Raw genomic sequence first — 57671 nt, forward strand, 5'->3', positions numbered from 1 at the left:
TCTTCAGAAAGGTGATTTTTGGCTGGCATAAGTGGCTGATACTAAATTAATTATTTAATCTCTTATTATACAATCTAGCTGCCTAACAGCTTAACTGATGCAGCGATCGCTCAAGTTGAAAAGTAAGCTATTTAAAAAGATAGCCAGTAAATCATGAGCAATATTCACCAACTAAGTCTGCCATAAGATGTTATGCAAAGAAAATTGCACATCAACTAATGAGGGTTGTCCTTTGTCAAAAGTCATTAGTCCTTATAAACACTAATGACTTTTGACTAATGAGTAATGACGGTTTATACGGAGTTTGTACAATATATAGGCGGTGCTGCGGTTGAGTATTTCTGAGTCTTGATTTAAATTCCCAACTAAACCTTTGCTTCCAAAGATTTGAGTAACTCGGTATTCACACCCGATTCACGAGTAAGGGCAATTTTGCCAGTACGGGCGATTTCTTTCAAACCAAATTTTTGTAATACTTGCACGATCGCTACCATTTTACCTGGATCTCCCACAACTTCTAAGGTGAGAGAATCTTCCGCCACATCCACGACTCGCGCCCGGAAAATCTGAGACAATTCGATTACTTCTGAGCGATTGCTGCTACTAGCATTCACTTTCAAAAGCATCAATTCCCGTTCTACACAAGGGATTTCGGTAATGTCTTGGACTTTCAAGACATTGACTAACTTGTATAGTTGCTTAGTCAGTTGCTCGATAATGCGATCATCACCAGGGACAACCATTGTAATTCGGGAGACTCCTCCTTGTTCAGCAGGGCCAACAGCAAGGCTTTCAATATTAAAGCCGCGACGCGCAAATAAACTAGAAATGCGGGAAAGAACACCCGCCTCATCTTCTACGAGAACTGAAAGGGTATGTTTCATCTTCGCCAACAGAGGCTAGAGCAGGAATTGAGGGGAGCAGACACTAGCAAAGGGCAACGCTAGACCTACTACCGCACTAAATTTTCAGTGCGGCCTCTTATTGTAAACTTAAGAGCTGCACGAGAATGCATTCTCAATCGAGAAATTATTTAGAAATCCGATCGCAAGCAAAAATTTCTTTGAATGTATATCTTTTTGTTGACAGATGCAGCATTTGTTGCAAACCTTTTATACTCAAATTTGATAAGCCTCTAATCGGAGACAAGTTTTTATGGGTTGGCTACAAAGATTGTTTGGAATGGAAAAACCTCAAAATGCAGAAGTAAATCCGGCTCCACAGGCTATACAGGAAGCTCCTAGTAGTGAGGTCGCTAATGCTACACAATCGATACCTCCAGAACGTATAGGATTAAGCGGAGAATATGACCAAAGTGGTTTAGCAAAGCGGGTAGCATTGGCATTTGATCAAGATCCCCAACTCGACGATGTTAATACCCTTTGGGTTGCTCAGACGGGTAGCACTGTAGTGTTGAAAGGTAAAGTTCCCAGTCAAGAAATTCTCAACAAAATGGTTTCTGTAGCGAGTTCTGTAAATGGCGCTACAAATGTTGACACTGACCAAGCTACGATTGAGTAGTTACTGCTGATGCGGATCGCACCCATTGCATAATATTTAGGGAATAACCAATGGTTAGCGAAGCCTGCGGCGGGCTTCGCCTACGCCAACCCATCTTTTAATCCAATCTAAAATCGCTTGGTTAACTTGTTCTGGACATTCATCATGGGGACAATGCCCTACATTCTCCAGATTTAACAGTTCCAACTTCTCGTTATATTGGACAAATTGACTAGCTAAGGCTGGCGGAACAAACCGATCTTTTTGTCCCCAAATTAAAAGCATGGGAATTGTTAAGGTTGGTAATACTTTCTTGACACTGGGACTGAAATTAATTCCGATCGCTGCTTTGAACAAAGCACTAAATGCCCTCGCAGAACCTCGGTCTTGGGGAGGCTCTGCTAAAATTTCGATGAGTTCATCGGTAATCGCTTCTGGGTTAGCGTAGGCAAGACGTGCCCAGCGACGCAGCACCCCAGGACGGCGCACGAAGTTAAATACAGGTTTAAGTATCAACGGCGAAGCGACAATATTTTTAATTGCTGTGACCAGTGGGCGTAGCACAGGAGGAATTGCTTCTTGTTCTAATGACGGATCTGGTAAACTCATCATCACCATACCCATCACCATATCGGGATGGGCGGCGGCGGCGGCCATTGAAATCAGTGAACCGTTGGAATTGCCTATTAATATTGCTGGTTGACGGATAAATGTTTTCCAGAAATCGTAAACCTGCTCAACCCAAAGTTCGATGCTGTAATTAGCTGCGGCTTTTTCAGAAGCGCCAAAACCCAACATATCTATGGCGTAAACTGTGTGATGCTCACCTAATACCTCTAAATTATGTCGCCAATGACCAATGGAAGCGCCAAAGCCATGTAATAGAATTAGGGGTGTTGTATTAGGGTGACTTTGGCTAGGGCGAATGTAAGTGTAGCGGGTTTGCCAGCCACGCCAAATCCAATCTCTTTGATTACCAACCCGTTCTTGCCAGTGTACCGTAGTGGTCACATCTACCTCCAATTTATCAGCGCTGAAATACCATTATAAGAATTGGGGATTGGGGATTGGGGATTGGGCGGGGTGCAGAGAGGAAAACTCTTTTCCTCATTCCCTATTTACCTAACAAATTGAGGCATAATTTCGGCAGTATTATAAGAATTGAGGATTAGGTATTGGGTATTCCCAGTCCCCAGTCCCCAGTCCCCAGTCCCCATTCCCTATTTACCTAACAAATTGGGGCATAATTTCGGCAGCAGTGAATATTCCATAGATGCCGCGTTGGTGTAATTGTCTGCCAGCTTTGAGATAGCCGAAAGCAGGGCCGCAGACATTGGCTGCCATGCTGGTTTCATCTCCGAGAGTAAATGTATGGGTGGAAATCTTTCCTTCAAAGGTACGTCCTGTTACCTTAACATTCGTGCTGAGTGGCTTTTTGGGATTGCGGGTATCGACTACACCACCAACTGTAACGCGATCGCGCCCTACTATCCCCGCTACTTCTAACATCACATCATCAGCGTGTTCCATATTTGTCAAGGTCAGCACGCCATTTGTTTTATCTAGTAGTGCTTCTACTTCTGCGTCAGTCATTGCCCTGGCAGTTTCCACTGTATAACCAGGCATGTGGCCGATGTCCTCCCGAACAGTAGCGCGGTAAGCTTCCCAGTTAGCAATTCCCACCCCAAAGGTAATTTCAACATGATGAATTTCGGCGTAACTTTGGGCGGCTAAAGCTGCTGCTGCTGTTAATAGTCCAGGGGTAGCACCACATCCTGTCATGTAGGTAATCCCGGCGGCTTGTAATTCCTCTTTCATCGCTAGGAGTTGTTCTACAGCAGTGGTGCGTTTAATTGCATCTACTAGTACCCCACGCCAACCAGATTTGATGAATTCCTTAGCTACATTGGGAATAAAATCATTCGGTAGGTTAGGTAAAGCCAAAAAATACCCATCTACTTCAGCTATTTCGATTAAATCCTGAATACTTTGATTTGTTAATGTACCAATTGGCTCTAAATAACCAACTGAACCCTGGGACTGATATGTTGCAATGGATTCTTTAGTATTTAAACCGTCAGCAGCGTAAGCGTAGCCTTTTTGGTCTGCTGCTGCAACTAAAATCATTTCTTGTTTGCCAGCAACTACCTTGGCGGCTGCTTGTCCGAGTCCGCCGAAACCCAGTACTCCCACACGTATCACTGGCGAAATATTTAGAGAATTTTTGATTTTTTCAGAATTCATAGTCAATTCGTTAAGTTAAATCAAAAGCCTTGAGTATTCAGCATCTCAGCTTCCGGCTGGTAACTGGTGGCTGATGGCTGATAATTCAAAGCTATAGAGATTAATTATGATTCATTATCCTGGGTTCTTTGGCTGGATATTGCAGATATTTATCTCTAGGCGATCGCTTTTGAGTTTGTTGACTGGGAATATACCAGATTTAAAGCAACAGTCGCAACTGGCAACCCAGAAGAAGGCTTAAGAATACTGGCTAAACTTGATGTTCTCACAGAATAGAGTTACGCAATAATACAAAGACTTACGGAGGCGATCGCTTAAAGTGTCTCCCAAACTAACCATCTTGACTTAGAATCAAAATAACTTTTCTTCAGGAGATTGACTTGCATGACATATATCTCCCCAAAAACCCTCACATTTGAAGATTTATCTCTCTTCGCTTAGATAACATTCTGCCTCGTTAAGTGTAGGCATAGTTATGAATATATAGCAAGAAACTGTAATTATGCTGCGCCGTAGGCGTAACCCGTCGTAGATATCGCTTCATTATTTATAGTGATGACAACTTTGCCTGTCAGCACTAAGAGGATGTTTTAAAAGTCCTCTTGTCGGTATCAAAAGGTTCTAGCTCCTCCTAAATCCTCCTTAAAAAGGAGGACTTTGATTCCGGTTCCCCACTTTTTAAGGGGGGTTAGGGGGGATCAATAAGTGCTTAAAATAACAGCCAAATACTTTTAAAACAACCTCTAATATTAACGCTCATAAATTTCTAATGGTAAATTATCTGGGTCTTTAAAGAAAGTAAATTTCTTACCTGTAATTTCATCAATTCTGATATTTTCTACCTCTAACCCTTTGGATTTTAAATAAAAAACAGTTTCTTCTACATCATCAACTTGAAAAGCAAGATGTCTTAAACCACAAGACTCTGGTTTACTAGGCCGTTCTGGAGGGTTTGGGAAAGAGAATAGTTCGATTTGTGTATTTTCTGCAACTTTTAAATCTAATTTATAAGAATTTCTGGCGACGCGAAAAGTCTCTTGAATAATCGAAAAGCCTAAAACTTCTACATAAAAATTTTTTGAGCGATCGTAATCAGAACAAATAATAGCTACATGATGAATACCAGTGGTTTTCATGTGTACTTCTTAAGCTACCAATCATTTACCTTTAGCACTTTTAGCAGAATTTGGCTATTTTTTGCAAGACAAAGATTTTAGCAAAGTGCTAATCTTGAAAATAGAAACTTTGATGCCACCAGCCTTAAAGACGCTGACTTACGTAGAGCAATATTTAAGTAGAACGATGTGGAAAAATCAAACTATATTAAAAAAAATTAAATAGACTTAAACCCTCTTACCTCCTGCCTCATCCTACGATAAATATTTACGCCGACTTAGTTACCGTTAAGCAAACGCTTAAACTCCGCATTGACGGTTTGGTAACACTCGCAGGTGATATTTTCTAGACCTAAGCGGTCAAGGATAGTTATTTGGCCGCGACTATAGTTAATTAGCCCCGCCCTCTGAAGAATAGAGGCATTGAGGCTAACAGTGGAGCGATTTACACCTAGCATTATGCTGAGAAATTCTTGAGTCAGTAAAAAAGTGTCTGTATCTACTCTATCGGCAGTCATCAGCAGCCAACGGCACATTCGCTGTTCTATTGAGTGCAGGCGGTTACACGCAGTTGATTGGGCAATTTGATTAAACAGTGCTTGCGTGTATCGTCGTAGTATATTGTACAACTGACTATCTGCGGTGACATGAGTTTTAAATGCATCTACTCTCATCCGTAAGCCAGTGCCAGCAACTTGCATAAAACACTCGCCCGGAATTCTATCGGCTCCCAGGAATACTGGAAGACCCACCATTCCTTCATTGCCCACTGTAGCCACTTCGATTGCCGAACCGTCCATCATCACTGTGAGCAAAGAGGCTACGCCATAGTTAACAAAATACACGTGCTCAATTGGTTGGTTAGGTAAATAAAGTTCTCGCCTGAAGTCTAGAGAGACAACCTCCATATAAGGAGCAAGACGAGAGTATTCCTCAGAGGATAGGGCAGCTAAAAGTTGGTTTTCCACAAATGCAGAATGCTTGAAACACAGATAGTAAAAGGCTATTTAAGCCAGTCTTATACCAATTCAAAATTCAAAATGACGCTCTCTACGAGACGCTAAAAGCGTAGCGCAGACAAACCTCTCGTTCGCTGTCTTCGTCTCTGAAAGAGAAGAGAAGGCTTTACGCTGGGCTAACAAAATTCACGCATTAACAAAGCCAGGCAGAACAAAGGTATGTCCCTATGTATCTGTCGCATTCTTTTTTCAAATTGGTCTTATCTGTATTAAATAAACGGTAGCAATTAAGAACCTCTGACAAAAGATTTATTTTTTGTAAATATTTTATGTTAGCTATCTAACATAGCAGTGTGACTTGTGAAGCTGCTTTAACAGTAATTAGGCGATCGCTATTAAGCCCTAAATATTCGCGGATAAAAAAATGGGGTTACGAAAATCACATCGAATTCTGTCACACTTCCCTAATGTTGCTTACAATATAGTGGCGATCGGAGCTTCTGCGGGCGGGCAAAAGCCAATCATCCAAATTTTATCCGCTTTACCAGTAGATTTCCCAGCGGCGATTATTGTAGTTCAGCACATGAATCCTCTCTACCCTAGTCGTATGGCACATATCCTCGGAAACTACACAGCGTTGCCCGTAGAGCAGGCAAAATCAGGGCAAATAATGCGTCCAGGGACAGTTTACACTTATCTTCAAGATCGGCACTTAGTAGTCGATGCTAACGGTAGTCTGTCTCTATTAGAGTCGCCAAAGATGAACTATGTTCGTCCCTCAGTGGATAAACTATTCATGTCGGTAGCTCTTAATTACGGAATTCGGGGGATTGCTGTTGTCCTAAGTGGGTGGGGCAGAGATGGTGCTTTAGGAGTGATAGCAATGAAAAAGTATGGCGGCACGATAATTGCTCAAGATGAAACTACTTCGGAGTACTTCGATATGCCCTCAGCTGCTATTGACACCGGTAAAGTAGATTTTGTTCTGACTCCACAGATGATTGCCAAGAACTTGTGCAGCCTGTTAATGACGGAATTAGTAGCATAAAGGGTAATTATAATTAATTAAATTGTTCCCAATTACCCAACAGATGACCTGAGAGCGGTCAGTGTGCATTGATAAAATGTTTGAAAAGTCCTCTTCTCGGTATCAAAAGTTTTAGACCCCTCTAAATCTCTCTTATAAAGGGAGACTTTAATTCCGGTTTCCGCCTTGTCAAGGGGAGCCAGTGCGCCCTCGCGGCTCTGCCGACTTGTTCGCTCTTAGCGTTCCCGCTTTCTTAGCAACTGGCGTGGGTTACGGGGGATCTAAAAGTGCCCAAAATTATAGCTAAACTCTTTTCAAACAACCTTTAACTTAAATTTATATTTAATCAGCAAAAAGGCTTATTGCTTTTTCAAAACTTCATATTCAATAAGTAAAAAGGCATATTGCTTACTCAAAATGACATTTTACTTTCTCAAACCCCAGTTTGCTTTCTCAATTTGGTATTTTCCGCAAGCAAAATCAGCTTTTACTTTCTCAAACTCCAGTTTGCTTTCTCAATTTGGTGTTTTCCGCAAGTAAAAAGAGCTTTTACTTTCTCAAACCCCAGTTTGCTTTCTCAATTTGGTGTTTTCCGCAAGTAAAAAGAGCTTTTACTTTCTCAAACCCCAGTTTGCTTGTTTATTTAAGTAATTTCCGTATTTATTTTGGTATATCGTTGAGCCATTAGCTTGCAATGCCTGCGGCGTAGCCATCGCTTCATTCAGCAAGAATCTTTCAATGGCTGACTGGTAACTCTGCTGGCTCGTTGGTTAAATGTTATCGTTAATCGGCAACGTTGAATTTTTGCTATTCCTGTAAAACGTTTTTTGATACAATCCTAGTTTTCTTCAAGTCTGCTTTTGAAAGTTCTTCTCCAGCTTGCAGGCGAGTGGCAGAAGTTTACAATACTGTCGCCGCCCCTTTATCTCCTATTTGGGGACTTCCAAATAAAAAAATAATCAATCGCTTGGGGTTTGCAGGGGGAGTAGGGGGAGCAGGGGAGGCAGGGGGAGAAGAAATTGGATACTGGTGTTGGATGCAGGAATTGAGTAATTTAATTCTTGGATGTCCCTAAGTCAAACTTTTGTGTGGTTGTTAATCAATAAGTTAGGAATATGCAACTACTTTGTTACTCAATTGAGGAATAAAATATTTTTTCTGGCTTTGCATCAAAGCGCGAGACTTTCATCCTGTTAATTAGTAAGGCTGAATTTTTACTATTCCTGTAAAACCGTCTTTGATACAATCCTAGTTTTCTTCAGGTCTGCTTCGGAAAGTTCTTCCCCAGCTTGCAAGCGGGTGGCAGAAGTTTGCAATACTGTCGCCGCCCCTTTATCTCCAATTTGTAAAGCGGTTTTAGCAGCCGTTTGTAACATCGTGGCTGCACCAGTGCGATCGCCTTGTTGCAATTTCGCCTCGGCTAACTGGGTTTGCCGATACTTCGCTAATGTTAAAATAGATTGTTGTACCTGGAGATTAGAATCTGGTTGATATGCTCGCATTACATCTGCATACACTGGTACTAGGGACGAAAGTAAACCTTGTTCGTTAACCAACGGGTCATCATAACGGATTTGCACATTAGCGATCGCTTGCTTACCTTCTGGCAATTGTCCCAGATAAATGTTCGCCAAAACTACTCGTTCTACATCCTGCATCAAATCTCCCAAACGCACAGCAAAGCTACCATCAGCTTCGGCTTCCACTGGTAACTCAATTGTGTCTGGGGCAACTTGAGCAATGGGTTTCAATTCTGCTAGTCTGACATTGGACACTAGAGATAATAGCAAGTAGGCATTAGTTAGCCCAATCGATTGAATCCGTCCAAATAGTCGGCTAAATTGCTCCACAGCTTGTTCGGGACGTTCAATATAAGCTAAAGTCCCACCACCGACATCGGCAATGTTTTCTAGCATATCTTGATTCCAGCTATTACCAAATCCGAAAGTGTTGATAGTTAGGTTTAGCTTGGCGGCCTTTTGCGCCAGTTTCAGACAGCGTTTGTGATCATCTCGCCCAATATCCCACTTCCAAATTCGTAAACTGCTTTCACCATGTCCATCCGTCAGCAGAAACGCCTGGGAAACAGCGCCTCTTGTACCCTTCATTAGTTCTGTAATTCCCAATTCCAAACCATCAGCGATCGCAGTACCACCGCTAGCAGTCAGTTTGCTTTTAATTTGAGATTTGATGCTTTCGGGGTCTTCAATCGCTTGGTTGGGGATAATAACTTCCGCAGAACCGGAAAAAGCCACAACTGAGATGCGATCGTTTGCTTTCAACCGATCGATTAATCCTTCCACCGCCTGAATCACCGTTTTAATTGGTTGTCCATGCATGGAACCACTTCTATCCAAAATCAAGCAGAGATTAAGGGGGAGATTTTGGTCAGACTCACCAGCGATAGCAAAAACCGTTATTGCTAGTTGACGTTGGCTACTTGTTAGAGCCAGATCAACATTATTGTCATTTAACGCCGAGAGCAATTTAACTTTCATTGGGGAGGAGTATCTTGCAAAACTGTTTTAGAGACAATTCTGGTTTTCTTGCGATCGCTTTCAGATAAATCTCCACCAGATTGTAGCTGGGTGGCAGAAGTTTGCAACACCGTTGCTGCACCAGTATCTCCCATTTGCAAAGCAGTTTTCGCAGCCGTTTGTAACATCGTCGCTGCACCACTGCGATCGCCCTGTTGCAATTTCGTTTCGGCTAGCTGGGTTTGGCGATACTTAGCTAATGCCAAAATAGAATGCTGCACCTGGGGATTCGGGTCTGCTTGATAATTTTGGACTACATGGGCATAAACTGGGATACTTGGTGTAACTAAACCTACTTTGTTAGCGGCTGGATCGTCGTAGCGGACTTGCACATTAGCGATCGCTTGTTCACCTGTTGGCAATTGTCCCAAATAAATATTAGCTAAGATTACCCGTTCTGCATCTTTCATTAAATCTCCCAACCGTACAGCGAAACGTCCATCAGTTTCTTGTTGCAGTGGTAACTCAATTGTGTCTGGGGAAACTTGGGCCACGGGTTTAAGTTCTGCTAGCCGGACATTGGGCATCAGAGAAAATAAAAGATAAGCATTAGTCAATCCCACCGTTTGAACGCGGCTGAACAGGCGATTAAACTCTTCGGCTGCCTGTTCGGGTTTTTGAATATAAGATAAAGTACCTAAACCAGCATCGGCAATTTTTTCTAAAACATCTTGGTTCCAGTTGTCACCAAATCCCAAAGTATTTAAAGTTAAATTATAGCTAGCAGCCAATTGAGCAAATTTTAAACAGCGATTGTTATCACCGTGTTCATTTTCCCCGTCGGTTAACAAAAAAGCTTGGGAAACAGTATCTTTTTTCCCCTTGGCCAACTCCTCAATCCCCAACCGCAGTCCTTCATCAATCGCAGTTCCACCATCGGCAGCTAGGCGATTGATTTGCTGTTTAATTTTCTCTGGATTTTCGATACTTTGACTGGGTACTAAGACTTTGGCACGGTGATCGAAAACTACCACACTGAGGCGATCGCCAGGGTTGAGCCTATCTACCAGACGATTCGCTGCTTTTTTCACTGTTTCTAGCGATCGCCCATTCATCGAACCACTATGATCGAGAATTAAGCATAAATTCAGGGGCACATGACGGTCTTGATTTTCTGCCTTCGCCGAAATCGAAATTCCCAACTGACGTTGACTGTTCAGTTGATTTGCGTCCAAATTACCATCATTCAAGGCAGGTTGCAAATTAACCTTCATAACTTCAAGTCCCTAATCAGGATATACATATTAATAAACAACTTTAAAGCACTACTTTAGCTCTACGGAAAACTTATCCAACATCAATACACTAATATAATCAGAATATCTTAGAAGCCAAGTATTGGCAGATGCGAAGCCGCCTTCAGCATTAGGGAGAAATCCGCACCTTGAGGGAAGCGTGCATCGCGCTAGGATGTATTACAGTTAACGGCATAGTTTCAGGCGATCAGTTGCTATGGACATTTCCCCAATTAAGGCTGTTCAAGCCCCATATTACGGCGATAACTTTTACCGGACACCACCGCCAGATTTACCTTCCCTCTTATTGAAGGAGCGAATTGTCTATATTGGGATGCCACTGGTACCTGCTGTCACGGAATTAATCGTAGCCGAATTGCTGTTTTTGCAATCCGACGACCCCGAAAAACCGATTAAAATCTATATCAATTCCACCGGCACTTCTGGTTACAGTGGCGAACCCATTGGCTTTGAGACCGAAGCCTTCGCCATCTATGACACCATGAGATATATCAAGCCTCCGATCCATACCATCTGCGTCGGTTCGGCGATGGGTATGTCAGCAATGCTTCTCAGTGCTGGTACAAAAGGTTGCCGCGCTAGTTTACCTCACTCCTCGATTATCCTGCATCAGCCTAAGAGCTATGCCCAAGGTCAAGCCACGGATATTCAAATTCGCGCTAGGGAAGTTTTGGTAAATAAAGGGGCATTAGTTGATATCTTACATAACACCACTGGACAGCCCCCAGAAAAAATTACTAAAGATATGGATAGGCTGTTATATCTAACACCATACGAAGCCAAGGAATACGGTCTTATTGACCGAGTTTTTGAGAAAGAAGAACTCGCAAATCCTCCACTCCCTGCCAGTGTCCTTTAGTGAGTGCTGAGTGCTGTTAGCGGAAGCGGGGCGTTTAGCCCGTGCTGAGTGCTGAGTTATTAAGTTAGGAGTTATGAGTTATTCCTAACTATCCTACTATCCGCAAATTATTAAAAACGGAGTAAATTATGCCTATAGGTGTTCCGAAAGTTCCTTACCGGATGCCCGGTGGACAATATACAGATTGGATTAGCATCTACGATCGCCTTTACCGGGAACGGATTATTTTCTTGGGGCGAGATATTGATGATGAAATTGCCAATCAGATTATCGCTGTAATGCTGTATTTGGACTCAGACGATCCAGGTAAAGATATTTATTTATACATCAATTCCCCCGGCGGGATGGTTACATCTGGCATGGCTATTTTTGACACCATGCAACATATAAAATCAGATGTAGTGACTATTTGCGTGGGTTTAGCTGCTTCAATGGGGTCTTTCCTACTAGCAGCAGGCACCAAAGGCAAACGGTTAGCATTGCCTCATTCACGGATTATGATTCACCAGCCTTCAGGTGGAACCCGTGGACAAGCAACCGATATCGAAATTGAAGCTAGAGAGATTCTACGGATTCGTCACCAGCTCAATGGCATTTATGCCGATAAAACAGGTCAGACCATAGAAAAGATTGAAAAAGATATGGATCGTGACTTTTTCATGTCTGCCGAAGAGGCAAAACAATACGGTTTAATTGACCGTGTGATTGAAGACCGAACCTCCATAGTAACTGGGGAGTAGGAAGGCAGGGAGCAGGGGAGCAGGGGAGAAGTTGCAGTAAGTTTTTCTCCTCTGCCCCTGTGCAACCCTGCCTCTTGTGCCCAATGCCCTTTTATAAACAAACTGTCAACATTGAACTTTAAAATAGAAAATTAGCCTTTATCATTAATAGTCCGGGCTTGAAGCTGATATTGACAGATAATAGCCAATAGCTAAATATTTGATAGCTGATAGCTCAAGATGGATCTTGGAGATTGCTACCGTTTACTAGGTTTAAGATCGGGAGCTTCTTTTGCTGATATCAAAGCGTCTTACCGACGACTGGCGCAGCAATATCATCCCGATATCAACCCAGATGACAACAAAGCCAAAGATAAGTTTATTGCCTTAACAGAGGCTTACAAACTTTTGCTGACGGTAGTATTACCAGAGGAAGTTGGCGCACATTCAAGTCAAGTGCCAACGTCTGGACGTGACGACGCCAAAGCAACGCAACGGCAGAAAACACCAGTAACAACGGTGACAAGCCAAGAATCAGGGAAATCAAAGCCGCCGAATCTGTTGGAAATAGAAGAACGGCTGAAGTGGAAGACTTATGAGCAATTACAGCGATTTTTGCAAGAAAAACGATTTCCGCAAGCGATCGCCCTAGCAGAAGCTTTAGCAGCTCGTTTGTCAACAGATCCAGAAGTCCGTCAATGGCTAGCGATCGCCTATCAAATTTGGGGACGGGCACTAATCTCCGAAAAACAACTACTCAAAGCCAGAATTTATCTCAAAAAAGCCCTGAAAACAGACCCACATAATAAAAGTCTCTGGTATGAAGTCCAGCGCGATTTCCAGCGCTTGGAGCAAATTTTTTAAAGTTTACAAAATTTTAAATTTCGTTTCTAGGTCTAATACCAATTCGTAATTCGTAATTCATAATTCGTAATTAAGAAAGCTAGACTATATCTGGGTTTGGGAGTTTGAATGTGTTGCCTCATTTTATAGAATTGGTATAACAAGGAAATGCTTTTTGTTGCGGTTATGGTACTTCAACGAAAGGTTGGAGCCTTCCAAAAGGCATTCCCAGTCGAAGACTGGGAACGAGGTACGAATTACGAATTACGAATTACCGCCATTTTTTCAGCACTTCTCCCAAGGTAGCGATTCCCTCGACAATCTTCTTAGTTGGTTGAAAGCTAAAAGCTAACCTGATGGCATCATCTCCCTGTCCATTAACGTAGCAGCGAGTTCCTGGTAGAAAGCTGATGCCCTGTTCATTGGCAGCAGTTAGGAGTGCTTTGGCACTGATGTCTGGGGGCAATTTACACCAAACGAAAAAGCCACCACCTGGTCGCAAAGCAACTACATCACTGGGAAACTCTTGAGCGATCGCTTCTAACAACAAATTACATTTATGCTTGTACCAAGCGATTAGCTCCTGAATATGATAATCTAGTTTGCCTGTAGCACAGTAGCGGGCGACCACATGGCTGACAAATGGCCCCACAGGCCCTTCACTTTTGAACATTGCCAACCGCTCAATAATTGCTGGATTGCCACAAGCAAAGCCTAGTCTGATACCAGGCGCAATGATTTTCGAGAAAGTATTCACGTATAACACCCACCCCTCCTGATCAAGGCTTGCCAAGGATGGCACAGCTTCGCCTTGGAAACGCAAATCACTATAAGCATCGTCTTCCACCACCAACACGCCATATTCAGCCGCTAACGCTACCAGTTTTTGGCGGCGAGATAACGGCATAGTAACGCCTGTGGGATTATGAAAAGTAGGAATTGTGTAAATAAACCGGGGTCGAATGTCCCGTTTCTTCAAATCGCTCAAAGTTTCTTCTAACGCATCCACATCCATTCCCAATTCGTCTACAGGAATGGTAATTAGGTGTGCGCCAGCCTGGACAAATCTATTAACTACTCCCAAAAAGGTTGGCCCTTCCACAATTACGATATCACCAGGTTCAACAAACACATCAGGTAGCAAACCCAAAATCTGACCAGAACCATAGCCAACGATCAGGCGATCGCGATCGGCAGGGATTCCTTGAGCTTGCAAGCGGAGGATTATTTGTTCATAAAGTTGGGCTGAAGGTGGCCCGTAATTGAGAGCGATCGGAGCCTCTTCTGTTAGTACAGCAGCAGTTGCAGCAGCCAAGTCCTTGTGGGGAAAGAGAATTGGGTCAGCTAGACCATAGGCAAAGCTGACGGTGATGATTTTGGTTAACTCAGTCCCGTAAGTTGGTGGTGCTAGCTTTCTAGCTCTTTCGGCGAACAAATCAGCAATTTGGTAAGCAGAAGTTGTAGGAGCCATAAGCAATTCAAAATTGAGAATCAGAATTTAGAACACACAAAAAGGCAATTAGCGAAAAGTCATACGTATGTATTCTTTCTTATAACATCATCACAAGTATCGTAAATATTGGTTACTAGAGCAAAATTACTATAGTGAAATTAATTAACTTCAAGTGGCAGCAGTTAATTTTAAGCTTAGGCTGCCTACTACTGATTATTGCGTGTCAGAGTTTATATCCCATTACTAATCCAGACGCTAAACCTCTCAAGGTGGCCACAGACCCCACCTTTGTCCCTTTTGAATTTCAAACAGCTAGCGGGAACTTGAAAGGCTTTGATATTGATTTGATGAATGCGATTGCTAAAGTAGCAGGTTTTGCAGTCCAGTTTGAAAGTCTGCCCTTTGATGGCATGATCTCGACTTTGCAAGCTAAAAGAGTTGATGCAGCAATTAGTGGAATCACAATTACCGCAGAACGCCTGAAAACAATTGCTTTTTCACGACCTTATTTTAAAGCCGGACTAGCGATCGCTGTCCGCGAAAACAATCAAAATATTAAAGACTTCAATAGTCTCAAAGGTAAAAAAATTGCTGTGCAAATTGGTTCTACTGGGGCCGATTTTGCCAAAACCATCCCCAACGCCAAAATTAGTACTTTTAATTCTGGCCCAGAGTTTTTCCAAGACTTACTCAATGGCAACGTTGATGCTGTGATTAGCGATGCTTTCGCGACTTTGTATGCGATTAAAAATGGCAAACTCAAAGACATCAAAGTTGTTGCAGATTTACTCACTAAAGAATATTACGGGATTGCTATGCCTAAGAATTCTCCCCATTTGGATGCAATCAACAAAGGTATAGCGACTTTGTTATCCAATGGCAATTACAAGCAAATTTATCAAAAATGGTTTGACGCTGAACCTCCACAATTGCCAGACTCTTGAAGATTGGGCATTGGGCACAAAAGGCAGAGGGGCAGGGAGCAGAGGAGAAAGAGGTAATTTTTTATTCTCCCTCTTGTCCCCTGCCCCCTGCTCCCTTATTTTCCCCATTCCCCATTCCCCATTTATAAGGAATTATCTGCCAATATATGAAATATTTATCTAATATGCGTCACAATTAATACTGCCACCAAAATTCATTGATCAACTACAATCTACTGTAGTCAGGGACAGCCAAATTGTGGCACCTTGGATCTTAGTGGCTAGAAGCACCTTGGAACGAACGGGAATAAAGGAACTTCCACTATGCTGATTTGCCCTCAGTGTAAATTTGAAAACCCCAATAGCAACAAATTCTGTCAAAACTGTGGCACGTCCCTGACTCACAAGGTCTGTCCTGAATGTAGTACTGATGATGTACCTGTGAATGCATTACGTTGTCATAATTGTGACACGGAATGTGGAACAGTGTTTTGGGCAATTATTGCTAAAGAAACGACTGGGGAAGCTTTGGGAATAGAAGGAGATGTGGGAGGTGAGAAAGATGAGCAAGCAATATCCTCCTCATCTCCTACATCCCCTAGTTCTGAAATTACATTAGGTTCCTATTTAGACTCGCAAGAGCGCTATCAAGTGTTATATCCGCTACCTGCCCAAACGGGAACTGGCATTATTACTGATGTATCCGCCACAGTTCTAGACTGCCAGCCGTATCAAATATCACCCATTGAGGCAATACTAGCAAATCAGGAATCAGATTTGCTGACGCCATCAGTAGAAGCGAGTGAGATTCCTCGCCTTGCTAAACTTTATATTGCTTTACAATCCGAAGGTGAGCGGGGGATACCACCAATTCACGACGCATGGCAGCAAGGTGATATACAGGTATTAATAATCGAGAACCGCTCAGATTGGCAGTATTTACTCGACCTATGGCAAGAAGAAACAACCAGTTCATTAAAAATTTTACACTGGTGTTATGAAATGACCCAACTTTGGGCAGTATTGGAACAAGTAAATTGTCGTCAAAGCCTTTTAGATTTGTCAAATTTGCGATTGGATGAAGACCAAACGTTGGCACTACAAAGGTTGTATGTGGAATCATCGAATTCTCAGCTTGCCACAAAGTCGTCAGAAGATGTCCAAAGCCAAGCATCTGACATTCCAGAGGAGCCGTTAACTATTCAAGCTTTGGGACGAGTTTGGCAAGCACTATTTAGACAGTCGCAACGGACTCAATTTGGCTCCGTAGTCCAGATGTTGGGGGATTTAGAGCTAGGTAAAATTCAGACGATCGCACAATTGCGATCGCGTTTGGAGGAAATCTCTGTTGAACTAGAAGCAATAGGAAGCGCAACTTTGCCTTCAATAAAGGAGAAAAATACTGCTGTGTCCACTATCCCGCAATCAGATGAAGAGGAAGATATCATTAGCAAAACTGATGATATGCCAACTGTTGTGCTGGCGATGCAGTTAAGTAGCTTAGAAGATGCAGGATGCACAGATGTAGGGCGTCAACGTCATCATAACGAAGACAACTTTGGTATTGAAACCAAAATTCATAAACTGGAGTTCCCCAAAAGTCGAGTCTTAGAAGGGCATGGTTTGTATATTCTTTGTGATGGTATGGGTGGACACGCTGGCGGTGAGATAGCCAGTGAGTTAGCAGTCAACACCCTACGGCAATACTTTCAAGAACACTGGATTGCCAACCAGCTGCCAACAGAAGATAGCATTCGTGAGGCAGTGTATTTAGCTAATGAGGCAATTTACAAGCTCAATCAACAAGATGCCCGTTCTGGAGTTGGGCGTATGGGTACAACTTTAGTAATGCTTTTAATTCAAGATACTCAAGCAGCAGTCGCTCATGTGGGAGATAGCCGTCTCTATAGCCTAACGCGCAAGCAGGGACTAAAACAAGTCACAGTAGATCACGAAGTTGGGCAACGGGAAATTAACCGAGGAGTGGAAGCAAGCATAGCTTACGCCCGTCCAGATGCCTACCAACTTACCCAAGCCTTGGGGCCTCGTGATGAAAACTCGATTAATCCCGACGTAAGCTTTTTCGACATCAATGAAGATACTCTGCTGCTATTGGCATCGGATGGTCTATCAGATAATGATTTACTAGAAACCCATTGGCAGACTCACTTAGAACCCTTACTTAGTTCTGGCGTTAACTTAGAACGGGGCGTTACAGAATTAATTGATTTGGCAAATCAACACAATGGTCACGACAATATTACTGGTATACTTGTTCGGGCAAAAGTACGCCCAAATCTGGAAAGTTGAAATTAAGGGACTGGGGACTGGGTATTGGGGACTGGGAACTGGGAACTGGGGACTGTAGAATAATTTTTCTACTCTCTAATCCCCAATACTCAATCTTCAATACCCAATACCCAATACCCAATCCCCAATCCCTAATCCATTTACCTTATAGGTTGTATTGTGGTTAGTCTGACCCTGTTAGAACCGCAACAGAAAACTCCCCTTCAGCAGTGGTGCTTTGAGAACTCCTCCATAATTCGGATTGGTCGAGCGGTAGATAATCACGTTGTTTTAAATGATAGTTTAGTTTCGCGGCATCATCTAGAACTGAGAAAAGTCGGTGAGGCTAGCAGTGGCGATGCTTGGCAACTAATTAGTCAGGGTACAAATGGGACTTTTCTCAACGGTATCCTTGTACTTCAAAGTCCGTTACCAGATAATTCCCTTTTGCAATTGGCACAGGGAGGCCCAATACTACAATTCCAAATTCAGAAGGTAACACAACTAGAAACTGATTTGCGATCGCAGCAACAAATACAAGGGAAAGAAGAAAACGCCGCCGAGACACTTTACTCAGCCAAAAATCTAGCAAATTCATCCTCCACTTGCACGCACGAAGGCAACTCCCCAAAAAATCTGTTTTGTATCCACTGCGGTCAACCTCTCTCAGTCCAACAAAAAATTTGCCATTATCAGGTGTTGCGAACTCTCGGACAAGGAGGTATGGGTACTACCTATCTCGCTTGGGATGAGATTGGTGTAATTGCGGGTATGCCACAACTGCTGGTGTTGAAGCAGATGAATGCTGATATGCTGAAAATTGTCAAAGCTCAAGAGTTATTTGAGCGAGAGGCGCACACTCTCAAATCCCTTAACTATCCTGGAATTCCCAAGTATTATGACTTCTTTGTAGAAGGCGGAAAAAAATATTTGGCAATGGAATTAATCCACGGACAAGATTTAGAGAAACGTGTCTATACTACTGGCCCAGTGACACCAAACCAAGCGATCACTTGGATGATCCAAACCTGCGATATCTTAGACTATCTTCATAGCCAAGAGCCACCACTGATTCACCGTGATATTAAACCCGCCAATTTAATGGTGCGAAGTTCAGGAAATCATATAGTGGTGCTAGATTTTGGCGCAGTTAAGGAAATTGGCACAGCGCCTGGTACTCGAATTGGTGCAGAAGGTTACTGCGCTCCTGAACAAGAACGAGGACAACCTTTGACTCAATCTGATTTGTATGCAATTGGGCCAACGCTGATTTTTTTGCTCACAGGCGAAAACCCTTTCAAGTATTACCGCCAACGAGGGCGAAACTTCAGGTTTGATGTGGCAAAAGTCCCCACCATTAGTTCCCAATTAAGAGATGTAATCGATCGCGTTACAGAACCATTACCACGCGATCGCTATCAAAACGCAAAAGAATTGGCTGCGGCTTTAGCTGCCTGTAAAGTTTAGAGAGTGGGCAGTAGAGACGCGATTAATCGCGTCTAGGGAGTGGTGAATATTAAAAATTCCTATCCCCTATTCCCTATTCTCTACTCTTCATCCCAAGTTTCTACAGCTAGTAATTCACTAACTGGGTCTTGCATACTAAAGCCAAAGTCAAGCAGTTCTTGTTTCCAGTGCTGCCATTCATTACCATAAAGCAAAGCGATTTTCCAGATGCTATCGCTTGGCTTGATAATATTCGATTCTATGAGTGATTGCACGTTGCGCTGCAATTTCACCATTGGGTGAATCACTTTCTGAGTCATAACCTCGATTGAATTCTGATTTTGTGGGTAAATACTTAATTAAAACTGCTTTCCATTCTGCAATTGTTGCCGGCCCGTAGAGTGGTGTAATTTGCTAAAGCTAGTCTTAACTTTCTAACTATACCATAACAAACTCTACTAAGTTACTGACAAATTCGGTTTTGTACGGTAATTACCACCAGAAAACCTGAATTTTACCAAGCAGTCCTTAAACTTTTTGCAAAAGCCAGATAAAAGTTTTAGGAGAAGGGGTAAGAGATTTTTATGTTTACCCTTTTTCCTTTAATCTTTGCCCCTTTTGTTTTTTCTCTTTACCTTTACCTTTTTTCTGCAAGAATACAACACTATCTTTCGTAAGATATCTATTGTGGACGCCGAGCAGAATAATTAGTCCTCAGGGAAGTTTCCTAAGTAGTGTGACTTAGGACTACTGCGAAAATTCTGTTTGTTTCAATTAGGGAAAATATGCTTGCTTGTTGAAGAAGCTATAGGATATGAGCTAGCTTGAAAGTTTTTGACTGACAGGGAAATTTGCAATTGAGTAGAAATGTTTACTCTTTGTGTTGATTTAAATGTTGTTTAGAATATCGCAAACATCTGGCATTAGGCAAATTAATTGCAAATCTTTATATAATTTTAATATTTGGCTCAAAGAATAAGGCCTGTTATGGTACAGGGTAGGTTTTGCTTTGACGTATAGGAGCGATCGCATAGCAAAATTGTTGGTACAGCATGGGTTTAGCATCAAGTTCTCTTGTCTTCAGAGTCAGCATTTAAAGTTTGTGTAAAAAATTTTTAGCGAAGATGTTAGTTTCTGTTGAGCAGATGGGTATCCTCAGAACGGAGGCTTGCTGATACCTAAGTATTTACCGCAGCAAGTATGTGAGGTATGGCTGGTTTAGATGAAGAATACCTAGTTACCCGCAAAAAGCAGATTCAGCGACGACAAAAGATTGTCACGATAGTGTCGATGTTCTCGTTTTTTGGTTCTACGGCATTTGCAGTTATTCCAGCAATCCAACAGGCTGTTCAACCTAAGCCAGCAACTGCGTCTGCATCTCCTGAGTCAGGATTACAGCAACAGGCGCAGGGCTACGAGTTGGTTTTACAACGGGAACCAGAAAACCAACTTGCTTTAGAAAAACTGTTTGTGCTGCGGTTGCAATTGAAGGATAGAAAGGGTGCGATGGAGCCTTTGGAGAAGCTGGTGAAGTTACATCCCGAGCGGCAAGATTACAAAGTTGTATTAGAGCAGATTAAGAAACAAGAAGGTAATGACGATCGTTAAACGAATAGCCCAAAAAAACTTGATTGGTATTGTTTAATTAGACAAGCTAGCCAAAATTATCCTCACTCAATTAAATTATTAACACTTATAGAAGCGAAGTTAGTAAAAATGACATTTATTTCATATGCCCAGAATTTTGAAGATGTTTTGCTCAACAGAGTATTTAGACATAAAACAAAAGGATTTTATATTGATGTAGGAGCATTACATCCAACTGTTGACTCAGTAACCAAAGCTTTTTATGATTTGGGATGGTCAGGAATAAATATAGAACCAATAAAAGAATACTATAATATATTCCAGAAAGAACGCCCAAGAGATATTAACCTGAATATTGCCATAAGTAATTCAGAAGGAAACCTAGATTTTTTTCAAGTAGTAGGACAACCCGGAAACTCTACTTTAAATAAAGAAATAGCTGATAAAATTGCCCAAGAGAAAGGTTTAGAACTTTCTCGATATACTGTTTATGTCAAGACTTTAGCGGAAGTCTGCAAAAAATATGTCGATCAAAACATTGATTTTCTTAAAATTGATGTTGAAGGAGTAGAAGAGGAAGTTATTTTAGGTGGCAATTGGGAGATATTTAGACCAACAATATTAGTAATAGAAACTACTTTACCAAATACGAACATTCGCTGTAAAAATAATATTCCTATTTTTTTAAGGGAAAAAGGTTATCAACAAGTTTTCTTTGATGGAATTAATGATTATTATATATCTGAAGAGTCAGGCGATTTAGCAAAACACTTTTCTTTTCCTGTTAATATTTTAGATAATTATCTAAACTATAGATTTATCGATAAAAATATAAAAATATACGAGTTATCTAAAGAAAAAGTAAAAACTTTATCCCCTCCTAATATTTTAATTGATGGTATCTTTTTCCAACTCTATAAAACAGGAATTGCTAGAGTTTGGCGAAGTCTGCTAGAACAATGGTCAAATAGTGATTTTGCTAATCATATCATAGTTTTAGATAGAGCCAATACTGCACCCAAAATTAATGGTATTCGTTATCGCACAACTCCCGCCTACGACTATAACAATACCGAAGCTGATAAACAGATGCTTCAACAAATCTGTGATGAAGAAGAAGCAGAATTATTTATATCTTCCTACTACACCACCCCCATTGAAACCGCTTCCGTTTTTATGGCTTATGACATGATTCCTGAAGTATTAGGAGGAAATTTAAATGAACCTATGTGGCGTGAAAAACACAATGGTATCAAACACGCCTCCACTTTTATCGCCATTTCTGAAAATACAGCTAAAGACTTAAGTAAATGTTTCCCTAAGATACCCTTAGAATCAATTACGGTGGCTCATTGTGGAGTAGATTCTCTGTTCTCTCCAGCTTCTGTAGATGACATTAAAAGTTTTAAATATAAATATGGCATTGATAAACCGTACTTCCTGTTGGTTGGTGCGGGAACTGGTTACAAGAATGGTATTTTATTCTTCCAAGCTTTTTATCAACTTGTCATTAGCTATGCATTTGATATTATTTGTACAGGAAGCGGTGGAGTGTTAGCGCCAGAGTTAAGAACATATACATTAGGTAGTACTATACATCTTCTCCAACTTAATGATGAAGAATTAGCCTTAGCTTATTCGGGTGCTGTGGCGTTAGTTTATCCTTCTAAATATGAAGGTTTTGGAATGCCTGTATTAGAAGCAATGGCTTGTGGCTGTCCTGTTATTACCTGTGCTAATTCTTCAATTACAGAAGTAGCAAGAGATGCAGCTATTTATGTTCAAGATGATGATGTAAATGCGCTGGTAAATGCGCTCTGTGAGGTACAAAAGCCTAGTATTCGTTACTCTTTAATTACTGCGGGTTTGGCACAGGCAAAAAAGTTCTCATGGACAAAAATGGCGCAAACCATAAGTTCTGCCTTGATTAATACTACTCTCCTCTCTTTAAACCTCAATGAGATTAATTTAATTATTTTCCCAGACTGGTTACAGCCAGAAGAGTTAATCGGTTTAGAATTGCAACGAGTGATGAAGGCGATCGCCACTCATTCTAATAGTGAAAAAACTACCCTACTTATCGATACTGGTAACATTGCTGGTGAAGATGCTGAACTGTTTTTATCTAGTGTGGTTATGAATCTTTTGCTACAGGAAGATTTAGATGTTACCGAAAGATTAGAAATTTCTCTAGTGGAAAACTTGGCTGATATTCAGTGGCAAGCTTTGCTACCTCGTATCAATGCCAGAATTCTTTTAGAACATGAGGATCAACAAGCTTTAGCACAAGTGGCAGCAACTAAAGTACCTTTTTGCCAAATCGATAACTTAAGCAATCAGCTAGATGTTTTATTGAAGCAAGAAAAACAACTTAAATACCAACTATCGGAAAATTTTATTATTTACTATATTAAAGAAATTTCTATAAGTCTTCCCTACGATCATGCTTTGCCACATTATCAGAAGAGGTTTAGACTTTATGATAAATTTATAGGTGTTATAGCTAAATATTTACCAAACAATCAAGATTTTGTAGTTGATATTGGAGCAAACGTTGGTGATACAACAGCTCTGCTGCTGCAATATTGCTTAAATCCAATTATATGTATAGAAGCAGATGATGAATTCTTTGGTATTATGGAACGTAATCTTTCAGAATATAACCAAAGAATTATTCTTGTAAATTCTTTTGTTTCGGGAAACAATTTTAAAAATGTAGAACTAGTAAAAAATAGCGGCACAGCAAGAGCAGTAGAAAGTAAAACTAAAATTGTGAAATCAGATTCATTAGAATCAATTATTAAAAATTCCAATTTTGGCAAGTGTATACTCATAAAAACTGATACTGATGGATTTGACTTTGAAATTCTACTTTCTTCTCTGAGCATAATCAAAGAAGATAGACCAATACTTTATTGGGAAAATGAGATTTCATCCCTAAAAGACATAGAGCTTGCGAAAGATTTACTTAATAAATTAGCAAATATTAATTATACAAAATATATCGTTATAGATAATTTTGGTAATCCGTTGTTTTACGGATGTTCTCCTCAATACTTAGAGCAAATTAATAAGTATCTATTTAACAATATTTATAATGAAAATAATACCTTTTATTATATAGATATAGTTGCTTTTCCAGAAACATATAGTCATCTTATTCCACAAATTGCATCTGAGTATAATGATTTTATTATAAGTTCAAATGTATACCCATAATTGCTAACTCTTGTTTTAAAACGCAAGAAGATAGTGTCTTAATTTATCCCGATACTATAAAGCAGATAGCAGTAAGCATTTTATCCTGTGAGTCAATATTACAAGGGTATGCACCCCATTTCTTGTTATAATTATGACCTAAGTAAGCAGCTTCAACTAATAGGTGAAATTAAGAAATGAATCCTTCATAACTGACTTATGATCCGGTGAAAGTAACTCAATTTAATTACCTAAGTAGAGGAGTCAATACCTGATGCATTTGCTGCCAAGCAATCTTATTATTTTTCCCAACTGGTTGCAACCAGAAGAGTTACTGTATTTAGACCTAGAACGAGTTATTAAGACAATAGCTACTCATCCAGATAGCAACAAAATTATCCTATTTATAGATACTACTAGTATTTATGAGGAAGATGCTGATCTAGTAGTATCTAGTGTGTTGATGAATCTGCTATTGTTAGAAGACTTAGATGTTACCGAAGAATATGAAATTTCTCTGCTGGGAAACGCAGATAGAATTGAATGGGAGTCCATAGTATCTTGTATTCATGCTCGAATTATTCTAGAAAATGAAAATCAGGAGTTGTTAACATCTTTTCTGGTAAAGAATATTCCGTCGTATAAAGTAGAAGATTTAAGTAATATCCCATTAGGTCAGTTAGTTTTTAATTTAAGCAAGAAATTATTTCTTGAGGAAAGATGGAAAGAAGCGATCACCCAATATCAAAAACTCCTAGAAATGCAATCTGGTGATGCAGATATTTATTGGAACTTAAGCCATTGCTATAGACACTTAAACCTGCTAGATGAATATTTTAATACTCTCCAGCAAGGAATTAAGCTTTACCCTACACATGAAAGATTGCATTTTTCATTAATTATCGATTTCCGGCAGAATGGACGTATTCAAGAAGCAATTTTAAGTGCCGATCATGCTGCTAAATGTTTCCCTGATGATTATACTTTTCAACTCCTCAAATATTTGACAGTTCCATCAATATATGATAGTCAGGCGGAAATTAGCTTTTATCGCCAGCGCTACACTCAAGGGCTGCAAAATTTAATTCAGCGTACATCTCTTAAAACTACAGAAGAACAAAATAGTGCTTTAGCCGGTATAGGTCGCCTCACAAACTTTTTTTTATCATATCAAGCACAAAATGATATAGATTTGCAACGCCAATATGGAAACTTAGTGCATGAAATTATGGCTGTTAACTATCCACAATGGTGTGTACCTCTATCAATGTCTAAACTTCAGCCTAATAACAAAATTCGTATTGGTTACGTTTCCCATTACCTGCATTCTTATAGTGGAACACTTTGGTTAACAGGTTGGTTGCGTCATAGCAATCATGAAAGCTTTCAAATCTACTGTTATTACACAGGAAATGAGCCAGATCCAATTACCAAACAATTTCAAGAATATAGTGATGCTTTCCACCATATTCCTGATAATTTACCAGCAGCCTGTGAACAGATAATTGTCGATAAGCTGCACATTTTAGTTTTTCCTGAAATTGGTATGAATCCCCAAACTATGCAAATGGCAGGTCTGCGGCTTGCGCCTGTGCAATGTGTCGCTTGGGGACATCCGGTAACAACTGGCTTACCCACAATTGATTACTTTTTATCTAGCGAGTTAATGGAACCTAAAAATGCCCAAGAACATTATTCAGAAAAATTAATTCGCTTACCAAATATTGGCGTTTCTTACCCTAAACCATATATTCCGCCAGTCATCAAAACCCGCTCAGATTTTCAGCTACCAGATGATGCAGTTATCTATTTATGCTGCCAAGCTCCTTTTAAATACCTACCACAATATGATTTTATTTTTGCGGAAATTGCTCACTGCGTTCCGCAAGCTAAATTTTTGTTTTTGCGTGGTACTTTACTTCAGCCACGCCTGAAGGGTGCTTTTGCTGCTATCGGTTTGAACAGCGAGGATTATTGTGTATTTCTGAGTATTCCAGAGCGACTGGACTATCTAATGATTAACTTACTTTCAGACGTTTATCTAGATACATTCACCTGGTCTGGTGGTAATACTACCTTAGAAGCGATCGCTTGTAATCTCCCCATTGTTACCTGTCCGGGAGAATTTATGCGGGGTCGTCACTCTGACAGCTTCCTGAAAATGCTAGGAGTGACAGATACCATAGCTGAAAACGAAGCAGAATATATCGAAATTGCTGTCAAATTAGGACTAGACCTAGCTTGGCGAAGCACTATTGCGGAGAGAATGAGCCAAAATCACGATCGTCTCTTTGATGATAAAGCTTGTGTTGTAGGTTTAGAAGCCTTCTATAAACAAGTTTGTAGTAAGCACTGAAGTGCTTAAATTTGTAATTACAGGAGAAGAGGACTAAAGTCCTCACTACGAGCTTATTTTTTTTCAATATAGTTCTGCCACATCTGTTGGTAAGCCTTCTCCATTTCACGGGTAAACTGCTTACCATTCCACAGGGGTGCTGTTTGTCGAGATACTTTCAATTTCAAAGCCACCTGCTGGCGTAAAATCTCATCTTTCCCCAAGCGGACACCCCACTCAATATATTCTTCATCACTCCAGGCGATGCCTTCTGTAATTCCTGCATTCATCATCATGGTGTAGCTATTACGCGCTGCAAACTGTTCACCGACTCGCGTCACCAAGGGGATACCCATCCACAATGTTTCTAGGGTTGTTGTCGCTCCGTTGTAGGGAAATGTATCTAATACAATATCAGCAATGCCTAAATTAGCACGATGAACTGCCTCTGAATGAACCATTGGTAAAAATCGTAATCGAGAACAATCTACACCTTGTTCTTCGGCAATTTGGTAAAAGAAGCGTTTAATTGTTTCCTCCTCAGAAAGTCCTTTAATCAAAAAGTAGCTGTTAGGTACTTGTTTGATAATTTGCATTTGCCACTTTGTCGTTTCTGGATGGCGTTTATATCCTCTTTGGGCGCTGAGATATACAACGGCATCCATAGGGATATCCAAGTCATCGCGGCGGAGAGTGGGTACACCAACTTCAAAACCATCTACTGCTATGTAAATTTGGGGTAATCGCCAGATTTTCTCTGTATAGTAATTTTGGGCATCATCTGGCAATACATAAGGATCTGCGATAAAGTAATCAATTGCAGGTAAGCTTGATGCATCCCACCCCAGCCAAGTAACTTGAATTGGGGCTGGCTTGAGTGCCATCACTTCACAAGTAATATCTAGAGTGATGCTATCAAGGTCAACTAAAATATCAATTTTATCTTGATATATCTGGTCAGCATTTTGTAGGCCATTCATACCTAATTTACAAGCTTTTCCTGGCTGCCTTAGATACCACTCTTGGAGATTATCGTTTACTAATTTGTAGTTAACAAAATAAGTATGAATATCAAATTTATCTCGATCATGATGTTGAAATAACCAGCGAGCTAGCCAACCAACAGAATGATTCCTTAAAGCGTAAGATATATAACCAATTTTTAATTTCTTCGGATGGTGTATTAAAGATTGATGATTAATGATTTGACGAGTATAGTTTTTTCCTTGTGATTGACCAAGAGCTTGAATATAATTATTAAAAATCTCAGCTACCTGATTATGAATAGCTCGGAAATCAGTAGGAGCATCTTTAATGTGAGGTATCGAAAAAGATGGAAGAAGCAACCGTAATACTCTTGCTTCTTCCATAGGAATTCGTTCAGCTTCAATAAACTCTTTATATACAGTTTCCAATTCTTCACAAGTTGTACATATCTCTTGCCAATATCCTCCTGCTGACATTAGACCCCTTAACAGCAAATGGAGGCCGGAAATTTTATCAGCCAAGCTTTCTGATAAGGAATAACACAACCTAGCTGTTTCTATGCCCTGAGAATAATTACGAGCGTCTTGATAAAAAGACGCTAAGTGTCGCAAAACTTCTACATTATTTGGCTCCAATCGTAAATGCAATTCTAGCAGAGACGCTGCTAGTAAAGGCTGCTGCAAAATATGACCAATTTGCATAGCAGCAGGAAGCAGTATACAGAAGCATTGATGAGGATCAGAGAAATAAGGCAGACTAGCTTCTAGTAAATTTAGATTAATTGGATGTAAGGGAACAGTATTTAAAAATTCTTTTAAAACTTCGATTAATAATTCGCTATTGATTTCTATATTTTCTTTGGCGTTTAAGCTTTCAATTAATCCCCACTCATTCAAATTATCAATTTCTTCAAACTTTTCCAATTTGATAGAAAGTATAAGAATTTGAAGCAAATTATTTATATAACTAGGATTAATTTCCCGCATATGCTGGCGAATTAACCAGGCTAGAGAATATTCTGCCAGTGTTTCACGCCTTTCAGCTTCTATTTGCAAAACTTGAAATAGTTCATTTGTCCAAATTGGTAACTGTTCTTCATCTGCCTCTGTAATTGGCAGCATCCAAGTCATTTGAGCTTCTGCTTCTTGCCCTTGCAATAGTAATAGTAGTCCTAAATACCAATAATAATAAATAGCATTTGGTTCTATTGCTATTGCTTGTTTATATAACTGTGCTGCTTGCGAATATTTTTCTTGAACCAAGTATTGTTCAGCTTGATTTTGCCAATTATATATATCAGTAATCATTGTGATTCTCTGAGAAAATTTTATGAGGGATATCATTGTGAACGACTTACATAATGGAAATAAAGTGGATAGAAGCATCTACCCACTTTGGAAAATATCTAGTTGAGAAACAATTTATATACTGTTTGTCCTTGGTTGTTTACTTAGCCAAAGAGGTAAAGCCGGCGGGACAAGTAAGTGCTCCAGAGGTGGTGGCAAATGTAACGCTACTTGCATTTGAACCACTGCTAGACAGGGGCAATAGAGCTTCACACAAAACACCTATGGTAGTAGCTTCACTAGTAGCACCTACGTTTGTCACCTCTACACCACCAACATAGCTTTTGAGAGGCGCACCAGCTGTATTTACTGATGCTCGGTTAGTTACTACAGCACCAGTACCCGAATAAGTACCGGTAACGGTGTATGCGTAATTTACGGTTTGTGTTTGAATACCAATTCCTAGAGCACTAATGTCACTTGTAAATGCAGTATTTTCTAGGAAATAAGCTTGTTGAGCGCGGTTCAATGAACCTGTATAAGTTTTAGCTTCCGACTGCTTGGCTTTGTTAGCTTGGTTCAAGAAAGAAGGTAGTGCGATCGCAGATAAAATACCGATGATAATAATTACTACTAGTAATTCAATGAGTGTAAAACCCTCATCTCCGTTCTTCTTGGCGAGGATGTGTTGGAGAAATTTGGCTTTTAATTCAGTTTTCATAAGTGTTTTCCAGGGGGTAGGAAGTGCTTGGGTGTTCTAGATGTAACTTACCCAACTGCGATCGCTTTCCTATCACCTTCAGAAAAAAAGTTTGGGGAGATGTCGCTTTTAGATTTCATCTCAACCATTAGGTCTGGAACCAACTCTACAAAGTCGCGCTTGGTTTTCTTCAATCGGTCAGCACAAACAAAATACACATCAGGCGATCGCAGGTTTCTTTTTTTTCGAGTTGTCCTCTTTTATATTCATTCATTTGCGATCGCTTCCCATCTGACGTAGCCAATCACAGTTTGTTATGCTAGATTAAACGTAGTCGTTATGAGTTTATGTATTTTCATGAATAACCCCACAGTAGAAAACTTAGTAATTATCGGTTCTGGACCAGCAGGGTACACATCTGCCATCTATGCCGGACGCGCTAACCTGAAACCCGTTGTCTTTGAAGGTTTCCAAGCCGGGGGATTACCTGGTGGACAACTAATGACAACGACGGAAGTTGAAAATTTTCCGGGATTTCCGAAAGGAATTACCGGGCCGGAACTGATGGATCAGATGAAGGCGCAGGCGGAGCGCTGGGGAGCTGAACTGTATACTGAAGATGTTATATCAGTTGATTTGAGTCAGCGTCCCTTTACAGTGCGATCGCAAGAAAGGGAAATAAAAACCAACAGCATCGTTATTGCTACTGGTGCGACAGCAAAGCGTTTGGGTTTACCTAACGAACACGAATTTTGGAGTCGGGGTATCTCCGCTTGTGCAATTTGCGATGGTGCGACACCAATTTTTCACGGGGCAGAATTGGCTGTAATTGGTGCTGGCGACTCGGCGGCGGAAGAGTGTATTTACCTTACCAAATACGGTTCTAAGGTAAATATGTTGGTACGCACCGATAAAATGCGGGCTTCTAAAGCCATGCAAGACCGCGTTTTGAGTAACCCAAAAATCCAAGTCCATTGGAACACAGAAGCCGTGGATATCTACGGTAATGGTCACATGGAAGGGGTGAAAGTCCGCAATACCAAAACTGGTGAAGAGAGCCAATTGCACGCTAAAGGTTTATTTTACGCGGTTGGTCACAGTCCCAATACCTCTTTATTTAAAGGTCAATTAGAACTGGATGAGATAGGTTACATTGTCACTAAGCCCGGTTCTGTAGAAACCAGTCTAGAAGGCGTTTTTGCTGCTGGTGATGTACAAGATCATGAGTTTCGCCAAGCAATTACGGCCGCGGGTACTGGCTGTATGGCGGCGATGTTGGCAGAACGTTGGTTATCATTCACTGGCTTGATTCAAGAATTCCATCAACAGCAAGAAACAGCAGATAATGAATTAGAACATCAGCCAGCTGCAAAGAAAACCGAAGCCGAGGAAGAAGCTGGATTTAATTTGGATGGGACACGCCATCAGGGAGGTTATGCTTTACGGAAATTGTTCCATGAAAGCGATCGCTTACTCCTTGTTAAATACGTCTCTCCTGGTTGTGGCCCTTGTCATACCCTGAAGCCAATTTTAAATAAAGTGGTGGATGAATTTGACAGCAAAATTCACTTTGTGGAAATTGACATCGACAAAGACCGAGACATTGCCGAAAATGCTAATGTTACAGGAACACCAACGGTTCAATTGTTCAAAAATAAGGAACTGGTCAAGGAAGTCAAAGGCGTGAAGCAAAAGAGCGAATACCGCCAGTTGATTGAAAGTAATCTGTAAGAGAATGGGGACTGGGGACTGGGGATTGGAGACTGGGGACTGGGGACTGGGGACTAGGGACTGGGGTTTGGGAAATAATTCTTTTAACTGCTAATACCCAGTACCCAATACCCAATCACCAATCACCAATCACCCAGTCGAGTACCATACTCTTGTTTACCCTGCTGTTGAGAACGAATAAAACGACAGTAACCGTTAAGACCTTTTTCAATCCTGTCTTTAAGCTGACTGACCCAGTTTAATTGTTCTGTGTTGCAGTAGCCCAAGCTCTCAGCAATAATGAAAGCGCTTTTGGTTTCAGTCAATGAGCCGCGAGCAATGTACATAAAACGCAATCTATCTAGATAATGATAGCGTCCATAGCCCTCAGCTATGTTCAGTAAAACGCTGCAAGCTGCTCTTCGTAATTGATCGCTCAAATTGTAACGCTCACAACCCGGCAAACTATCTGCTAATCGATAAGCCGCTTTTAGCAGCTTGAGGCTATCTTGGTAGAAGTCTAAAGACTCAAAGCCTCTATCTTGCATATCATCCCAATCTAAAGTCCCTCAATTTTATGGGACATTTTTACCAAATACCCAGTCCCTAATCCCCAATCCCCAGTCCCCAATATGTAAAATAGTCAGCGTATCTTGCTTGATCCAGGCGATCGCTTTATGGCCATTACAAAACGGCGACTACCGACATTTTTACAGTTTGGCAAAAGTCTCAATCTTTCCCAAAAACTCATGTTCATCGGGTTAGGCATTACCCTATTTTTCATTTTCCTGGCCTTCTTCGCTCCCGTATTACAGGCTTGGGGATGGCTGCAAAACCCCAAAGATTTTCTCTCTAATCCAATTCACGAGCCACCCTCAGCTAAACATTGGTTTGGTACTAGTCGCCTGGGTTATGATGTGTTCTCCCGGACATTGTTTGGCGCTCAAGCTGCTTTGCAGGTGGTGATTTTGGCAACAGCGCTGAGTATGATTATCGGTGTACCTTTGGGGATGCTTAGTGGGTATATCGGCGGTAAATTAGATAAAGTGTTGCTATTTATTATGGATAGCATCTACACTTTACCGGGGCTACTGCTATCTGTGACACTGGCGTTTGTGGTGGGGCGTGGGATATTAAATGCAGCGATCGCTATTAGCATTGCTTATATCCCTCAATATTATCGGGTTGTTCGCAACCACACCGTCAGCGTTAAAACCGAAGTGTTTATCGAAGCAGCTCAAGCAATGGGTGCTTCCACTTGGGTTGTGCTTTCTCGTTATCTGTTTTTCAATGTCATTCAAAGCGTACCCGTCCTATTTACACTCAATGCCGCTGATGCAATTTTGGTGTTGGGCGGTTTAGGCTTTTTGGGGCTAGGACTTCCCGAAGAAGTGGCAGAATGGGGACATGATTTAAAACAAGCCCTAGAAGCTCTACCTACTGGTATTTGGTGGACTACGCTTTTTCCTGGTTTAACTATGACATTTATGGTGGTAGGGTTATCACTACTTGGTGAAGGGTTAAATGAATTTGTCAATCCCCGATTACGGAGAGAAAATAGAATCCGACAGTAATCATTGTACAGACGCGATTAATCGCGTCTGTACAATGGTCATTAGTTTTAAACGAATGACAAATGACAAATAAACAATACAGAGATTTATATGAAAGATAATCTAACGTTAATTGCTGCCGCTACTGGCGGGTTTATCCTTTCCATTGCTCTTGCTGGTATCTTAAGAGGTGCGCCAATTACAGCTTGGCAAGAGCAATCGAGTTTCCGCAGCATGACTTTTGCTAATTTACAAAAATCAGAGTTGAAAGCTGCGCGTCTTCTCCCAAGCAAAGACACTGCGCGAACAGATCGGGCGTGAAAACGACTCGCGCCCAATAATAAGGAATAGAGAATAGCTGTTCACCAATTACCAATGCTCAATGACAAATGACAAATGACAAAATTCAAGTAATTGGCATTGATGTCGGAGGAACGGCAATTAAGCTGGGGCGTTTTGCAGCTGATGGTACTTGTCTGTTATCTATGACTGTAGTATCTCCTCAACCAACAACGCCGGAGGCCGTGTTGGCGGTGCTGGTAGATGCGATCGCTCAAATCGATCCAGATAATCAAGCTGTTGCTATTGGTGTTGGTACTCCTGGCCCATCCGATGCCGCAGGACGCATTGCCAAAATCGCGATTAACTTACCTGGATGGATCGATGTGCCCTTAGCAGACTGGTTGGAAGCTAAAACTGGCAAACCGACTGCGATCGCTAATGATGCTAATTGCGCTCTTTTGGGAGAAGCTTGGCTAGGAGCCGGTCGCCACTTTCAAAATCTGATTCTGCTAACTTTAGGTACTGGGGTTGGCGGCGCAATTATTCTTGATGGCAAACTATTTATTGGACATCAAGGAGCCGCCGGGGAATTGGGTTTAATTTCATTAAATCCTGATGGCCCAATTTGTAATAGTGGCAATCGAGGCTCTTTGGAACAATATGCTTGTGCGACTGCAATTCGCCGCCGCACTCTCAAGGAACCCATCGAATTGGGTTTTCTTGCCCAACAAGGAGATGTCGCAGCCTTGACTTTTTGGCAGGAATATGGTATGGATTTGGGAATTGGTTTGACGAGTTTGATTTATGTACTCACACCGCAAGCGATCGTGATTGGTGGCGGTATTAGTGGCAGCTTTGAGTTTTTCTTACCAAGTGTGAAGGCAGAAATTGAGAAGCGAGTGCAACCTTTATCACGAGAAGGTTTACAGATATTGCCAGCCGAGTTGGGCAATTTTGCCGGGATAGTAGGTGCAGCAAAGTTGGCATGGCAATGCTATTCAGGATTTTAGATTATGGTTCAAACAATCCCAGCTAGAGACATCAGTCTTTATGAATTAGAAGAAAAATTTGGTTTACAACTTGCCACAGACACCAATTTCTTTACAGAATGGACAGAAAATTTACCCACTCTGACTGATGGTGAACAGCAAGCGCTCGCGCGAGTGAAAAGCAACTATTTAAACTTGAATAAGCACCGTCTGATGTCAGAAGAGGCGGTAAAGATGGTAGTGCTATCTCCTTTACTCGATTTAGCTGGATTTTATCAACCTCCTTTTGAGATTGAAACTGAGACTTCTGTTGAGATTTCTGCTGAAGACGAGAGCTTTATCGTTAAAGGAAACATTGATGTTCTTGTCATCCAAAAACATTTTTGGGTACTTGCGATCGAATCTAAAAGCAGTAAATTTGATGTGATGACAGCCCTACCTCAAGCACTGGCTTATATGCTTGCTCGTCCAAATCCTGCACAACCAACTTTTGGGTTACTAATCAACGGTAGGGAATTTGTTTTTGTCAAGTTGATTCAACAAGAACATCCTTGGTATGCACGCTCTTATGCGCTATCAATCGAACGTGATTTAGAACTACACCAAGTACTCAGTATATTGAAGCGCCTTGGAGAATTAATCGTAATTCGTAATCCGTAATTTGTAATACTAAGACAAAGAATATCCTGTTGCTTTCTGAACGTATTTCACAACTTTTTCATAAGATTCAGGATTACTTACAGGGTTGATGATAATAGGAATAGTGCCATCTGGCAACCAAAAAGTTATCCTGCCGTTCGGTTCATGACAAAAGGAACTGATGCAGTTGAGATTAATTACATATTCATTTTTTTCGTAAATTATTTTCACCCAGTGGGCACAGTCTAATTCTAATCCTGTCACACATTCTAAATAATTGAAAATTTTTTGATAGTCTTCCAGGTTACTTTGGGGGTTAATTACTATAGGAATCGCACTATCGGGTAGCCAAAAAGTAACTCTGCCATTCAGTTCATAACAAAAAGCATGGACACTTTCAAAATTTACTACATATTCTTTCCTTTCGTAAAGGATTCTCACCCAGTACGCCACAACATCTCCTCAAGTCCGAAATTTACGAATGATGCACCCTGAATGTCCAAATCTACTGAAGCTTTAAGTTAATGTTGTAATTAATTTTGAATTTTGAATTGTTATGACACCTCCAATGGTGTTGATGTGTTAGATGTCGAAAGAGAGAGAGCGATCGCTGTTTGAATAAATCCTTTAAATAAGGGATGAGGTGTACTGGGGCGTGATTGAAATTCTGGATGAAATTGGCAAGCAAGAAAGAATGGGTGCTTGGGTAATTCCACAATTTCAACTAAACGTCCATCGGGAGAAGTACCACTAATCGTGTAGCCAGACTTTAACAACAAATCGCGGTAAACATTGTTGAACTCATAGCGGTGTCGATGTCGTTCATAAATCACATCTTCTTGATAGAGCTTAAAAGCTAAAGTATCAGGGAGAACATGACAAGGGTATAGTCCTAAGCGCATTGTACCCCCTAAATCCACAACTTCCTGCTGTTCTGGTAATAAATTTATTACCGGATCGATTGTGTAAGGGTCAAATTCAGCACTATTGGCATCTGTTAATCCCACTACGTGCCTAGCCCATTCAATCACAGAACATTGCATACCCAGGCATAAACCTAAGAAGGGAATTTGGCGATCGCGGGCGTATTTAATCGCGGCAATTTTACCATCGACTCCCCGAACCCCGAAACCTCCTGGTACAACTATGCCATCAACACCCTGAAGATAATTTTCGGCTGGTTCAGTTTCCAAATTTTCTGAATTTACCCAACGCAGACGCACTTTGCCATAAGTGGAGATTGCAGCATGGTTCAGCGCTTCCACTACAGATAGATAGGCATCACTTAACTGCACATACTTACCAACAATGGCAATTTCTACCTCGTGCTTGGGACTATGTAACCGTTTTACCAGGGTTTGCCACTGCGTCAAATCTGGTTTACGTTGTTCCATTTGCAGCAAGTTCAGCACTTGTTCTGCCATTCCTTGTCGTTCTAAATTCAGGGGTACTTCATAGATACTTTTGGCATCTTGGGAAGTGATGACGCATTCTTCCGGCACATCGCAAAAGCCTGACAATTTCTGCTTTAATCCTTTGGGTAAAGGGCGATCGCTCCGACAAACTAAAATATCTGGTTGAATACCAATGGATCTCAGCTCCTTAACTGAATGCTGTGTTGGCTTAGTTTTCATTTCACCCGCAGAGGCAATCCACGGCACCAGTGTTACGTGCATATACAATACATTTTGCCGTCCCACCTCTTTACGGAACTGGCGAATTGCTTCCAAAAACGGCAGTGATTCAATATCTCCCACCGTCCCGCCAATTTCTGTGATTACTACAGAGGGGTTTGTACTTTTAGCAACTCGCAGAATCCGCTCTTTAATTTCATTGGTAATATGAGGAATTACCTGTACAGTACCGCCATTGTAGTCTCCGCGCCGCTCTTTATTGATGACTGCTTGGTAAATCGAGCCAGTAGTCACACAATTTAAGCGCGACATTGAGGTATCAGTAAAGCGTTCGTAATGCCCTAAGTCTAAATCTGTCTCCGCACCATCTTGGGTAACGAATACTTCCCCATGCTGAAAGGGACTCATTGTGCCAGGATCGATATTAATATAAGGGTCAAGTTTGAGAATCGACACCGAATATCGGCGCGACTTCAGCAAACGCCCTAGACTTGCTGCTACAATGCCCTTACCAATACTGGAAACTACGCCTCCAGTAACAAAGATAAACTTAGTCATACTAGTTTGAATTTCTAACAACTTCTAAAAATACATCCCGTCATTGTGCCACAGTTATTGTGGTGTCATCTTCTGTGATTTGCTGTGAAAAAACTTCTAGGATTAGTAATATTAGGCTTTATTCTTTCCTCCTCCATAGCATTGGCACAGCCATCTCTTACAGTCATTTTTCCCCAGACAAACTACCAGACAAGTGCCCAAAAAATATTCTTTTTGGGCACTGCACCACCAGATGGTGAGGTTTTGATCAATAGTAAGCCAATTACCCGCAGCAAAGCTGGTCATTTTTCTCCTAGTTTCCCCTTGCAATTGGGGGAGAATCTTTTTACTGTGCGTCGCCAGAATCAAGAACTTCAGATTAAGGTGATCAGGCTTAACACTAGCCCTGAACTACCACAGGGGGTAGCCTTTGCGAAAGATTCCCTGACTCCCGCAGTTGACATCGCCAGATTACCGGGAGAAGTAATTTGTTTTGGCGCGATTGCACCCCCTAACGCTAATGTCTCTGTAAACTTGGCTAATCAAACTATTCCCCTTTCACCTCAACCTCAACAGGCAGAACTACCAAGCAATTTGGCAGCTTTGACAGGGCAAAATCAGCCTCATGCCCAGTCTAGCGTAGGCGATTACAAAGGTTGCACCACAGTGGCAACAGCCGCCGATCTGGGAAAACCTCAGTTTCAACTGACGCTCAATGGTAAGACGATCGCTCAACCAGGATCTGGTAAGATTGAAATCCTCTCAAGAGCACAGTTGCCAGTTTCTGAGGTTACAGTAGAGTCAGGTGTTACTCGTACCGGCCCAAGCACCGATTATTCTCGACTTACACCACTACCCAAAGGCACGCGTGCAACAGTAACAGGTAGAGAAGGTGAATGGTTGCGCCTAGACTATGGCGCTTGGATTAATAGTAAAGAAACCCGCATTCTACCTGGTGCAATTGAGCCACAAACAATAATTCGCAGTGTCGGATACCGTCAACTCCCTGGTGCCACAGAGATAGTTTTCCCCTTACAAGTTCCCGTACCTGTGAGCGTGCAACAAAGTGAGCAAGCTCTCGCTCTCACTCTCTACAATACCACTGCCCAAACGGACATAATTCGCCTGGATGATGACCCCCTAATTTATCGCCTAGATTGGCAACAGGAGGCTCCAGAACAAGTAAAATACACCTTTAACCTCAAAAAAGCTCAACAGTGGGGATACAAGCTGAGATATGACGGTACAACCCTGGTTTTGGCTTTGCGTCATCCGCCTAAAATCGGGAACACAAGACGCAAGCTTTTAGCTAATTTCAAGATTGTACTCGATCCAGGGCATGGTGGTAAAGAATCTGGTGCCAGTGGCCCAACTGGATATTTAGAAAAAGATGTGAATTTGGTGGTATCGAAGTTGCTGCGGGACGATTTGGTGAAGCAAGGAGCAACGGTAGTGATGACGCGGGAGGATGATAAGGAGGTTTCTTTAGTAGAACGTCAGGCAATTATTAGTCGAGAAGAACCTGCGATCGCTATTTCCATACATCACAATTCTCTACCCGATGATGGTGATGCTGAAAAAACCAAGGGATTCGGCGCTTTTTGGTATCAACCCCAAGCCCATAACCTGGCAATGTTTTTACACAACTATGTAGTCAAAAAACTTGGCAAACCTTCTTATGGTGTGTTTTGGGATAACCTGGCGTTAACACGTCCAACTGCTGCACCATCGGTATTACTGGAATTGGGTTTTATGAGCAATCCTGATGAATTTGAGCAGATAATGAACCCAGAGGTACAGAAGAAAACGGCTGATGCGATCGCTCAAGGGATTACTGAGTGGTTTATGAGTGTTAAATGATTGTATTTGGTGGAGTGCGATCGCCTCCAACGGGGCGTAGCCCATCGTTATTTTTTCGTTAGTTCCTGCTCAATGCTGCGATCGGTCTTTGTTCAAGCTTTTTGACTTTTGTAATGTATTTCCAAGCATAGCACCAAGTGCTATATAATAAGCAAAGGCAATGACCATAGCATGATAATCTATAAAACCCGATGGTTTGACCGTTGGGCACGCAAAGAGGGTTTAAATGACCTTAGCCTCTGCACGGCTGTCAACGAAATGACGGCAGGACTTTACGAAGCCGATCTAGGAGGCGGACTGTTCAAAAAGCGGATTGCCCGCTCTGGACAAGGTAAGCGTAGTGGCTTTCGCACATTGGTGGCAACCAACAAGGGAGATTGCTGGTTTTTTGTTTTCGGCTTCCCGAAAAACGAGCGCAGTAACATTAACAAAAAAGAAGAAGAAGCATTAAAAAAGCTGGCATCAGTGCTGTTATAGCCGTAGTCACACAGGTTAGGACATTTGGAAACGGTGAAAGAAGAGAGTTAACAATAGTTTTACCTCCTGCCTCCTGCCCTCTGCCTCCTGCCTCCTGCCTCCTGCCTCCTGCCTCCTGCTATATCTTACACGCTAGAGGATCTCGAAAAGGCCAAGCTAGAAGATGAATTGATGGAGGTAATTTGCAATGGCGAAGAAGAAATCAGCGATTCTTGAAGCCGTTCACGAAACGGCTACGGGGCTGCACAAGGCTGGACTGATGGATCAGACTACATTGCGTGAATTCGACAGTCTGTGCTTGCCTGGGATTGAAGCGCTTGAACCTAAGCAAATTAAGGAAATACGCGAATCATCTCATGTCAGTCAGGCAGTATTTGCTGCGATTTTGAATACAAGTCTATCAGCGGTTCAAAAGTGGGAAATCGGTCAGAAGCGCCCCAGTGGCACTGCTCTTAAGCTGTTGCACCTAGTTAAGAAACGGGGATTGAATACCCTGATTGATTAAGGGTTATTTTTGAGGAAAGTGACGCTATCTTGATGATTTAAATGAGTTTCCTGAAGAAGTACAAGATGTTAGGACTTACACAAAAACTCTCTGAAACTCTTATTCCTCCGTGCCCTCTGCGTTCTTTGTGGTTCGATTTTCCGTTACCTGTGTGTAAGTCCTGGATGTAATGGGTTCTGCTCTGGATTTTGCACAACATGGTGAAAGCATCCTGATGCAAAACCTTTACATGGATTTTAAGGGGCTGGTATTTTAGAAATTGTAGATAATTTAAATCAGGAATATTTAGACGGTTTATAGGTTGACATTTAGCCTTTGCTATGCGGTTTGATATGACTAGCGTGCTTATCTGATAGGTATTTTTGGGTATTAACATCAGTAGATTTGCCATTAATCCCTGCTCTTTGAGATGGAGGGATTTTATCTAACATTTCTTGGGCTTGTACTCTGGTTCTGATCGGATCGCCAGGTTGAATCCCACCTTTATATAATCTACGGGCTGCACTTAAGGATAAATCCTGTAATTGGGTATGTTGAACATTAATATTGGCAGCAGCGTTAAAAGCGGAATTACGCTCTTGTTCGTTAGACATGGGTAAACCAATCTAGTGTGATGTATAGCTTATTTTCTTATGGTTCCCATTTGAAGACAGATGCGATCGCTAATTTGCCTACTACTGAAAAGCTGGTTAAATTCCGCAATCTTTACCAATGCAATACTGTGCATCTGGATGTAAGTGTTGCAAAACCTGAGCAATTGAGTCTGTAAGAATGATGGTTTAGGGATGTTCTTGAAATATTTTTGCCTTTGGCACGCTTTGCGAACACAAAAGTACCATCAGACTCAGGTAGTTGAGTGTGATCAAGAAACTGGGGTGGTATGGCAATATCAGCAAGTGTCTCATTCATACTTTGAAAAGCATTGCAGCTATTTATATAGTCCTTTACGCTTCCCATCAGGTATTACAAAGTAGTATAACACCTTGCTATATATTGATTTCAGTGCTTCTACCCTGCCAGAACAACTTTGATTGCGGGTAGAAATATATGAAATCTTATATTTTGAATACGTATGTGTTTTAAAATCGGCGGTATAGTGGGAGCGATCGCTATTTTATTAAGTAATGGCAGTGCGTTCACCGAAGGTGTTGGCGCAGCCATCGCCAAAGATGCACAAAGGTATATCACTGTCGGGCATGATAAATTAGGAAACAGCGTAGCTCTGGATATAAAAACTATTAAGGGCACGACATACAAGCTTTACGGAATATATGGTGATGGTATTTTCGAGACTACGTTCGACGCTTCGTGCAAAGAATCACGGCTTTTTCGGAATCGCATTGCCATTTACGGATCACAAGGACAGCTACTTCAAGAGGATCAAGAGAAAGGAGAAATACCTTTTGTAGCTAATTCTTCACCAGGTAGAGGAATGCAAATTGTTTGTCAAAAGATTGGTGTCCGTGGTTGGTAGATGCTCAATATTTTATGAGTAGGGGGACAAGAGGAACAACTGTGCCCAATGCCCCATATCTTTAGTTGTCAGCTAAGGACAAAACAACGTGTCACGCGTATCTCGTCCTGTTGTGGGATTAGTCCCTTTGGCAAGTTTGCACAATTTTTTTTGCTCATCGGGACGCAGCAGCGTATCGGTAAAATCTGCCCCATCAATGATTGCACCATCAAATCTGGCATTAGCAGCAAAGGCACCTTCCAACAGTGCATTTGTCAAATTTGCTCTGACTAAACGAGCTGAGTCTAAAGTGGAATTTCTCAAATCAGAACCCTCCAAATTTGCAGACTCCAAATTTGCTGCAAAGAAACTGACACCATTCAACTTAGCTTGGCTAAAGTTGCTCTGGCGAAGATTAGCTTTGGTAAAGCTGGAGTCTGTTAAATCGCGTCCTGAAAAATCAGCCTCAACCAAAATTTCTTTATTATATTCAAGTGCCAAAGCTGTTGGAGCAAAACCGACTGTTGCGGTAATGCCAACTATTCCCCAGAGGAATAAGCTGAGTATACTTGCCCAAATTCGATGGTTTGTTTTACGCTTCAACCCTAGCTTTGTTCGCGATAAGGCGAGTGTAGAACCCGTAGTGCGTAGGCGTAGCCCGCCGCAGGCATCGCTTAACCTAGAATTTATAAAATTCATCATATTTTTAGTCAATGGCTAACCTTCCTCCATCTCATTATCCAGATATTGGTTCATTAGGAGAAGACCTAGTAGCTCAATGGTTGCAATCTACTGGTTGGCTAATTCTCCATCGCCGCTTTTCTAGCCGCTGGGGGGAAATTGATATCATTGCTGAATATGCTAGAAACGCAGAGGAAGCTGGGGAGCAAGGGAGCAAGGGAACAGTAGGACAACTCAGTACTCAGCACTCATTATTGGCATTTGTTGAAGTTAAAACCCGTAGTTCAGGTAGTTGGGATACAGGGGGAAGAAGTGCAATCACCCCACAAAAGCAAGCAAAAATTTGGCGGACAGCTGAAATATTCTTAGCCCAGTACCCAGAGAAGGCAGATTATTCTTGTAGATTTGATGTTGCTATTGTCTACTGTCAAAGGATATCAAAAAATCTGACTGGGATTACAGCAAATCAGGAAGCTCTAGCTACTTTATCAGTACCCGGATATAAGTTTAAGCTGCAAGAATACATTCTGGCAGCTTTCGACTCTTCAATTGATAATGGTTAATCGGTAATCGATAAAATATCTTAATTACCAATAACCAATAATTTTGTAGTGACGTTACAACCAAATAGGATCACGCCAAAGTTTCTGGACAGTAACCTAAGCCCCGGACAAACTGTTGCCGGAACGCTTCAATTTCTTCTCTTTCTGGGCTACCATGAGAAACGATCGCTACTTGATAACGACGCATCACATCCACAGGGCACTGTCCCGCTTCCAAACTCCAAAGTGCCATTTGCACCCTCATTGGCGGTTCGTAGCTAATTCCTAATTCATTTAGAAAAGCCCGAAAGTCGCCATCTTCTTGGGGCGAGACTTGACCTTTGAGTTTGATCCTAACCACCCAGCCATCAATTTGATGAATTACGGTGACGAACGAAACTGGTGTCTGGGGTCTAGCGTGGAGGTGTTGAACGACCCTCAGGGTTAGACTGGCATTTGCCAGATAGTACAAGTATTCCATGTTTATTGGTGCTTGGGATCAAAGCCAATCCTACATATCTATATTCGTCAATCAGTGCCTGTTCCCGGTAGGGTAAAAGCCCCCGTTTTTTGATGGGGAGGTTTACCCAATTTTTATGTTAATTTTTCCGTGTTACTTAATAGTAACAATCTTATAGCCTTGCGACCAAACTGAGTAAAGATGCTTTAAAGTTCCTTTATAAGGAAAAGCTAAATGAAGCTTTTTTAAGCGAGTAGAAATACTAAGATAAAGCAAAAACTAGTATAAGCCAATTTGAAAGATAGTTCTAGCCCACAAGAAAAAGATTTGGAATTAGATTGCTCGGTAGCTGGCTATGACTACAAACTACCTCCAGAACTCATTGCCCAAAATCCAGCAGTTCCGAGAGATAGTTCGCGGTTACTGGTAGTTGATTCTCTCACTTCAGGTATTGAAACAGCACCCCAACACCACATTTTCCATGATTTGCCTGCACTGCTGCGCTCTGGTGATTTGTTGGTTATGAACAATACAAGAGTCATTCCAGCGCGGCTTTATGGTCATAAATCCACTGGTGCTAAAATCCAAGTGTTGCTCTTGGAAGAACGGCAGCATAACTGTTGGTTAGCTTTAGTTAAGCCAGGAAAAAGCTTCAAACTGGGAGCGAAGATTATTTTTGAAGCAAAGGGAGTGAGGATTAGGGAGTGGGGATTAGGGATTGGGGATTGGGAAGATTCTTCCCAACTTCCTAGTCCCCAGTCCCCAGTTCCCAGTCTTCAACTCACCGCTACGGTTCTGGAAACAGATGCAGCAACCGGGGGGCGTTTATTACAATTTGATGTCCCAGCAGAAAAGACTTTGGTGCAACTGTTAGAGGTATTTGGTGAAGTACCGTTACCACCGTACATCACTACCTCACAAGCTGCTGATGAGCAGTATCAGACAGTTTATGCCAAACAGCCAGGAGCGATCGCAGCTCCAACGGCAGGATTACACTTTACTCCAGAATTATTACAACAGTTGTGCGATCGCAAAATTAATCAAGCTTTTGTGACGCTACACGTTGGTGTCGGCACATTTCGCCCTGTGGAAGTAGAGGACGTAACTACCCATCAGATGCATGAAGAATGGATTGAAGTTCCCGCCGCTACAGTAGAGCAAATCCGCGCCACTAAAGCAGCTGGCGGTCGAATTATTGCTGTGGGAACAACGGCAGTACGGGCTTTAGAAGGGGCGGCTCAATCTGGTAATTTACAACCGTTTTGCGGAAAAACAGACTTGTTTATTTATCCTGGCTACCAATGGCGAGTGGTAGATGGTTTGATTACAAATTTTCACTTACCGCGTTCTAGTTTGTTGATGTTGGTAAGTGCCTTAATTGGCAGACAACGATTATTGAATATATACAATGAAGCGATCGCTTTTAGATATCGCTTTTATTCATTCGGTGATGCCATGCTAATTTTGCCGTCAGCTGTGGGAGAGACGCGATTAATCGCGTCTGTACAATAATAATTGGGAATTTTTTCTTTCGTGGCCATGCCGTTGGCGTTCGCGTTAGCGTCTCTAAAAGAGCAACAAAATTCAAAATTAATATTCTCACCTCATTTAAAAATATACATGGTAGCCTACCAGTATGTTTTTTGAATTCTACTTCGTCTCAATACTACTTTTTTCATGAGTGCAACACTTTACCAGCAAATTCAGCAGTTCTACGATGCTTCCTCTGGTCTGTGGGAACAGATTTGGGGCGAACACATGCACCACGGCTACTATGGGGCTGATGGCAGCCAGAAAAAAGACCGTCGGCAAGCGCAAATTGATTTAATTGAAGAACTGCTCAATTGGGCGGGGGTACAAGCAGCAGAAAATATCCTTGATGTGGGTTGTGGTATTGGTGGCAGTTCTTTATACCTGGCAGAAAAGTTTAATGCTAAGGCTACAGGAATTACTTTAAGTCCTGTGCAAGCTGCCAGAGCAACGGAACGCGCAACGGAAGCGAATTTGAGTCTGAGAACTCAGTTTCAGGTTGCCAATGCTCAAGCAATGCCCTTTGCTGATAATTATTTTGACTTGGTTTGGTCGCTGGAAAGTGGCGAACACATGCCAGATAAAACTAAGTTTCTCCAGGAATGTTATCGGGTATTGAAACCTGGCGGCAAGTTAATTATGGTGACTTGGTGTCATCGACCAACTGATAAGTTACCACTGACGGCAGAAGAAGAAAAGCATTTGCAAGATATTTATCGGGTGTATTGTTTGCCTTATGTAATTTCTTTACCAGAGTATGAAGCGATCGCCCGTCAACTTCCATTAAACAATATTCGCACTGCCGATTGGTCAACCGCCGTCGCTCCCTTTTGGAATGTAGTAATTGATTCGGCGTTCACTCCCCAAGCACTTTGGGGCTTACTCAATGCCGGTTGGACTACCATTCAAGGGGCGTTATCACTGGGGTTGATGCGTCGCGGTTATGAACGCGGGTTAGTTCGGTTTGGTCTATTGTGTGGGAATAAGTAAAAACGTTCTTTGGGAAAAGACCGCGCTGTTTCATTACGGCGCGATCGCACTATAATTTCAGAAATTCAATCTGCTGTGAAATTGCCTATAATGCCACCTGTTTCGAGCGAACACGAAAAGATTGGGCCTGTACCGTCATAGACATAAAGGTTGCCAAGATTCAGGGTTTGCCAAACTTTTGGCCCAGAAGTAGTGTAAATTATAGAACCAACAAAGGCAGCGTTTCCAACACCATTAATCGAAAGTGTTTGACACGAGCTATTATTTCCATAAATAGAGACTGACGTTGGGTGAGAACCGGTTGACAGTTGCAGGGTTCCTACGACTTGAACACTGTAACTACAGTTATTAATAATTCCTCCATAACTCGAAGTGCTTAAACATGAATTATCTTGGGGATAGGAATTCTTCATAGTAGCTCCTGGGCCCGTTACTGCCAAAGCTTGGTTCGCTACTAAGCTTACGACTCCAGCTAACATACTCACCAAATAACCTTTTATAAAAAACCGCATTCTTATTAACTCCAATTTTGCACTTGTTTCAACTTCATAATTGAATTTACTTAAGAATGAAGCACGCTTTTGATAAAGTTATTCTGTCGTTACAATACTTTTTTAGAACTTTTTCATATAATTTTTAAGCTGTCAAAGACTTTGAAAATAATGATAATCAAAAAGAGGCAGAGAAGTATTACTGAAAATCACATCCTCTCCCTCTGTATCACACGATTATCATTTTTACTAAGCTTATTTTGAGTATTTTAACTCATTGACAAAAAACGCTTCATCTTAATTTTTCACTGATATGCTTGTAGAGACGTTGTATTGCAACGTCTCTACATACCGAAAATCTCATCAATAACCTTAACTAAGCGGTAAGGAATAAGAGTTACAGAGAGTTCTTGCCTAAGTGATAGCTTAGTTAAGGGAATTTAGCGTGATTTCATTCAACTACTGTTACCGAAGCCCCTTCATTGGATGGAGGTATAGCGGGTAATTCCAGACAGTATCCAGCACCATACACTGTCTTGATATAGCGGGGATGGCGAGGATCTGGTTCTAGCTTGGTTCTCAAGTGGCGAATATGGACTCGAATCGTTTCTATGTCATCATCAGGATCGTAGCCCCAAACTTCTCTGAGGATTTCGCTAGGAGAAACCGTTTGACCGTGGCGTTGCAGCAAGCAGTGAAGTAGCTCAAATTCCAAATGAGTCAATTTCACCGTTTCATTGAACCATATCGCCTCAAATCTTTCCGGAACAAGGGTTAATGAGCCAAAGTTGAGAATCTCACTGTGCTTTGCGGCTTGGGGAATCCGGTCAGTACGCCGCAAAAGTGCCCGCACGCGTGCCAGCAGTTCTTCAACTTCAAAAGGTTTGGTGAGGTAGTCATCTGCGCCAGCATTGAAGCCTTCCACCTTGTCTTGAGTTTGGCTCAAAGCCGTCAGCATTAACACAGGAATCTCAGAGGTGCGATCGTCGCGGCGCAGACGTTGGCAAACGGTAAACCCATCTACCTTGGGTAACATTAAATCGAGCATGATCAAGTCTGGTTGTAGCTGGAGAGCCAGCGCTTGACCTTTGATGCCGTCTTCAGCTTGACTAACATCGTAGCCAGCCATTTCCAAGTTGACGGCAACTAGTTCTGAAATCGCTGGGTCATCGTCTATGACAAGAATCCTCGGCATTCTTAAAAAATTATTACTACTTATTAAGGATAATTAACAACCTTTGATAGATACAAAGATTTTTGAATCAATTATGAAAAAGGTTTTAAATCTTACATAAATATTAAGATTAAATGACTGTGAAATCAAGACTCAATTACACGAAATCTTATAGTCTATGATGTGTTATACTCCTCCCTACAATCCGTCTTGGTTTTTACAAAACGGTGTAATGATGACTGTATACACCGCTTTGTGGGGAAGCCGTTACTGGGAAAGTACTAATCAAAACCCAGAACCGTCTTATCATGAAAAAATCTTTATAGGTGGGCAAGGTGTGCCAATTTTTGGCTTGGTTGCCATTCCTGAAAATGCTCATAGTACAATTATTGGTACTTATGGCATTACTGGAGAATTAAAGACGGAATGGTCTTTGAGGGTACTAGGACGTAAAGCCTACGCTCAAGGGTACGCTGTAGTGTTATTTGATTGGCGTGCCCACGGTAAAACCGCCGACTTTTCGCCAACTCTGACTTCCGATGGACTGTATGAGGGGGAAGATTATGTTCGCATTGCCGCCGCTGCTAAGGCAATGGGATGTCCGGGAAAATTTTGGTTTACAGGATTTTCTTTAGGAGGGCAATTGACGCTATGGGCACTGAAAGTATGTGGTGAAGTGATTAGAGAGCATGAAGATTTAGGACTAGAAGATAGCGATATTGGTGGTGGTATGGTGATTTGTCCCAGTTTGGATTCTGAGCGATCACTATCTTATCTAGTCACTAAGCCCTTTGGTAGATATTTGGAAACGCAGATTGCACAGAATTTAAAAAAACTGGCATGGCGAATACATGATGCTCATCCTGGAAGCATTGACCCAGCGGCGATTGAACGGGCAAATAGTATCTGGGGTTTTGACAATGAATTGGTAATTAACCGACTAGGTTTTCCTTCGGTGGAAGCATATTACCAAGCCAGCAGCGCTCTACAAATATTACCGCAAATATCAAAACCGACTTTGATTATCTATGCTGCCGATGACCCACTTTTTGACCCAGCCATCATACCTGACTTGCAAGCTGCCTGCGATCGCAATCCCGCAATAGATTTGTTGCTCACTCGTTACGGCGGCCATGTTGGCTATATGAGTAGTAAAAAGTGTCAACATCAATTACAAGACCCTGACCCTTGGTGGGCATGGAATCGGATTTTACAATGGTTGCAGCAACAAAGAAAATAATAGGCGAAACAATATTTTAGCTGCTAGGTTACTCGACGGATGGAGTCGTATTGTTTGGAAGTCCAAAAAGATGAACATATTAGCTTGTTTTTACTACTTATCCTAAATAAACTATTGCAATAAAGAGGATGGCATTGGCTGAAAGAACTACCACAATATTATTGGTAAACCAGCAATAACAGAAGCAATACCTGTCCAGAGAGTAAAGCGCTCAACATCTACATCATCCAAAGCAACGCTCATTTCTTTAATTGCTAATAGTAGCGCTGTCAATAGCAGCACAAAGAAAGCGAGGTACTCCAAATTAGTAATCATTCATCCTCACTATGTCTTGCAAAAAAGTAATTCTAATAAGTTTTTAACAAGCTTTGGCAAGGTTTTTTTGTTCCAGATTTAACAATTTGCCAGAAAAATGATTTATCAGTGAAGAAATATCTACTTCAGGTAGCCAAATCATTGTTTCATAACCAACCCGACCCATTTCTGGCTCTGGCCCCATAGGCATCTTGACTAAATATTCCCAGTTACCTGACTCAAATCGGTAGTTTTTAATGACGCCTTCCCCACCTATAAAACTTACTATCTGACCTTTACAAAACTTAGGTTCTGGCAAAACACTTGCAGACATTCCTCGTAATTCCTTGGAGTAAAACTGTATAGCTAATGTTGTAGCCAAAGGAAAATTTATTATTCTCTGTCAAGGGTTTTAATATATTCTCTTTCAAAGGATTTAACCTTGAGTTTCAAATCGTACATCTAAAGTAATAAAAATCGCACATATATGTATAGTAATAAATCAGGATATTACTCAGGAAAAGCGCTCATAGACAGCTACCTGTAGTTATGTTTACATCCTGACTTAACATTTAACAACTCCTTTGGCAGATTCATTATAGGAAAAACAAGTGCAGCTACTTTGCTAAGTAATTAAGCTAATATTTGAAATGCTATCCATCAAATTAGAAAGCATTGCCCTAATTTGATGCAATTACCCTACTTACTCAATAAAAATAATTGTTGTAAAGCTTATAAAATCCTTTTTGTTCTCCAAAGCTATTACCTCGTGTTAAAGCTGAGAAGTGATAAGCCTGACGGACTGGCTACGACGCTTACCGCGTTGGTCTAGCACATAGTATAGTAGCGCTAAAGCGTCAAATCAGATCCACCCATAATAATTGTTGTGAATAAACTACTAGAGTAAAAAACGTTATCCAATACAAAAAGAAGAAAACCCAAACAAAATCTGAATTACGAATTACGTAGCTTGCTTCTCGCCTTTGGCGAGTATTACGAATTATTATGAATTTCTGGCTGCCTGCACCGACGGATTTAACTTTATTACCAGATGAGATTCATGTCTGGTGTATAGACCTTGACCAATCAGAATCACATCTGCAAAATTTAGCAACAACTCTTTCCAGTGACGAAATAGCTCGTGCTGAACGGTTTTATTTTCAGGAACATCGGCAGCGTTTCATCGCTGGTCGTGGTATTCTACGAACTATATTAGGTCGCTATTCGGGTATTCAGCCGTCACAAGTAGAGTTTAATTATCAACAACGTGGCAAACCAGTATTAGCAGATAAATTTGCCAATAGTGGACTGGCGTTTAACTTGTCTCATTCCCAAGGTTTGGGTTTGTGTGCGGTGAATTGTACTAGTGAAATTGGTGTAGACCTAGAATATATTCGCCCGATGTCTGATTTGGAAGCTCTTGCCAAACGGTTCTTTTTGCTGAGAGAATATGAAATGTTGCGATCGCTATCTCCCGACCAACAGCAAGAGGTATTTTTCCGTTACTGGACTTGTAAGGAAGCTTATTTAAAGGCAACTGGAGACGGATTATCCCAATTAGAGCAAGTTGAAGTGTCGCTGACTCCTACAGAACCAGCCAAGTTACAGATAACTGAAGACTGGAGTCTTTTTGAACTAGTACCTGCTAGCAATTATGTTGCTGCTGTTGCAGTAGAGAATTTTGGCTGGGATTTAAAATGTTGGCAGTATTAATCCTAGTCATTTGTCATTTGTCATTAGTGAATGCCCAATGCCCCATACTTACTTATCTTCCTGCATATTTCTCACAAATTTTGTCACCAACTTTCTGGGTACAAATCTGACGATTTTTGCAAGTAATTTATTCATCAAACCAGGAATGACAATAGTTTGGCCTTTCATTAAGGCGCGAAAACCAATTTCTGCTACTGTTTGTGCATCCATCATTTTCTTACCCTTGAGCAGCTTAGAGTCAGCCATTCCGGTTCTTTCATGAAAGGCAGATGCGGTTGAGCCTGGGCAAAGAACTGTCACAGTGACACCTGTACCTTCTAATTCATTAGCGATCGCTTCTGAAAAAGATAAGATATAGGCTTTAGTAGCAAAATAAACCGCCATCAAAGGCCCTGGTTGAAAAGCAGCAGCCGAGGCGACGTTTAATATTTTTCCCTCACCTTGCTTTACCATGCCCCTCAAAAATAACTTAGTTAAATGGGTGAGACACACCAAATTTACCTGTAGCATTTCCAGTTCGGTAGCTAGGTCAGTTTCGTGAAATAATCCATAGATACCAAATCCAGCATTATTTACCAGCACATCAACATTTATATCAGCGAGTTGCAACTCTGTAAAAATTTCTTCAGGAGCCGTTGATTTAGATAAATCTTTAACAATAGGTTTGACAAAAATTCCAAATTCTTCTTGGAATTTAACAGCAACTTCTACTAACTTTGGGCCATTTCTGTCTACTAAGACCAGATTATAATCATGAGCAGCAAAAATACACGCTAATTGGTAGCCAATTCCAGCAGCTGACCCAGTAATAAGAGCAGTTTGTCTGCTCTGTCTTTGATGTGTTTTGTTCATGTAAAAATGTTGATGAATTCAATTTGATGAAGCTGCATTGCATTTATATTGGTTCTTGCTTTACAATTAAGTACGCGTAATATCTGAACCGACGATAAATGTCTTAAGCTATTACCCTTTCAATAGCTTATGTGGTGCATTGGATAGATGTAGCTGTCCAAACGAAAATTTAGGATTTATGCATCGAAGAAGTTGGGCACTAAAGAAATTCGGTGATTTAAAATTACTAGCGCTAGCTTTTGATTACTCACAAAAGCCAGTAAGAAAAATTAAACTTTTACGCCCGACACTAACCATTCTATCCTCAATTGCTTCTGTCAAGGGGGGAATCCTAAAAATTTACATGATTGAGCATAACAAATAGGGCAATTATTATATTGCCTCTGTTGGTGTATCAGTTGTTGCTGGCATCTGAAATATTGGCTATTCAGTAGTACTGAGTTTTAAAAAACATAGACTAAATAAAATTATTTTGTAGTGGCGTGGCAAGGCTAAATTGTTACAAAAAAATTTGTGAGTTGGATTAAGGAACGAAACCTAACACTCCGATCAATGTTGGGTTTTGCGTTACTCAATCCAACCTACATCTGATACACTATTTTAGTTGTGTCACTCCAGTAGGGTACGTTCTGGTAGCCGTAACGCACCGAAAATATCTGGAACAGTGCGTTAATTTTCTAACACATCCTACGCAATTTTTGAGTTTCTAAGCGATATTTAAGAAGCCAGTTTGAATCAAGTAGGCAGTGTAAGTCATAAACAATTGAGAATCAATTGGAGGACAAGCAATAGAACTACCTGCTAGTGCATGAAGAGTATCTTGGCAGCTAATATGAGGTCTTCTAGCTTGCAAATACAAATCAGGAATAGTCAGTTGTTCATCAGACCAGCGTTCTAGTAAAAATGGTCGCAGAGTATACAAAGGATTGTCTACAGAAGACACATTATTGATTAACTCTGATTGCCATTTTTCGTAAGGAATCATCTCAACTGAATAACCAAAAGAGCGTATCCAATCAACTAACATTTTCAAAGAGACAGGTTGAGGATGTTGTAAATTGAAAGCCTTACCTATAGATTCTTTTTGCTGTGATAGATAAACAATGGCTTTACTTACATAGTCCACAGGTGACATATCCAACATATAATCTACATCGGGAAAACTTCCCATTTGTAGACAGCCCTTTACCATCAAATTGATAAAGTCATGTGTGTTACAAATGCCTGTTTTGCTATCACCTGAAATTAGTGGTGGTCTGTGGATAGTTACAGGAAGTCCACGGTCACGAGCAATTTTTACTAACTTTTCAGCTACCCATTTAGTTTGTGAATAACCAAGATAAATACCTTCCCAATGATTGAATTCATCCTGTTCTTTAACAACCTTACCAGCATAAGCAGTGGATTCAAAGACAGCTACACTAGAAACGTAATGTACAGGCTTGACTTTAATTTGACAAGCCAATCTCAAAACTTCCTGTGTTCCTAAAACATTGGCTGCTTTCAATGCTGAATATGGAAAAACATAATTCAATAAAGCACCACTATGATAGATAGTATCAATATTGGCAGCTAAAACTTGAAACTGTTCCGAGCCAACACCTAACAATGGCAAAGATAAATCACCGACAATTGGAATAATTCGGGAGTTAAATTCTTCCTGCCAAATTGCATACTGTTGCAGATTATTTTGGAGTTTGCTTTTGCCTTCTTCGGCATTAGCAGCACGTACTAAGCAATAGATATCCGCCTTGGTTTCCTGTAGCAATTCTCGGATGAGAAAAGCTCCTAAGAAGCCTGTTGCTCCAGTTAAAAAGATGTTCTTGGGTTCACCTACAAGTACATTAGATGCAGCACCAGGATGGATGGTGGGGTCAAGAACAGTCTCAGCACCTAAATCTAGAACAGAGGGTGCAGTGTTGGCATTAGAGGTTATCACTCCTGTATCTTGAATCGGTGAATCTTCTTGCACTTCTTCAGCCAAACGCTGTGAAAGAGCTTCAATATTTGGGTAATGCCACAAAAGCAAAGGAGAGGGTTGAAATCCGAGTAACTTTTCTAAGTTACTTACTAGAATCATTGCTTGGGCTGAATCCAACCCATAGTTTTCTAAATGTTCTTTGACATCTATTTCATCAGTCGCAACTTCTAGCAACTTAGCTAAGTTAGATACCAAAAATATTTGAATATCGTTTGCTGTGAAAGACTGTTTTATAGTCATTTTTAAATCTCCAACAATGATGTAGAACGAACAGGGTGATATTGACTGTAATAATCGGAAGTTTGCAGTCCTTGAATTTTCAAATTTTGAACGCGATATAAAAAGGCTGCACCAGTCATAATTTGATTAGCAACATCAACTACACCACGATTATTAGGTTCAGACAAATAGGAACCGCGTACCCAGTCATTGAAACCGCCCATTGCCGGGCCACACCAAATTTGATAATCGACTTCTCTACCTTTTTCACCAGAACTAGACCAGCGAGAAGATAATCCTAGATACCAACGGAAAATCAACGCCATTTTCAATTTAGGATTATTGACTGCTTTCCCCAGTTTTTCAGGATTTTTTTGGGACAAATAAGCCGCAGTTCCTTCCCATACTTCAGCAATAGTTTTGCGAAAAACTTGTTTTTCTAATTTCTCTCTTTCTGTCAAAGGAATCTCTTCAATCGAATCATAAGCGCGATAGAGTTCAAATAATTTCTGCGCTCGCATGGGGAACATTGTACCCCGTTTGAGAACTTGCAATTTGACTCCCATTTCAAACATATCTGCTGCTGGGGCCATAATCATATCAGCCATTTCTGCTTGAGCTAATAACTTTTTGGTATGTTCACAAGCCCCAGATTCAATGCATGACTGATTAATTGAGCCGGTCATTATATAAGCAGCACCCATCATGAAAGCTGCTAATGCTGATTGTGGTGTACCAATTCCACCTGCAACTCCGATTCTAATGGGTGTTTGATAATGATATTGTGCTTGAATTTCATCGCGCAAGGCAATAATAGAAGGTAACACACAAACCAAAGGACGGTTGTCTGTATGACCTCCAGAATCAGCCTCAACGGTAATATCATCAGCCATTGGAACTTTGGCTGCAAGAGTTGCTTGTAACTCAGTAATTAATTTTTGTTCCAGAAGTTCTTTGAGTATTCTGGTTGGTGCTGGTTGGAGAAATTTAGTAGCAACTTCTCGACGAGAAATTTTGGCAATGATTTTATTTTTGATTTCAATTTGATTGGCGTTATTTAACCCCAATCCAGCAACCCGGTAATAAACAATGTTGGGGGTCAAGTCGAGAAATGCAGATGCTTCTACTGTTCTCACTTGATATTTGAGATATAAATCCACAGCCCGGCGTTCAATCGCAGGTTCATTAGGACTGTGAATTAAATTAAAAGCATAAGGTCCTTGAGGTAAAGCTTCTTGAATGCGGTTAATGGCTACTTCCAAACGTTCTGGAATTAAACCACCTGCGCCAAAGGAACTCAAAATTTGTGCTTTTCCGAGTGCAATGACCATTTCTTCAGAAGCAATTCCACCAGCCATTGCACCAGTAGCATAGGCATATTTCACTCCATGAGAGGAGAGAAAATTGGGATCTCCAAATTGTTGAATGTGGATTGGGGCTGCAAATGTCAGCAGTTCTACTTGTGCTGTTGTGCCATTATCACCAGGGGATAAATACCCCTCATTAGTGACACCGATTTTTCCGGCAACTTTCACGATGTAGCAGGGTTTATTTAACACCATCAATTTATCTTTGATGGTTTGTTTTTCAAAAGATACAGTTTCTAAAGAACCTTTCCAAACCTGGTTTTTGTTATAAGACCAGGAAGAGAAATTAAGGCCATTATCGTGTTTACTTAGTACCGTATCTACGGTTGTCACGGCAGTTATCCCTCGGATTACAAGCAATGGATGATAAAGTTAAAGGAGTCTACATTTTCATACCAATTCTGCATGAATATGCACGTAATAATTTTTAAACGAACCGCCTTCTCTACGAGAGGCTTCCGCCAATGCGTAGCGTCTCGTAGAGAAGACGCCAAGCGCACAAAGGAAGAGATGAGTTAAGAATTAGTCGGTGCAAGTTGAGAGAGAATTGGTATGATTTATCAAGATTCGTCGTTAAGCAAGTTTTGAGCGCAAGCTAGTTGTAATTGAATGATTTCGCTCATTTGTTGACTGTAATCTTGTCTAGCTTGTAAAAAGGCTGTGTGTGCTTTAGTTATCTTTGAATTATTAGCATTGAGCTTTTGATACTGGGTCTTATTTAAATCGAACATGCTGATGATGCTACTAATTTTTTTAGTTCTGACGAGTGGAGAAAAAACAGGAATTGGCTGTTGAATTACGTTTGACTCAGAAGATTGTAATTGTTCTCTCGTTTCAAAAACGTTATCAATGATATTTTTCGGTTTTACTTCTTCTGGCTGAGGCAAGATGTTAGGAGAATAATTTTCTGCTTCGGTGATTTGGCTGGAAGTGTTAAGAAAATCTGTGATTTCAGATTGTTGGATATTAGGTATATTTAGATGCTGTATTTTGAAGCGTTCGCTCATAAGCTTCCCAGCAAAACCTTCAACAAGTTTGCGATTTTCGTCGCTCAAAATTGTAGCAGCAATTGCTTTTCCACCCAAGGTAATTGTTCTCAATGTTGCTTTATTTAAATTAGCGGTTTCTTGGGCTTTTCTGTACAGTGGTGATAAATCCAAGTTCACCTGATGACTGAGTAGTTTTGCTAATGCTTTGACTATCGAAGCATGGTCATCCATTCCTCTACGATTCAAAGAAACTGTGATGTGTTCTTTGTTGCCGAGAATTTTATCAATCCATCGTGAACAAACACTACCAGCACCCGCTTCTAAAAATATTCGGACACCATCACTATAGATACGATTAACTAGTTGCGGAAAATCAAGTTCTTGGCACAATCCTTTAGCAATGTTGTGAGCAATTACATCTCTTTCAAGTGCGATTGGTTGATAATCAGCAGCTGAATAGAAGATAATACCGGGAAGATTTTGTGATGGTAAGCTGTTTACCTTCTTGATTTCCTCGTACTGCGATCGCATCGTTTCACAATGTATCACATGGTCGAAGGGAGCGGGGAAAGCGTTGCAACCGAGAGTTTGAATGACTCGCTTACAGGCTGCATCTTCACCAGCAATTAATACTTCTTCTGGTGTGTTGATTTGAGTTAAGTAGACGTGATTCTCATGTTTGAGGCATTCTCTAACTTGCGATGGAGTAGCCATAAGAACATAAGTATTCCAAAAATTGTTGTTTGGTGAATTTGTTAATCCCCAATATTCACGCACAGCGTTTTTTGGCCCAGATAACTTATCGCCAAATAGTGGTGATGAGTTTAAGGTGTTACTTCCGCCCTCGAAATCGCTCCAAACTCCTTGGGCAACCATCATGCTAGTTTCACCTAAGCTATACCCAAAAACGCATTGCGGCTTGACTTGAAAATCATCTCGAAAAATTGCCGTCATGTATCTCGCAAAGGCGATTTCACTTTCAAACATTGCTAGTGAATCATCTAACAATTGCTTTTCGAGAGTTTCTAGTTGCCTCGTTGTCAATTTAGGTAAACTTCTGGGATAAACCAACTTTTCAACATCGGCAGCCCGGTTGTAAAGGTTGTTACTTTTTAAGTCCTCAAATACTTTTGGAAATAACCGGAAGACGCTGCGACCAATGCCGATATAAGAATTGACTGCTGCGGGATAAACGTAAGCAACTGCTCCGGTTTTACCCAATGGTTTTGCTGTAAAATAACTACCTATTGGTGTTTGCCAATCTGTCCCTTTATCAAAGGCATTATTTACACCTTTGCGGGCAGATTCAATTTCTTTTAGTAGTTCTTTTGTGTTACGTCCGGCGATTGATAAGACGTATTTTGCATCAGAATGCTGTTGAAAAGTAGCGAATGTTTGGCTGGCGGTAACTGATAAACAAGAACTAGCTTCTATGGTATTTTGGAGATTGTTGAGAAGATCCGAGATAGTGGAGCGATCGCTAGCTGCTATAGGGAACAGATGAAAAGGCATTTGTTGCAAATATCTGTTGTCGCGCTCCTCTTGGCTAGGTTCCTCTGATAAGATTAAATGGGCGTAACTGCCATCTATACTTATACTATTAATTGCTGCTATTCTGCGTGTACCGCCTTTATCGACAAACCAAGGTCTTGATTCCATTGCCACATAGAAGGGACTACCTGACCATACTTGCGGTGTTTTAACACCAGACCATTTGGGTGTGGCAGGAATATACCTGTAATAAAGACACAGAGCGGTTTTAATTAGGCTAGCGATTCCCGATGCTGTATAGGTGTGGCCGATATTGGCTTTGACGCTACCCAATGCACAATGTAAACCATTTCCTGCCTTCGGATAAGCTTGGAGTAAACCTGTGATTTCGGCTTCATCCTCTTGGGAAACGCCACTACCGAACACTTCCACATAATTAACATCTGTGGGTTGAATCTCTGCCATCTGGAAAGCTTGTTTGCAGACATTGCTGATAATTGAAGCATCAGGTTTTACCAATCCGTTACCCGAAGTAGAATTACCTTGAGCGAAACTCATGGCATCAATTACTGCATAGATGCGTTCATTGTCTTGTTTAGCAGTTTCGTAACGCTTGAGGACAACTGCACCAGCACCTTCGCCAACCGTCCAGCCATTAGCTTGTTCGTCATAACCCAACGTATTGACACCCGTATTAATTGGGGCAAATTGACTGCGGAACAAGACATTTTCTACACCACCTGCCAAATCTACTG

51 protein-coding genes and 5 pseudogenes (1 of these 56 running past the window's edge) are annotated in these 57671 nt (G+C 41.2%); 29 read left to right on the top strand and 27 right to left on the bottom strand.

The window, feature by feature from the left end; genetic code table 11:
• Window positions 1-365: 365 nt before the first annotated feature.
• Window positions 366-884 carry an acetolactate synthase small subunit gene (gene ilvN, locus V7K79_RS01830; RefSeq protein ID WP_335044165.1) on the bottom strand — a complete coding sequence of 173 codons (519 nt, stop codon included), beginning with the start codon at window positions 882-884 and terminating at the stop codon, window positions 366-368.
• A gap of 271 nt (window positions 885-1155) precedes the next feature.
• Here ilvN and V7K79_RS01835 point away from each other — a divergent pair, with 271 nt between their 5' ends.
• Entirely contained in the window at window positions 1156-1521 is a 366-nt protein-coding gene (locus V7K79_RS01835; RefSeq protein ID WP_335044168.1) for a phospholipid-binding protein, read from the top strand.
• A gap of 54 nt (window positions 1522-1575) precedes the next feature.
• On the opposite strand, the gene V7K79_RS01840 is transcribed toward V7K79_RS01835, so the two are convergent.
• Together V7K79_RS01840 and bioU are read right to left on the bottom strand one after the other, a co-directional pair.
• Window positions 1576-2511: an alpha/beta fold hydrolase gene (locus V7K79_RS01840; RefSeq protein WP_335044171.1), complete on the bottom strand. Its 936-nt coding sequence runs from the start codon at window positions 2509-2511 to the stop codon at window positions 1576-1578.
• Between the two features lie 213 nt (window positions 2512-2724).
• A complete protein-coding gene (gene bioU, locus V7K79_RS01845; RefSeq protein WP_335044172.1) occupies window positions 2725-3744 on the bottom strand; it encodes a (S)-8-amino-7-oxononanoate synthase BioU in 1020 nt (339 codons plus the stop codon).
• 189 nt (window positions 3745-3933) lie between these two features.
• On the opposite strand from bioU, the pseudogene V7K79_RS29895 reads away from it, so the two are divergent.
• Window positions 3934-4020, top strand: a pseudogene (locus V7K79_RS29895) (toxin-antitoxin system HicB family antitoxin); the annotation flags it as partial.
• Window positions 4021-4493: 473 nt separating this feature from the next.
• Here the strand turns inward: V7K79_RS29895 and gloA2 are convergent.
• Window positions 4494-4880, bottom strand: coding sequence for an SMU1112c/YaeR family gloxylase I-like metalloprotein (gene gloA2, locus V7K79_RS01855; protein ID WP_335044175.1), 387 nt, complete (start codon window positions 4878-4880; stop codon window positions 4494-4496).
• A gap of 93 nt (window positions 4881-4973) precedes the next feature.
• On the opposite strand from gloA2, the pseudogene V7K79_RS29900 reads away from it, so the two are divergent.
• Window positions 4974-5042, top strand: a pseudogene (locus V7K79_RS29900) (hypothetical protein); the annotation flags it as partial.
• A 95-nt stretch (window positions 5043-5137) separates the two neighbouring features.
• On the opposite strand, the gene V7K79_RS01860 reads toward V7K79_RS29900, so the two are convergent.
• Window positions 5138-5827, bottom strand: coding sequence for a Crp/Fnr family transcriptional regulator (locus V7K79_RS01860; protein WP_335044177.1), 690 nt, complete (start codon window positions 5825-5827; stop codon window positions 5138-5140).
• Between the two features lie 415 nt (window positions 5828-6242).
• On the opposite strand from V7K79_RS01860, the gene V7K79_RS01865 reads away from it, so the two are divergent.
• On the top strand, window positions 6243-6866 hold the full coding sequence (locus tag V7K79_RS01865) for a chemotaxis protein CheB (protein WP_335044179.1): 624 nt from the start codon (window positions 6243-6245) through the stop codon (window positions 6864-6866).
• Window positions 6867-8062: 1196 nt separating this feature from the next.
• Here V7K79_RS01865 and V7K79_RS01870 read toward each other — a convergent pair.
• Both V7K79_RS01870 and V7K79_RS01875 read right to left on the bottom strand, forming a co-directional pair.
• Entirely contained in the window at window positions 8063-9343 is a 1281-nt protein-coding gene (locus V7K79_RS01870; RefSeq protein ID WP_335044181.1) for a vWA domain-containing protein, read from the bottom strand.
• Entirely contained in the window at window positions 9340-10596 is a 1257-nt protein-coding gene (locus tag V7K79_RS01875; RefSeq protein WP_335044183.1) for a vWA domain-containing protein, read from the bottom strand. The genes V7K79_RS01870 and V7K79_RS01875 overlap by 4 nt, the downstream gene beginning before the upstream one ends.
• A 238-nt stretch (window positions 10597-10834) precedes the next feature.
• On the opposite strand from V7K79_RS01875, the gene V7K79_RS01880 reads away from it, so the two are divergent.
• The 3 genes from V7K79_RS01880 (at window position 10835) to V7K79_RS01890 (ending at window position 13080) form a co-directional block, all read left to right on the top strand.
• Window positions 10835-11497: an ATP-dependent Clp protease proteolytic subunit gene (locus V7K79_RS01880; RefSeq protein WP_322729366.1), complete on the top strand. Its 663-nt coding sequence runs from the start codon at window positions 10835-10837 to the stop codon at window positions 11495-11497.
• Between the two features lie 128 nt (window positions 11498-11625).
• A complete protein-coding gene (locus V7K79_RS01885; RefSeq protein ID WP_292867827.1) occupies window positions 11626-12237 on the top strand; it encodes an ATP-dependent Clp protease proteolytic subunit in 612 nt (203 codons plus the stop codon).
• Between the two features lie 219 nt (window positions 12238-12456).
• The gene (locus tag V7K79_RS01890; RefSeq protein WP_335044186.1) at window positions 12457-13080 is read left to right on the top strand and encodes a J domain-containing protein; all 624 of its coding nucleotides are present in this window, start codon (window positions 12457-12459) and stop codon (window positions 13078-13080) included.
• Between the two features lie 250 nt (window positions 13081-13330).
• Here the strand turns inward: V7K79_RS01890 and V7K79_RS01895 are convergent, their stop codons facing one another.
• Window positions 13331-14530 carry an aminotransferase-like domain-containing protein gene (locus V7K79_RS01895; RefSeq protein WP_335044188.1) on the bottom strand — a complete coding sequence of 400 codons (1200 nt, stop codon included), beginning with the start codon at window positions 14528-14530 and terminating at the stop codon, window positions 13331-13333.
• 134 nt (window positions 14531-14664) lie between these two features.
• Between V7K79_RS01895 and V7K79_RS01900 the strand changes: the two genes are divergently transcribed.
• The 3 genes from V7K79_RS01900 to V7K79_RS01910 all read left to right on the top strand — a co-directional run bounded on the left by V7K79_RS01900 (window position 14665) and on the right by V7K79_RS01910 (window position 19191).
• Window positions 14665-15456, top strand: coding sequence for a basic amino acid ABC transporter substrate-binding protein (locus tag V7K79_RS01900; RefSeq protein WP_335044190.1), 792 nt, complete (start codon window positions 14665-14667; stop codon window positions 15454-15456).
• A 303-nt stretch (window positions 15457-15759) separates the two neighbouring features.
• Window positions 15760-17745 carry a serine/threonine phosphatase gene (locus V7K79_RS01905; RefSeq protein WP_335044191.1) on the top strand — a complete coding sequence of 662 codons (1986 nt, stop codon included), beginning with the start codon at window positions 15760-15762 and terminating at the stop codon, window positions 17743-17745.
• 159 nt (window positions 17746-17904) lie between these two features.
• Window positions 17905-19191, top strand: coding sequence for a protein kinase domain-containing protein (locus tag V7K79_RS01910; protein WP_335044192.1), 1287 nt, complete (start codon window positions 17905-17907; stop codon window positions 19189-19191).
• Between the two features lie 80 nt (window positions 19192-19271).
• Here the strand turns inward: V7K79_RS01910 and V7K79_RS01915 are convergent, their stop codons facing one another.
• Window positions 19272-19490, bottom strand: coding sequence for a DUF4327 family protein (locus V7K79_RS01915; protein WP_181930103.1), 219 nt, complete (start codon window positions 19488-19490; stop codon window positions 19272-19274).
• Between the two features lie 889 nt (window positions 19491-20379).
• Between V7K79_RS01915 and V7K79_RS01920 the strand changes: the two genes are divergently transcribed.
• From V7K79_RS01920 to V7K79_RS01930, 4 genes and pseudogenes are all read left to right on the top strand, one after another.
• Window positions 20380-20778 carry a tetratricopeptide repeat protein gene (locus tag V7K79_RS01920; protein WP_335044194.1) on the top strand — a complete coding sequence of 133 codons (399 nt, stop codon included), beginning with the start codon at window positions 20380-20382 and terminating at the stop codon, window positions 20776-20778.
• Between the two features lie 93 nt (window positions 20779-20871).
• Window positions 20872-23100 (top strand): annotated as a pseudogene (locus tag V7K79_RS01925) (FkbM family methyltransferase); the annotation flags it as partial.
• A 105-nt stretch (window positions 23101-23205) separates the two neighbouring features.
• Entirely contained in the window at window positions 23206-23976 is a 771-nt protein-coding gene (locus V7K79_RS29905; RefSeq protein ID WP_442938884.1) for an FkbM family methyltransferase, read from the top strand.
• Between the two features lie 253 nt (window positions 23977-24229).
• Entirely contained in the window at window positions 24230-26311 is a 2082-nt protein-coding gene (locus tag V7K79_RS01930) for an O-linked N-acetylglucosamine transferase, SPINDLY family protein (protein WP_335044197.1), read from the top strand.
• Window positions 26312-26364: 53 nt separating this feature from the next.
• Here the strand turns inward: V7K79_RS01930 and V7K79_RS01935 are convergent, their stop codons facing one another.
• From V7K79_RS01935 to V7K79_RS01945, 3 genes and pseudogenes are all read right to left on the bottom strand, one after another.
• The gene (locus V7K79_RS01935; protein WP_335044200.1) at window positions 26365-28584 is read right to left on the bottom strand and encodes an O-linked N-acetylglucosamine transferase, SPINDLY family protein; all 2220 of its coding nucleotides are present in this window, start codon (window positions 28582-28584) and stop codon (window positions 26365-26367) included.
• A gap of 139 nt (window positions 28585-28723) precedes the next feature.
• Complete coding sequence (locus tag V7K79_RS01940) at window positions 28724-29284, bottom strand: type IV pilin-like G/H family protein (protein ID WP_335044203.1); 561 nt, start codon at window positions 29282-29284, stop codon at window positions 28724-28726.
• Window positions 29285-29385: 101 nt separating this feature from the next.
• Window positions 29386-29508 (bottom strand): annotated as a pseudogene (locus V7K79_RS01945) (Uma2 family endonuclease); the annotation flags it as partial.
• 112 nt (window positions 29509-29620) lie between these two features.
• On the opposite strand from V7K79_RS01945, the gene trxB reads away from it, so the two are divergent.
• A complete protein-coding gene (trxB, locus tag V7K79_RS01950; protein WP_442938882.1) occupies window positions 29621-30994 on the top strand; it encodes a thioredoxin-disulfide reductase in 1374 nt (457 codons plus the stop codon).
• Window positions 30995-31116: 122 nt separating this feature from the next.
• Here the strand turns inward: trxB and V7K79_RS01955 are convergent, their stop codons facing one another.
• Window positions 31117-31521, bottom strand: coding sequence for a four helix bundle protein (locus V7K79_RS01955; RefSeq protein ID WP_335044209.1), 405 nt, complete (start codon window positions 31519-31521; stop codon window positions 31117-31119).
• A 129-nt stretch (window positions 31522-31650) separates the two neighbouring features.
• On the opposite strand from V7K79_RS01955, the gene V7K79_RS01960 reads away from it, so the two are divergent.
• The 4 genes from V7K79_RS01960 (at window position 31651) to V7K79_RS01975 (ending at window position 34457) form a co-directional block, all read left to right on the top strand.
• Window positions 31651-32547 (top strand): ABC transporter permease, encoded by an 897-nt coding sequence (locus V7K79_RS01960; RefSeq protein ID WP_335044212.1) that lies wholly within the window; start codon window positions 31651-31653, stop codon window positions 32545-32547.
• A 90-nt stretch (window positions 32548-32637) separates the two neighbouring features.
• The gene (locus tag V7K79_RS01965; RefSeq protein ID WP_335044213.1) at window positions 32638-32847 is read left to right on the top strand and encodes a hypothetical protein; all 210 of its coding nucleotides are present in this window, start codon (window positions 32638-32640) and stop codon (window positions 32845-32847) included.
• A gap of 68 nt (window positions 32848-32915) precedes the next feature.
• Window positions 32916-33818: an ROK family protein gene (locus tag V7K79_RS01970; RefSeq protein ID WP_335044215.1), complete on the top strand. Its 903-nt coding sequence runs from the start codon at window positions 32916-32918 to the stop codon at window positions 33816-33818.
• Window positions 33819-33821: 3 nt separating this feature from the next.
• On the top strand, window positions 33822-34457 hold the full coding sequence (locus V7K79_RS01975; protein WP_335044217.1) for a type I restriction endonuclease subunit R: 636 nt from the start codon (window positions 33822-33824) through the stop codon (window positions 34455-34457).
• A 9-nt stretch (window positions 34458-34466) separates the two neighbouring features.
• Here V7K79_RS01975 and V7K79_RS01980 read toward each other — a convergent pair whose 3' ends face one another.
• Together V7K79_RS01980 and V7K79_RS01985 are read right to left on the bottom strand one after the other, a co-directional pair.
• The gene (locus V7K79_RS01980) at window positions 34467-34889 is read right to left on the bottom strand and encodes a hypothetical protein (protein WP_335044219.1); all 423 of its coding nucleotides are present in this window, start codon (window positions 34887-34889) and stop codon (window positions 34467-34469) included.
• 101 nt (window positions 34890-34990) lie between these two features.
• The gene (locus V7K79_RS01985) at window positions 34991-36628 is read right to left on the bottom strand and encodes a CTP synthase (protein ID WP_335044221.1); all 1638 of its coding nucleotides are present in this window, start codon (window positions 36626-36628) and stop codon (window positions 34991-34993) included.
• Window positions 36629-36712: 84 nt separating this feature from the next.
• Here V7K79_RS01985 and V7K79_RS01990 point away from each other — a divergent pair, with 84 nt between their 5' ends.
• From V7K79_RS01990 to V7K79_RS02000, 3 genes are all read left to right on the top strand, one after another.
• Window positions 36713-38467 carry an N-acetylmuramoyl-L-alanine amidase gene (locus tag V7K79_RS01990; RefSeq protein ID WP_335044224.1) on the top strand — a complete coding sequence of 585 codons (1755 nt, stop codon included), beginning with the start codon at window positions 36713-36715 and terminating at the stop codon, window positions 38465-38467.
• 171 nt (window positions 38468-38638) lie between these two features.
• Window positions 38639-38944 (top strand): type II toxin-antitoxin system RelE/ParE family toxin, encoded by a 306-nt coding sequence (locus tag V7K79_RS01995; protein ID WP_335044225.1) that lies wholly within the window; start codon window positions 38639-38641, stop codon window positions 38942-38944.
• Window positions 38945-39131: 187 nt separating this feature from the next.
• Window positions 39132-39449 carry a helix-turn-helix domain-containing protein gene (locus tag V7K79_RS02000; RefSeq protein WP_335044227.1) on the top strand — a complete coding sequence of 106 codons (318 nt, stop codon included), beginning with the start codon at window positions 39132-39134 and terminating at the stop codon, window positions 39447-39449.
• Window positions 39450-39757: 308 nt separating this feature from the next.
• Here the strand turns inward: V7K79_RS02000 and V7K79_RS02005 are convergent, their stop codons facing one another.
• Window positions 39758-40042, bottom strand: coding sequence for a hypothetical protein (locus V7K79_RS02005; RefSeq protein WP_335044230.1), 285 nt, complete (start codon window positions 40040-40042; stop codon window positions 39758-39760).
• Window positions 40043-40062: 20 nt separating this feature from the next.
• Between V7K79_RS02005 and V7K79_RS02010 the strand changes: the two genes are divergently transcribed.
• Window positions 40063-40218 (top strand): hypothetical protein, encoded by a 156-nt coding sequence (locus tag V7K79_RS02010; RefSeq protein ID WP_335044351.1) that lies wholly within the window; start codon window positions 40063-40065, stop codon window positions 40216-40218.
• On the opposite strand, the pseudogene V7K79_RS02015 reads toward V7K79_RS02010, so the two are convergent.
• Window positions 40142-40358, bottom strand: a pseudogene (locus V7K79_RS02015) (Uma2 family endonuclease); the annotation flags it as partial. The gene V7K79_RS02010 and the pseudogene V7K79_RS02015 overlap by 77 nt on opposite strands.
• 163 nt (window positions 40359-40521) lie before the next feature.
• Here V7K79_RS02015 and V7K79_RS02020 point away from each other — a divergent pair.
• Window positions 40522-40923: a hypothetical protein gene (locus V7K79_RS02020; protein WP_335044232.1), complete on the top strand. Its 402-nt coding sequence runs from the start codon at window positions 40522-40524 to the stop codon at window positions 40921-40923.
• A gap of 72 nt (window positions 40924-40995) precedes the next feature.
• Here V7K79_RS02020 and V7K79_RS02025 read toward each other — a convergent pair whose 3' ends face one another.
• The gene (locus V7K79_RS02025; protein ID WP_442938883.1) at window positions 40996-41604 is read right to left on the bottom strand and encodes a pentapeptide repeat-containing protein; all 609 of its coding nucleotides are present in this window, start codon (window positions 41602-41604) and stop codon (window positions 40996-40998) included.
• 11 nt (window positions 41605-41615) lie between these two features.
• On the opposite strand from V7K79_RS02025, the gene V7K79_RS02030 reads away from it, so the two are divergent.
• Complete coding sequence (locus tag V7K79_RS02030) at window positions 41616-42146, top strand: YraN family protein (RefSeq protein WP_335044234.1); 531 nt, start codon at window positions 41616-41618, stop codon at window positions 42144-42146.
• Window positions 42147-42216: 70 nt separating this feature from the next.
• On the opposite strand, the gene V7K79_RS02035 is transcribed toward V7K79_RS02030, so the two are convergent.
• On the bottom strand, window positions 42217-42606 hold the full coding sequence (locus V7K79_RS02035) for a hypothetical protein (protein WP_335044235.1): 390 nt from the start codon (window positions 42604-42606) through the stop codon (window positions 42217-42219).
• Between the two features lie 273 nt (window positions 42607-42879).
• Between V7K79_RS02035 and queA the strand changes: the two genes are divergently transcribed.
• Both queA and V7K79_RS02045 read left to right on the top strand, forming a co-directional pair.
• Entirely contained in the window at window positions 42880-44097 is a 1218-nt protein-coding gene (gene queA, locus V7K79_RS02040; protein WP_335044237.1) for a tRNA preQ1(34) S-adenosylmethionine ribosyltransferase-isomerase QueA, read from the top strand.
• 165 nt (window positions 44098-44262) lie between these two features.
• The gene (locus V7K79_RS02045) at window positions 44263-45105 is read left to right on the top strand and encodes a methyltransferase domain-containing protein (RefSeq protein WP_335044239.1); all 843 of its coding nucleotides are present in this window, start codon (window positions 44263-44265) and stop codon (window positions 45103-45105) included.
• 65 nt (window positions 45106-45170) lie between these two features.
• Here V7K79_RS02045 and V7K79_RS02050 read toward each other — a convergent pair whose 3' ends face one another.
• Together V7K79_RS02050 and V7K79_RS02055 are read right to left on the bottom strand one after the other, a co-directional pair.
• Window positions 45171-45617 carry a hypothetical protein gene (locus V7K79_RS02050; RefSeq protein WP_335044240.1) on the bottom strand — a complete coding sequence of 149 codons (447 nt, stop codon included), beginning with the start codon at window positions 45615-45617 and terminating at the stop codon, window positions 45171-45173.
• Between the two features lie 430 nt (window positions 45618-46047).
• Complete coding sequence (locus tag V7K79_RS02055) at window positions 46048-46791, bottom strand: response regulator transcription factor (protein WP_334913079.1); 744 nt, start codon at window positions 46789-46791, stop codon at window positions 46048-46050.
• 157 nt (window positions 46792-46948) lie between these two features.
• Here V7K79_RS02055 and V7K79_RS02060 point away from each other — a divergent pair, with 157 nt between their 5' ends.
• A complete protein-coding gene (locus V7K79_RS02060) occupies window positions 46949-48010 on the top strand; it encodes a YheT family hydrolase (protein WP_335044241.1) in 1062 nt (353 codons plus the stop codon).
• A gap of 147 nt (window positions 48011-48157) precedes the next feature.
• Here the strand turns inward: V7K79_RS02060 and V7K79_RS02065 are convergent, their stop codons facing one another.
• Window positions 48158-48325 (bottom strand): hypothetical protein, encoded by a 168-nt coding sequence (locus tag V7K79_RS02065; protein ID WP_335044243.1) that lies wholly within the window; start codon window positions 48323-48325, stop codon window positions 48158-48160.
• 43 nt (window positions 48326-48368) lie between these two features.
• Window positions 48369-48638, bottom strand: coding sequence for a hypothetical protein (locus V7K79_RS02070; RefSeq protein WP_335044245.1), 270 nt, complete (start codon window positions 48636-48638; stop codon window positions 48369-48371).
• Window positions 48639-49309: 671 nt separating this feature from the next.
• Here V7K79_RS02070 and hetI point away from each other — a divergent pair.
• On the top strand, window positions 49310-50017 hold the full coding sequence (gene hetI / locus V7K79_RS02075; RefSeq protein WP_335044246.1) for a 4'-phosphopantetheinyl transferase HetI: 708 nt from the start codon (window positions 49310-49312) through the stop codon (window positions 50015-50017).
• Window positions 50018-50065: 48 nt separating this feature from the next.
• Here the strand turns inward: hetI and V7K79_RS02080 are convergent, their stop codons facing one another.
• The 4 genes from V7K79_RS02080 to V7K79_RS02095 form a co-directional block, all read right to left on the bottom strand.
• Complete coding sequence (locus V7K79_RS02080) at window positions 50066-50869, bottom strand: SDR family NAD(P)-dependent oxidoreductase (protein WP_335044248.1); 804 nt, start codon at window positions 50867-50869, stop codon at window positions 50066-50068.
• Window positions 50870-51575: 706 nt separating this feature from the next.
• Window positions 51576-53090 carry a thioester reductase domain-containing protein gene (locus V7K79_RS02085; protein ID WP_335044250.1) on the bottom strand — a complete coding sequence of 505 codons (1515 nt, stop codon included), beginning with the start codon at window positions 53088-53090 and terminating at the stop codon, window positions 51576-51578.
• Window positions 53091-53092: 2 nt separating this feature from the next.
• Entirely contained in the window at window positions 53093-54769 is a 1677-nt protein-coding gene (locus V7K79_RS02090) for a PfaD family polyunsaturated fatty acid/polyketide biosynthesis protein (protein ID WP_335044253.1), read from the bottom strand.
• Between the two features lie 227 nt (window positions 54770-54996).
• Window positions 54997-57671: the 3' portion of a PfaB family protein gene (locus V7K79_RS02095; protein WP_335044255.1), read on the bottom strand. Its footprint extends 2074 nt past the window's final position; only the last 2675 of its 4749 coding nucleotides appear in the window; its start codon lies off the right edge, out of view; its stop codon occupies window positions 54997-54999.

The sequence above is a fragment of the Nostoc sp. genome, from assembly GCF_036917575.1.
In the GTDB taxonomy this organism is placed as follows: Bacteria; Cyanobacteriota; Cyanobacteriia; order Cyanobacteriales; family Nostocaceae; genus Nostoc.

What these genes read in the sequence shown, in the direction of transcription:
- V7K79_RS02080 (WP_335044248.1), bottom strand. Translation starts at nt 50,869, where the DNA reads ATGAACAAAACACATCAAAGACAGAGCAGACAAACTGCTCTTATTACT.
- V7K79_RS01975 (WP_335044217.1), top strand. Translation starts at nt 33,822, where the DNA reads ATGGTTCAAACAATCCCAGCTAGAGACATCAGTCTTTATGAATTAGAA.
- V7K79_RS02000 (WP_335044227.1), top strand. Translation starts at nt 39,132, where the DNA reads ATGGCGAAGAAGAAATCAGCGATTCTTGAAGCCGTTCACGAAACGGCT.
- V7K79_RS01920 (WP_335044194.1), top strand. Translation starts at nt 20,380, where the DNA reads ATGGCTGGTTTAGATGAAGAATACCTAGTTACCCGCAAAAAGCAGATT.
- V7K79_RS01935 (WP_335044200.1), bottom strand. Translation starts at nt 28,584, where the DNA reads ATGATTACTGATATATATAATTGGCAAAATCAAGCTGAACAATACTTG.
- V7K79_RS01880 (WP_322729366.1), top strand. Translation starts at nt 10,835, where the DNA reads ATGGACATTTCCCCAATTAAGGCTGTTCAAGCCCCATATTACGGCGAT.
- V7K79_RS02060 (WP_335044241.1), top strand. Translation starts at nt 46,949, where the DNA reads ATGATGTGTTATACTCCTCCCTACAATCCGTCTTGGTTTTTACAAAAC.
- V7K79_RS02025 (WP_442938883.1), bottom strand. Translation starts at nt 41,604, where the DNA reads ATGATGAATTTTATAAATTCTAGGTTAAGCGATGCCTGCGGCGGGCTA.
- V7K79_RS01965 (WP_335044213.1), top strand. Translation starts at nt 32,638, where the DNA reads ATGAAAGATAATCTAACGTTAATTGCTGCCGCTACTGGCGGGTTTATC.
- V7K79_RS01985 (WP_335044221.1), bottom strand. Translation starts at nt 36,628, where the DNA reads ATGACTAAGTTTATCTTTGTTACTGGAGGCGTAGTTTCCAGTATTGGT.
- V7K79_RS01890 (WP_335044186.1), top strand. Translation starts at nt 12,457, where the DNA reads ATGGATCTTGGAGATTGCTACCGTTTACTAGGTTTAAGATCGGGAGCT.
- V7K79_RS02030 (WP_335044234.1), top strand. Translation starts at nt 41,616, where the DNA reads ATGGCTAACCTTCCTCCATCTCATTATCCAGATATTGGTTCATTAGGA.
- V7K79_RS02005 (WP_335044230.1), bottom strand. Translation starts at nt 40,042, where the DNA reads ATGTCTAACGAACAAGAGCGTAATTCCGCTTTTAACGCTGCTGCCAAT.
- V7K79_RS01895 (WP_335044188.1), bottom strand. Translation starts at nt 14,530, where the DNA reads ATGGCTCCTACAACTTCTGCTTACCAAATTGCTGATTTGTTCGCCGAA.
- V7K79_RS01885 (WP_292867827.1), top strand. Translation starts at nt 11,626, where the DNA reads ATGCCTATAGGTGTTCCGAAAGTTCCTTACCGGATGCCCGGTGGACAA.
- V7K79_RS01835 (WP_335044168.1), top strand. Translation starts at nt 1,156, where the DNA reads ATGGGTTGGCTACAAAGATTGTTTGGAATGGAAAAACCTCAAAATGCA.
- V7K79_RS02045 (WP_335044239.1), top strand. Translation starts at nt 44,263, where the DNA reads ATGAGTGCAACACTTTACCAGCAAATTCAGCAGTTCTACGATGCTTCC.
- V7K79_RS02085 (WP_335044250.1), bottom strand. Translation starts at nt 53,090, where the DNA reads ATGACTATAAAACAGTCTTTCACAGCAAACGATATTCAAATATTTTTG.
- hetI (WP_335044246.1), top strand. Translation starts at nt 49,310, where the DNA reads ATGAATTTCTGGCTGCCTGCACCGACGGATTTAACTTTATTACCAGAT.
- V7K79_RS01930 (WP_335044197.1), top strand. Translation starts at nt 24,230, where the DNA reads ATGCATTTGCTGCCAAGCAATCTTATTATTTTTCCCAACTGGTTGCAA.
- V7K79_RS02055 (WP_334913079.1), bottom strand. Translation starts at nt 46,791, where the DNA reads ATGCCGAGGATTCTTGTCATAGACGATGACCCAGCGATTTCAGAACTA.
- V7K79_RS02065 (WP_335044243.1), bottom strand. Translation starts at nt 48,325, where the DNA reads ATGATTACTAATTTGGAGTACCTCGCTTTCTTTGTGCTGCTATTGACA.
- V7K79_RS02050 (WP_335044240.1), bottom strand. Translation starts at nt 45,617, where the DNA reads ATGCGGTTTTTTATAAAAGGTTATTTGGTGAGTATGTTAGCTGGAGTC.
- ilvN (WP_335044165.1), bottom strand. Translation starts at nt 884, where the DNA reads ATGAAACATACCCTTTCAGTTCTCGTAGAAGATGAGGCGGGTGTTCTT.
- V7K79_RS01995 (WP_335044225.1), top strand. Translation starts at nt 38,639, where the DNA reads ATGATAATCTATAAAACCCGATGGTTTGACCGTTGGGCACGCAAAGAG.
- V7K79_RS01915 (WP_181930103.1), bottom strand. Translation starts at nt 19,490, where the DNA reads ATGACTCAGAAAGTGATTCACCCAATGGTGAAATTGCAGCGCAACGTG.
- V7K79_RS01970 (WP_335044215.1), top strand. Translation starts at nt 32,916, where the DNA reads ATGACAAATGACAAAATTCAAGTAATTGGCATTGATGTCGGAGGAACG.
- V7K79_RS01940 (WP_335044203.1), bottom strand. Translation starts at nt 29,284, where the DNA reads ATGAAAACTGAATTAAAAGCCAAATTTCTCCAACACATCCTCGCCAAG.
- V7K79_RS01875 (WP_335044183.1), bottom strand. Translation starts at nt 10,596, where the DNA reads ATGAAGGTTAATTTGCAACCTGCCTTGAATGATGGTAATTTGGACGCA.
- gloA2 (WP_335044175.1), bottom strand. Translation starts at nt 4,880, where the DNA reads ATGAAAACCACTGGTATTCATCATGTAGCTATTATTTGTTCTGATTAC.
- bioU (WP_335044172.1), bottom strand. Translation starts at nt 3,744, where the DNA reads ATGAATTCTGAAAAAATCAAAAATTCTCTAAATATTTCGCCAGTGATA.
- V7K79_RS02010 (WP_335044351.1), top strand. Translation starts at nt 40,063, where the DNA reads ATGTATAGCTTATTTTCTTATGGTTCCCATTTGAAGACAGATGCGATC.
- V7K79_RS01865 (WP_335044179.1), top strand. Translation starts at nt 6,243, where the DNA reads ATGGGGTTACGAAAATCACATCGAATTCTGTCACACTTCCCTAATGTT.
- V7K79_RS01960 (WP_335044212.1), top strand. Translation starts at nt 31,651, where the DNA reads ATGGCCATTACAAAACGGCGACTACCGACATTTTTACAGTTTGGCAAA.
- trxB (WP_442938882.1), top strand. Translation starts at nt 29,621, where the DNA reads ATGAATAACCCCACAGTAGAAAACTTAGTAATTATCGGTTCTGGACCA.
- V7K79_RS01905 (WP_335044191.1), top strand. Translation starts at nt 15,760, where the DNA reads ATGCTGATTTGCCCTCAGTGTAAATTTGAAAACCCCAATAGCAACAAA.
- V7K79_RS01870 (WP_335044181.1), bottom strand. Translation starts at nt 9,343, where the DNA reads ATGAAAGTTAAATTGCTCTCGGCGTTAAATGACAATAATGTTGATCTG.
- V7K79_RS02070 (WP_335044245.1), bottom strand. Translation starts at nt 48,638, where the DNA reads ATGTCTGCAAGTGTTTTGCCAGAACCTAAGTTTTGTAAAGGTCAGATA.
- V7K79_RS02020 (WP_335044232.1), top strand. Translation starts at nt 40,522, where the DNA reads ATGTGTTTTAAAATCGGCGGTATAGTGGGAGCGATCGCTATTTTATTA.
- V7K79_RS02035 (WP_335044235.1), bottom strand. Translation starts at nt 42,606, where the DNA reads ATGGAATACTTGTACTATCTGGCAAATGCCAGTCTAACCCTGAGGGTC.
- V7K79_RS01955 (WP_335044209.1), bottom strand. Translation starts at nt 31,521, where the DNA reads ATGCAAGATAGAGGCTTTGAGTCTTTAGACTTCTACCAAGATAGCCTC.